Source organism: Streptomyces sp. NPDC058751, from assembly GCF_042746485.1.
GTDB lineage: Bacteria > Actinomycetota > Actinomycetes > Streptomycetales > Streptomycetaceae > Streptomyces.
The window spans coordinates 57,672-102,430 of record NZ_JBHYPZ010000036.1 but is presented as its reverse complement, the minus strand read 5'-3'; the positions used below and the strand labels follow the sequence as shown (position 1 = coordinate 102,430).

Genomic DNA, 44,759 nt, shown 5'->3' with positions numbered 1-44,759 from the left:
CGGCGGAAGCACGGTCCGGTTGAAGTCCACCGCCGTGGGGCCCCCCGCGGGGGGGGGCGCGGGGCCCCGGGCACCGCCCCCGGCACATCCCGCCCCCCCGGGGGGGGCGGGGCCTCACGGCTGCGCGGGGAACGGTGGCCGGACCGGCCGTGGAAAAGCGGTGGCGGGCCCGGACCGGGCTTCGTACGCTGACGGTCTCCCGGTGCGCAGGCCGCGGTTACTTCGGTGGAGTGCGCCCATGGCGCGCGGTGAATCTGGAACACGTACCGCTGCCGCCCTGACCTCGGGAGAACCGACGCCGTCCGCCCGGGATCGGGCCGGACGGCGCTGTCGGTGCGGTCTGGTAGGAATACTGCTGTGAGCAGCGCGAACGGGCGATCCGACGACAGCGCGGGCGGCGCGGGCGGCGCACCGCCCGAGCAGCTCGCGCTGATCCGGGAGGCCGTGCGCCAGGCCAAGGCGCCGAAGGCGAAGCCGCGGACCTGGCGGGGCGCCCCGCTGGCGAAGACGCTGCCCGTCGCGCGCGTGCTCGTCGACAAGGGCGTGCTGCACCTCGACCGCTACTTCGACTACGCCGTGCCCGAGGACCTCGACGAGGCCGCGCGGCCGGGCGTCCGTGTGCGGGTCCGGTTCGGCGCCGGCGGACGCAACGTGCGGGAGGGACGGCGCGAGGGCGGCGGTCTCATCGACGGATACCTGGTCGAGCGGGTCGCCGAGTCCGACTACTCCGGGCCGCTGGCCGCCCTCGCCCAGGTCGTCTCGCCCGAACCCGTCCTCGACCCCGAACTGCTGGGGCTGGCCCGCGCCGTCGCCGACCGGTACGCGGGATCGCTCGCCGACGTGCTCCAGCTCGCCGTGCCGCCCCGGCACGCCCGTGCCGAGGCCCGGGAGTCGCCCGCGCCCCCGCCGCCGCCCGCCGCACCCGACCCCGGGACCTGGCGGCGGTACGCGCGAGGCGCGGACTTCCTCGCCTCGCTCGCCTCGGGCGGCGCCCCGCGCGCCGTGTGGACCGCGCTGCCCGGCCCCGAGTGGGCCGAGGAGATCGCCCGCGCGGTGCGGGCGACGCTCGCCTCAGGGCGCGGCGCGCTCGTCGTCGTACCGTCGGGCCGGCCCGCCGCCCGCGTCGACGCGGCCCTCAAGGCCCTGCTGGGGGAGGGGCAGCACACCGTGCTGACCGCCGACGCAGGACCGGAGCGGCGCTACCGCGACTGGCTCGCCGTACGGCGCGGGTCCGTCCGTGCGGTGGTCGGCACCAGGGCCGCCATGTTCGCGCCGGTCCGGAACCTGGGCCTGGTCGTCGTCTGGGACGACGGCGATGACGGACACGGCGACGACAACGCGCCCTTCCCGCACGTCCGGGAAGTGCTGGAGCTGCGCGCCTCGCGTGACAGGTGCGGCTTCCTGCTCGGGAGTTGGGCGTGCACGGTGGAGGCGGCGCAACTGGTCGAGAGCGGCTGGGCGCTGCCGCTGGCCGCCGACCGGGAACAGGTGCGCGCCACCGCGCCGCTGGTGCGGACCGTCTCGGACGGCGACCTCGCCCGCGACGAGGCCGCCAGGGCCGCCCGGTTGCCGACGCTCGCCTGGCAGGCCGTCAGGGAGGGGCTGAAACAGGGACCCGTGCTGGTTCAGGTGCCCCGGCGGGGATACGTGCCCCGGATGGCGTGCGCGCGGTGCCGGAAGCCCGCGCGGTGCCGGCACTGCGCGGGGCCCCTGGAGGCGCAGGACGCCCAGGCGCTGCGCTGCGGGTGGTGCGGGCGCGACGAGAGTGCCTGGCACTGCCAGGAGTGCGGCGGGTTCCGGCTGCGGGCGCAGGTCGTCGGTGCCCGGCGGACCGCCGAGGAACTGGGCCGGGCGTTCCCGGCCGTCCCCGTGCGCACCTCCGGGCGGGAACAGGTGCTGGACACGGTGCCGGGGACGCCCGCCCTGGTGGTCAGCACGCCGGGGGCCGAACCCGTCGCCGAAGGCGGGTACGCGGCGGCCCTGCTGCTCGACGGCTGGGCCATGCTCGGACGGCCCGATCTGCGGTCCGACGAGGACGCGTTGCGCCGGTGGACGGCGGCCGCCGCGCTGGTCCGTCCACAGGGGGCGGGCGGTACGGTCGTGGTCGTTGCCGAGCCGACCCTGCGGCCCGTGCAGGCGCTCGTGCGGTGGGATCCGGTCGGGCACGCGGTGCGGGAGCTCGCCGAGCGGGCCGAGCTGGGATTTCCGCCCGTCTCCCGGATGGCGGCGGTGTCCGGGGCGCCGGAGGCGCTCGCCGGGTTCCTCGCGGCGGCCGAACTGCCGCGTGACGCCGAGGTGCTGGGACCCGTACCGCTGCCGGCCGGTCCGCCGGGGCGGTCCCGCCGTCCCGGCGGACCGCCCGCCGGGGAGCCCGGGGAGCGGGTGCTCGTCCGGGTGCCCCCGGGCAGCGGTGCCGCTCTGGCGGCGGCGCTGAAGAGCGCGCAGGCGGCGCGCATGGCACGCGGGGGCGGGGAGCCCGTACGCATCCGGATCGATCCGCCCGACATCGGGTGAGATCCGGCGGGGTCCGCCCGGGTACGGGCCCGTCCGGGCGCGGGGCGCGCGGCGCATGACGGACGGGGCTGCCGCGGGCCGTGGGTGTGACCGGGTGTCATGGCTGTGCCCCGGCGCGGGCGCAGGGGAACCCGCGCGGGGCGTGTCATGGGAACTGCCCCCCGGGGCCTGGCGCCGGGAGGCAGTTGTCGTCTGCGGAGCGGTGTCAGCCGTTGCGCGGGGCCGGGAAGGCCGTGGACCTGGCCTCGTCGCGGAGGGTCGGGCTGCCGGCCGTCGGCTGGGTGGGCAGGGAGCAGGCGGCGGGGACGGCCGGCGCCGAGGGCAGGGGGGTGTTGACGGCGACCGTCCGCGTGTCGGCGCTCTCCGTGGCGCGCTCCGCCTCGGCGGCGGCCTGGGCGGCGGCGCGGCGGGCGCCGTAACGCCGGTGCACCGCCTGTTTGGTGACGCCGAGGGCCGAGCCCACCGCGTCCCAGGAGAAGCCGAGCGATCGGTCGAAGTCCACCGCGGCGGTGACCAGGGTCTCGACGCTGTCCCGCAGTTCCTGGGCGAGCCGGACGGTCGGGGCGGGGGCGCGTCCGTAGACGACGAAGCCCGTGGAGGGGCCGGCACGGCGCGGGCGGTAGACGTTGCCCAACTGGGCGGTGAGCGTGCGCAGTGCGTCCGCCTGCCGACGGACCCGCTCGATGTCCCGCACCAGCAAGTGCAGGCTGGCCCGAGCCTGGGCGTCGTGGGTTGCGTGGTCGGCCATGAACAAGCCTCTCGAACCGGCGTTGAAAGGGACTCGGACCGCTGGTCCGCGGCCCGCTGTGGTCAACTCTTTCTTGACCAACGCGTGGACGGGTGAGTGGTCACGGGTGCAAGGGCGCAAGAGCATATGAACGGGGCGCGTCCAAAGGTGTACGCCCCCCGTCGTGCGGTGGACGCGCCCCGGGCGCCGACGGGCGGGCACGGCCACCTGCGCCGACGGGCGGCCCGCGCCTCCTGGGACGGTGCCGGCGCCGGTGGCCGAGCGGCCCGGCCGTGCCGGTGCCGCTCGGCCTTGACCGTGCTCGTGCCCGGGCCGTCGACCGTGCCCGGGCCGTCGACCGTGCTCGTGCTCGGGCCGTCGACCGGGGGTTGTGCCCGAGCCCTGGCCGAACCAGGGCCGGGGCCGAGTGCGGTGCTCACCGCGCGTACGGCCCGTGCCCCGGTCGTGCGGCCCGTGCCGCGGCCCGTGCGGAACTCCCGAGCCCCTGGGCCCCGCGCGGCATAGACTGGTGCGCTGCCCCGCGCTTCGCCCGAACCGGTACGCGCGCGGGGGACGGAAGTGCTCCCGCCCGAGAGGCCAACCGCCACCCATGAAGCTCGTCTTCGCAGGCACCCCCGAGGTCGCCGTTCCCTCCCTGGACGCCCTGATCGCCTCCGGGCGGCACGAGGTGGCCGCCGTCGTGACCCGGCCGGACGCGCCGGCCGGACGGGGGCGGCGGCTCGTCGCGAGCCCGGTCGCCGAGCGGGCGGAGCAGGCCGGGATCGAGGTGCTCAAGCCCGCGAAGCCCCGGGACGAGGAATTCCTGGCCCGGCTGCGGGAGATCGCCCCGGACTGCTGTCCCGTCGTCGCGTACGGGGCGCTGCTGCCCCGGGTCGCCCTCGACATCCCCGCCCAGGGCTGGGTCAACCTGCACTTCTCGCTGCTGCCGGCCTGGCGCGGCGCCGCCCCCGTCCAGCACGCGATCATGGCCGGTGACGAGATCACCGGTGCCTCCACCTTCCTGATCGAAGAGGGCCTCGACTCGGGACCGGTGTACGGGACCGTCACCGAGGAGATCCGGCCCACCGACACCAGCGGGGACCTGCTCACGCGGCTCGCCTTCGCCGGGTCCGGACTGCTCGCCGCGACGATGGACGGGATCGAGGACGGCGCGCTCAAGGCCGTCCCCCAGCCCGCCGACGGCATCACCACGGCGTCGAAGATCACTGTCGAGGACGCCCACGTCGACTGGGCCGCCCCGGCGCTGCGCGTCGACCGCGTGGTGCGCGGGTGCACGCCCGCCCCCGGCGCCTGGACCGTCTTCCGTGCCGAACGCCTCAAGCTCATCCAGGTCGCGACGGTGCCCGACCGCACGGACCTCGCCCCGGGAGAGCTGTCCGTCGCCAAGAACAACGTGTACGTCGGCACCGGTTCGTACGCCGTCGAGCTGCTCTGGGTGCAGGCCCAGGGCAAGAAGCCGATGCGCGCCGCGGACTGGGCCCGCGGGGTGCGGATCCCCTCCGGGGAACGCCTCGGGGTCTGATCCTCGCCCGACCCCGACCCCGACCCCGACCCCGACCCCGACGGCGCGCGCCGCGAAGACCGACGCCCCTCGTCGGCGCGGCCGGCGCCGCGTGCCGGTGGGGGCCGGGCCGCCCCGGGCGCTTCGCCGGGCGCCGCGAACGCCGATGCGGTCTCTCGGCCGGCGCCGCGGGGCGCCCCCGGCCACCGGGCCCGCGACGGGTCTGTCGCGGGCCCTTCGCCGTGTGCCTGGCCGCGAGCGGCGCGAGCCTCGCGGCGTACGCTGATAGACGCACCTTTTTCCTGGATCCGGAGCACCTTTTTCGTGAGTGAGCAGCCCCGTCGGCCGCAGAAGACCGGCAAGCCCTACCGCCGCCCCCAGAAGGACCCGGTCCGCATGCTCGCCTTCGAGGCGCTGCGGGCCGTGGACGAGCGGGACGCGTACGCGAACCTCGTCCTGCCGCCGCTGCTGCGCAAGGCGAGGCAGAAGGGCGACTTCGACACACGGGACGCCGCGCTCGCCACCGAGTTGGTGTACGGCACGCTGCGCCGCCAGGGAACGTACGACGCCGTCATCTCGGCGTGCGTCGACAGGCCGCTGCGGGAGGTCGACCCGCCGGTCCTCGACGTGCTCAGCCTCGGCGTCCACCAGCTCCTCGGTACCCGCATCCCGACGCACGCGGCCGTCTCCGCCTCGGTCGAGCTGGCCCGGGTGGTGCTCGGCGACGGGCGCGCCAAGTTCGTGAACGCCGTGCTGCGCAAGGTCGCGCGGCAGGACCTCGACGCCTGGCTGGAACAGGTTGCCCCGCCCTACGACGAGGACCCCGAGGACCACCTCGCCGTCGTGCACTCGCACCCGCGCTGGGTCGTCTCCGCGCTGTGGGACTCCCTCGGCGGCGGCCGGGCCGGTATCGAGGACCTGCTGGAGGCCGACAACGAGCGGCCCGAGGTGACCCTCGTCGCCCGGCCCGGACGCTCCACCGCGGCCGAACTCCTCGACGCCCTCGACGAGGACTCGGCGCTCCCCGGGCGCTGGTCCCCGTACGCCGTGAGGCTCACCGAGGGCGGCGAGCCGGGTGCCGTGGACGCCGTGCGCGAGGGCCGTGCGGGCGTCCAGGACGAGGGCAGCCAGCTCGTGGCGATCGCCCTGGCGAACGCGCCGCTCGACGGGCCCGACCGGGCCTGGCTGGACGGCTGCGCCGGCCCCGGCGGCAAGGCGGCGATGCTGGCCGGCCTCGCCGCTCAGCGGGGAGCGACGCTGCTCGCCTCGGAGAAGCAGCCGCACCGCGCGGGACTCGTCGCCAAGGCCCTCGCCGGGAACCCCGGTCCCTACCAGGTCATCGCCGCCGACGGCACCCGCCCGCCGTGGCGGCCCGGCACGTTCGACCGGGTGCTCATGGACGTGCCCTGCACGGGCCTCGGCGCGCTGCGCCGCCGTCCCGAGGCCCGCTGGCGGCGCCGCCCCGAGGACCTCGACGGCTTCGGGCCGCTCCAGCGCGGACTGCTGCGCACGGCGCTCACGTCGGTGCGGGTCGGCGGCGTCGTCGGCTACGCGACCTGCTCGCCGCACCTCGCCGAGACCCGCGCGGTCGTCGACGACGTCCTCAAGCACTTCGAGGACGGCTCCGCCGAACTGCTCGACGCCCGGCCGCTGCTGCCCGGCGTGCCCGCGCTCGGGGACGGCCCCGACGTCCAGCTCTGGCCGCACCTGCACGGGACGGACGCGATGTACCTGGCCCTGATCCGCCGGACCGCCTGACCGCTCGACCACAGGGCCGCGAACGGCGGCCCGTCGGTCCGGCGAAGGGCCGCCCGCACGGGCGTCGGGCTTCTGCCGGACCGTCGACAGCCGCCTGCTCGTTCGGCTCGGCGCCTACTCGTCCGGCCCGGGCGGATCCGCCGGTTTTCCGGGCTCCGGGTCCGGGGAACGACCGGTCGCGCCGGACGCCTGGTGCCCGGCGGGCGTCCCGGTGCCGCCGGAGGCCCCCGGGCCGCCGGGGTTCGCCGATGTGCCGGAGGTCCCGGACCCGCCGGGATTCACGGACGTGCCGGAGGCGCCGGACGGCCCGGCCGGTGGTCCGGTGCCTCCGGAGGCCATGGCGGCGTCGGGTGCCCCGGGTTCCTGCCGGTGCCCTGGCCCGGAGGGCCGTACGCCGCCGTCCTCGTGCGCGAGCCGGTGCGGCCACCACACCTTCGGGCCGACGTCCAGGAAGAGCGAGGTGACCAGCACCGAGCGCACCACGAAGGTGTCCAGGAGCACGCCGAGGGCGACCGCGAAGCCGATCTCCGCGAACCCCACGATCGGCAGGGTGCCCAGGGCCGCGAACGTGCCCGCGAGGACCAGACCGGCCGAGGTGATCACCGCCCCGGTCGTGGCGAGGCCCGTCACCACGCCCTGCCGGGTGCCGTGGCGGCCCGCCTCCTCGCGGATACGGGTGGTCAGGAAGATGTTGTAGTCGATGCCGAGCGCCACCAGGAACACGAAGACGAACAGCGGGAAGGCCACGTCCTCGCCCGCGTAGTCGAAGACGTGCCGGAAGGCCAGCGCGCTCACGCCGAGGGCGGTGGCCAGCGACAGCACCACGGTCCCGATCAGCAGGAGCGGCGCGACCAGCGCGCGCAGCAGCACGCTCAGGACCAGCAGGACCACCACCAGGACGAGCGGGATGACCAGGTAGTTGTCGTGCGTCTGGGCCTTCTCCATGTCCAGCAGGGCAGCCGAGCCGCCGCCCACCTTCGCGTCGGCACCCGGCACGGCGTGCACCGCGTCGCGCACCCGTTCCACCGTCTCCTTCGCCGCCGTGCTGTCGGCGGGGGCGCGGGGGGTCGCCTCGAACAGCACCTTGCCGTCGTGGACGGGAGCGACGCCCGGCGGCACGCCGATGCTCGACGTGACCACGCCCGGGTCCGCCGCCACGGCCTCGCCGACCTGTCTGCCCTGGGCCGTGTCGGAGACGATGACCAGGGGATCCCCGCCGCCCGCGGGGAAGTAGCGCGCCGACACCTCCTGGCCGACGACCGAGTCCGGTCTCCCGGTGAACTGGTCGGCGTTGGAGATGCCCGCGGCGCGGAGCTGGATCAGGCCGAGGGACAGCAGGCCGAGCGCCAGCGTCGTGGCGACCCAGAAGGTCCGGGGCCGGCGGGCGATCCGGTGGCCCATGCGCGCCCAGACGCCGCTCCTGGTCGGGTCGGTCGAGCCGAGGTGCGGGACGGCGGGCCAGAAGATCCAGCGGCCGAAGACGAGCAGCAGGGCGGGGAAGAGCGTGAGCATGGCGATCAGACCGACGGCCACGCCGATCGCCGCGACCGGGCCGAGGCCCCGTGTCGAGTTCATCTCGGCGACCAGGAGCACCAGCATGCTCAGGACGACCGTGGCGCCCGACGCGAGGATGGCCGGTCCGGCCCGGTTCATGGCGAGCGCCATCGCCTCGTGCCGGTCCTCGTGGCGGCGCAGCTCCTCGCGGTAACGGGCGACCAGCAGCAGGGCGTAGTCGGTCCCCGCGCCGAACACCAGCACGGTGAGGATGCCCGCGCTCTGGCCGTTGACCGTCAGACCGGCGTGTCTGGCCAGCAGATAGATCAGCGCCTGGGCCGTGAACAGGGCGACGACCACGCCGAGCAGCGGGACGAACAGCAGGACCGGGCTGCGGAAGGTGATGAGCAGCATGACGATGACGACGGCCATCGCGGCGTAGAGCAGCGTCGAGTCGATGCCCTCGAACGCCTCGGCCGAGTCGGCGGCCGTGCCGCCGGGCCCGGTGATGTGCACGGCGAGCCCGTCGCCGTCCTCGCCGACCTGGTCACGGATGGAGTCGACGGCGGGGGAGATCCGCTGCCAGCCGGCCGCGTCCATGGTGATGGGGACGTACACCTGGGCCGCGCGCGGATCCGCCTCCCGGTCGAAGACCGGTCCGCGGGTCTCCGCGCCGCGGATGCCGTGGTCCCGCAGCGTCTTGAGCTCCTGGACGTCCTCGGCGATCTGCCGCCGGTCCTGCGCCGTCAGCCCGTCCGGGCGCGCGTAGACGACGACCGCGGGGATCTGCTCCGGCCTGAACCCCTTCGAGATGTCGAGGACCTGGGTGGACTCGGCCGAGCCCGGCAGCCAGGACTGGGCGTCGTTGTCCTGGGCGTCGCCGAGTTTCGTCCCGAGCGGGGCCACGAAGAGGAGCACCAGCAGCCACAGGGCGAGAACCAGCCACTTGGACCGCCGCCCGCACACGACTCCGATGGCCCCGTGCTTCCAGACGTCGAGCCGCTTCATGCCCACCCCCGAGACCGGACGCAGCGCCGCTGGGCCGTCCAGAATGGCACGGCGGACCGCCGTACGGCACCGGCCGGGCGATCCCGGTCCGGACCGGGGCGGGCAACGGGCCCGGGACATGGCAGTCTTGGGGCATGGCCGCGCAGATCAACCCCAGCATCCTGTCCGCCGACTTCGCCCGTCTTGCCGAGGAGGCAAAGGCGGTGAAAGGCGCGGACTGGCTCCATGTCGACGTCATGGACAACCATTTCGTACCGAACCTCACCCTCGGGGTGCCGGTCGTAGAGTCTCTGGCCCGTGCGACGGACACTCCGCTGGACTGCCATCTGATGATCGAGGACGCCGATCGGTGGGCGCCCCAGTACGTGGAAGCCGGTGCCGGCTCCGTCACTTTCCACGTGGAGGCGACCGCCGCACCCGTCCGGCTCGCCCGCGAGATCCGGGCCAAGGGGGCCCGTGCCTCGATGGCGCTCAAGCCCGCGACCCCCATCGAGCCGTACGAGGATCTGCTGCCCGAGCTCGACATGCTGCTGATCATGACCGTCGAGCCCGGATTCGGGGGGCAGGCCTTTCTCGACATCATGCTCCCCAAGATCCGCCGTACGCGCGAGTTGATCAGCAAGCACGGCCTGGAACTGTGGCTCCAGGTCGACGGCGGTGTCTCGGAGTCGACCATCGAGCGGTGCGCGGAGGCGGGAGCGGACGTGTTCGTCGCCGGTTCGGCCGTGTACGGCGCGGCGGACCCCGCCCAGGCGGTACGTGCACTGCGCACCCGGGCCGAAGAGGCGACGACCCGTGCGTCGTGGGCGTGCGGCCACTGAGCCAAGGGAACGTGAACGCCGCCCATCAGGGCGGATCAAGCGCGCCGGATCTGCAAGGATGGACGGCGAATCCAGAGTGTGAACAGAAGTGAGGAGATGGCCGTGTCGGGTATGTCGGCGGGCCGGTCAGCCATGCGGATGGGACCCGCTGAGCTGGTCCAGGCGGCGGCCATGGCCCGCCGCTTCTACCTCGAGGGCAAGTCCAAGATCCAGATCGCCGAGGAGTTCGGCGTCAGCCGCTTCAAGGTGGCCCGGGTCCTGGAGACCGCTCTCGAACGTGATCTCGTGAGGATCGAGATCCGCGTCCCCGCCGAGCTCGACGCGGAGCGTTCGGACGCGCTGCGTGCCCGCTACGGGCTGCGGCACGCGGTGGTCGTCGAGTCCCCGGCCGAGGCCGAGGAGTCGCCCGACCCGGAGAACCTCGGAGAAGTGGCCGCCGACCTGCTCGGCGAGCTCGTCAACGAGGGCGACGTCCTCGGCCTCGCCTGGGGCCGTTCCACCATCCACATGGCGGCGGCCCTGGACCGGCTGCCGCCGTGCACCGTGGTGCAGCTGACGGGTGTGTACGACGCCGGGACCGCCGAACGCGGCTCCGTCGAGGCGGTCCGGCGTGCCGCGCAGGTGTCGGGCGGCGACGCCCACCCCATCTACGCGCCGATGCTGCTGCCCGACGCCGCCACCGCGGCGGCGCTGCGCAACCAGACCGGGATCGCCCGCGCCTTCGAGTACTTCGACAAGGTGACGGTCGCCTGCGTCTCCATCGGCTCCTGGGAGCCCGGCATCTCCACGGTGCACGACATGCTCAGCGACGAGGAGCGCGCGCACTACGCCTCGCTCGGTGTCGCCGCCGAGATGTCCGCGCACCTCTTCGACGCCGAGGGCCGCCGGGTCGGGCGTGACCTGGGGGAGCGCTGCATCACGGTCGAGGCCGACCGGCTGCGCCGTATCCCCGAGGTCGTCGCCATAGCGGGCGGACACCGCAAGGCGGCCGCCATCGACGCGGTGCTGCGGTCCGGGCTCGTCACGAGCCTGGTCACGGACACCTCGGCCGCGGACGCGCTGATGACGGCGGGCCCGGCCCCACGTCCGGCGCTGAACCGGGCGGACCCCGACGGGTCCTGAGGACGGCATCCGGAACGCGCCGTGAGGGGACGGCCGTGGCAGCATCGACGTCATGCGGCCACGGCCGTCCCCTCACGCGTCCGGGCGAGCGCACCCGGCGCGTCGGCACGGGCCGCGCGGGGGACTCCACACCGACGATCACTACAACTCGTTCAAGGCGGTGCTGAGATGACGCACGGTCCGCTCGCGGTGGTGTGCCGTTCGGCCGGCTGGCAGGTCACCGAGCTCGACCTCACCGGGGTGCTCGACAAGGCCGCCTTCATGGCGCGCTGTGCCCGCGTCCTGGACCTGCCGGAGTGGTTCGGGCGGAACTGGGACGCGCTCGGCGACGTCCTGGGCGACCCCGACTGGGGACCCTCCAGCCCGGGCAGACTGCTCGTGGTGACCGGCTGGCGCCCCTACGCGCTGGCACGGCCCGACGAGTGGGAGACGGTGCAGGAGGTGCTGGCGACGGCCTCCGGCTACTACCAGGGCGCCGACGCGGCGCTCTCGGTCGTCCTCTCCCTTGGAGGATCCGACCAGTTGCCCCCTGACCAGCCTGGATGATCCGCCGGGGGACCGCGTACCGGGTGCCATGGGACAATGAAGTACGTGCTCTTCCCCCTGGCTGACCTGTCCGGGGGCCACCTCTGATCGACTGGGATGTGCAGCACGTGCGTTTCCTCAACGACATCCAGCCCCCGTACGACCTGACGTACGACGACGTCTTCATGGTGCCCAGCCGCTCGGCCGTGGGTTCCCGGCAGGGAGTGGACCTCGCCTCTCCCGACGGCACCGGCACCACCATCCCGCTCGTCGTCGCCAACATGACGGCGATCGCCGGCCGCCGGATGGCCGAGACCGTCGCCCGTCGCGGGGGCCTTGTCGTCATCCCGCAGGACATCCCGATCGAGGTCATCACCGAGGTCGTCTCCTGGGTCAAGGGACGCCATCTGGTGCTCGACACCCCGATCGTCCTCGCCCCCCACCAGACCGTCGCCGACGCGCTGGTGCTGCTGCCCAAGCGCGCGCACAACGCGGGTGTCGTCGTCGACGACGAAGGCCGCCCCGTCGGTGTGGTGACCGACGCCGACCTCACCGGCGTGGACCGCTTCAGCCAGCTCTCCGAGGTCATGTCCAAGGACCTGCTGCTCCTCGACGCGGACATCGAGCCCCGTGAGGCGTTCAACCGGCTCGACGCGGCCAACCGCCGCTACGCCCCCGCCGTGGACGCGGACGGCAGGCTGGCCGGCATCCTGACCCGCAGGGGCGCCCTGCGCGCCACGCTGTACTCGCCGGCGACCGACGCGGACGGCAGGCTGCGCATCGCCGCCGCCGTCGGCATCAACGGCGACGTGGAGGGCAAGGCCAAGCAGCTGCTGGACGCGGGCGTCGACACGCTCGTCATCGACACGGCGCACGGCCACCAGGAGTCGATGATCAGCGCCGTCAGGACGGTGCGCGCGCTGGACCCGAAGGTGCCGATCGTCGCGGGCAACATCGTCGCCGCCGAGGGCGTCAAGGACCTGATCGACGCGGGCGCGGACATCATCAAGGTCGGTGTGGGCCCGGGCGCCATGTGCACCACCCGCATGATGACCGGCGTCGGCCGGCCGCAGTTCTCCGCGGTCCTGGAGTGCGCCGCCGAGGCGAAGAAGTACGGCAAGCACGTGTGGGCCGACGGCGGTGTCCGTCACCCCCGTGACGTCGCGATGGCGCTGGCCGCCGGCGCGTCCAACGTGATGATCGGCTCGTGGTTCGCCGGCACGTACGAGTCCCCGGGCGACCTTCACCAGGACGCCGACGGACGCCTGTACAAGGAGTCGTTCGGCATGGCGTCCGCGCGGGCCGTCAAGAACCGCACCAGCGAGGAGTCCGCGTACGACCGGGCCCGCAAGGCCCTGTTCGAGGAGGGCATCTCCACCTCGCGGATGTACCTCGACCCGTCCCGTCCGGGCGTCGAGGACCTGATCGACTCGATCATCGCGGGCGTCCGCTCCTCGTGCACCTACGCGGGCGCCAACTCCCTGGAGGAGTTCGCGCAGAACGCGATCGTGGGCATCCAGAGCGCGGCCGGCTACGCCGAGGGCAAGCCGCTGCACGCGAGCTGGAGCTGATCCGCCGCTGTCCCCGTACGGCCCCCGCTCCCCTTCCGGGAGCGGGGGCCGTACGTGCGTGGAGGGGCCGCCGGCGTCCGTCCCGCGGTCCGGCGCACGGCGGTCGTCAGGCCGTCCTCTCGGCTTCTCGCCCGGCCGGAAGGGGCCTCGCGCAAGCATCGAAAAGTCCCGCGCAACGATCACGCGCCGGGATGCGATGAACGCAACGATCTTGCGGAGATGCGCAAGGTTGCTGCATTACGCCCGTGAAGCCCGAACTCATAGGGTCGAGCGCTGTACACAGGCGTGGCGGGAACCCCGCTCGGTGGGTCCCTCCTGTCGGGGTGCCGCCGGTTCCCGTCCTCTTCGACCCGCAGCGATGAAGGAGCCAACGCGTGCTCGACCAAGGCGCACCCCCGCAGTCCCCACCCACGTCCGCCCGGCCCTCCCCGGGCCTCGGCGCGCGTCTCATGCGCCGCAAGCCGGTGGAACGCCTGGTGGAGGAGGGCGGACACGGCGAGGGGGGCTCGCTGCGGCGCTCCCTCGGCCTGTGGCAGCTCACCATGATCAGCATCGGTGCCACGCTCGGCACCGGCATCTTCGTGGTCCTCGGCGAGGCCGTCCCCAAGGCCGGGCCCGCGGTCACCCTGTCCTTCGTCATAGCAGGTCTGACGGCCCTCTTCTCCGCCCTCTCCTACGCGGAGCTGGCCGGTACCATCCCGGTCGCCGGCTCCTCGTACTCGTACGCGTACGCAACGATGGGCGAGCTGATCGCCTGGGTCTGCGGCTGGTGCCTGGTCCTGGAGTACGGCGTCTCGGTCGCGGCCGTCGCGGTCGGCTGGGGCGAGTACCTGAACGAGCTGCTCGACGGCACCATCGGCGTCACCATCCCGGACGCGCTCTCCGCGCCGCCCGGTGACGGGGGCGTCTTCAACCTGCCCGCGCTGATCGTCGTCCTGCTCGCGATGGCGTTCCTGCTCGGCGGAGCGCGCGAGTCGGCGCGCGCCAACACCATCATGGTGGCCGTGAAGATCGCCGCGCTGGTGCTGTTCTGCGCGATCGGCGTCCAGGGCCTGCGCTCCGGCAACTACGAGCACTTCATGCCGCTCGGCATGGCGGGCGTCAGCGCCGCCGGCGCCACCCTGTTCTTCTCCTACATCGGTTTCGACGCCGCCTCCACGGCCGGCGAGGAGGCCAAGGACCCGCAGCGCGACCTGCCGCGCGCGATCATGCTCTCGCTGGTCGTCGTGACCGCCCTGTACGTCCTCGTCGCGGCCGTCGCCGTCGGCGCGAGGCCCTGGCGGCAGTTCGGCGACTCGGAGGCCGCGCTCGCCGAGATCATGAAGGACGTCACCGGGCAGACCTTCTGGGGCACGCTGCTGGCGGCCTGCGCCGTCATCGCCATCGCCAGCGTCGTGCTGACCGTGCTCTACGGCCAGACCCGCATCCTGTTCGCGATGGCCCGCGACGGGCTGGTGCCCAAGGTGTTCGCCCGGGTCCACCCGAAGACCGGCACGCCCCGTGCCAACACGGTCATCGTCTCGCTGTTCTGCGGCGTCCTCGCCGCCGCGATCCCGCTCGGCCAGCTCGCCGACGCCACCAGCATCGGCACCCTGTTCGCCTTCGCTCTGGTCAACGTCGCCGTCGTCGTGCTGCGCCGGACGCGCCCGGCCATGCGCCGCACCTTCCGGGTCCCGCTCACGCCGGTGCTGCCCGCGATCGGCTTCCTGCTGTGCGTGTGGATGACGGCCTCTCTCTCCGCCGTCACCTGGGTGGTCTTCGGAGTCTGGATGGCCGTCGGGCTCGTGTTCTACTTCAGTTACGGCTACCGCCGGTCCCGGATGGCGACCGCGGAACCCGCCGTCGCCGAGCAGCCGTAGAACCCGTCGCAGGAACCCTCGCAGAAAAGTGAACCACCCGCAGTGCTGAACGATCTCGACGAACGCATCGTGCACGCCCTCGCCGAGGACGCCCGCCGCTCCTACGCGGACATCGGGCAACTGGTCGGGCTGTCCGCGCCCGCCGTGAAGCGGCGGGTCGACCGGCTGCGGGCCACCGGGGCCATCACCGGGTTCACCGTACGGGTGGACCCGGCGGCGCTCGGCTGGGAGACGGAGGGCTTCGTCGAGATCTACTGCCGCCGCAACACCTCGCCCGAGACCATCCAGCGCGGTCTGGAGCGCTATCAGGAGGTCGTGGCCGCCTCCACCGTCACCGGGGAGGCGGACGCGGTGGTCCAGGTGTTCGCCTCCGACATGCGGCACTTCGAGCGGGTGCTCGAACGGATCGCGGGGGAGCCGTTCGTGGAACGGACGAAGTCCGTGCTGGTGCTGTCGCCGCTGCTGCGGAGGTTCTCCTCGGGGGCACCTGCTTAGGCGGGCACTCCCGTGAGCGCCGGTGCGCCCGTCCGGGGCGGGGTTCTCGCCACGGACGGGCGCGGGTGGTTCTCGGCCGGGCGCACGGTTCCCGCGTCCGGACCGGCACGGTGCCGCCCGGCCGGTGATCGGGACCGTGCTGTGGCGTGGCATTTTGTTGAACGATGAGTCAGTCCAGGCCATTGCGGTCGGGGTCGGCCATCCGTTACTTTGAGCCGCGATCGCTACCAGCGAGTAACAGCCGATGGGTTACCACACGTCACCCTGCCGTCCGACCGTCCTGTCGTCCTGGGGAGACCATGCGCTGGCCCATCGGCCGTACGCCCACGGTCCGTTCGCGGATCGTGGCCCTCTCGATCGCCCCGGTGATCGCCCTCATGACGCTGTGGAGCTTCGCCATGGTGTCCGTCACCGGCGAACTGCGCGCCCTCGTCCGGCTCCAGGGCGTCTACGAGGACTTCGGCACCCCGGTCGACACGGCGATCGGCCAGATCCAGATAGAACGACGGCTCGCCGCCGCGTACCTGGGCGGGAACCACGGGACACGGCCCGGTGCCGAACTGCTGGCCCAGGAGCACCGTACCGACCGCGCCGTGACCGCGATGCGCACAGCGGTCCGGGACGGGGACCGCAGTCGCCTCTCCGCCCATCAGCGGCAGGCGCTCGACGCCGTGCTCCACTCCGTCGACAAGCTGGAGGACCTGCGCGGCCGGGTGCTGTCCCACGCCGTCACCTGGGACCGCGCCGTGGCCGAATACAGTGCCGTCGTGGAACCGGGATTCGACGCCCCGTCCGCGCTCACGGCGCTCCAGGCGGGACAGCTCGCCCGCGAGGCGCAGGTCGTCGTCGAGCTGGTGCGGGTACGGGAGTTCGTCTCCCGCGAGGACGCCCTCGTCGCCGGGGCGCGGGCCGCCGGCACGCTCACCGACCGCCAGTACGACACCCTCACCGCCACCATCGAGGACCGCCGCGTCTTCGAGCGGACCTACGTGCCCGACCTGCCGGCCGACTCGCGCGCCCTCTTCGAGACCTTCCAGCGCGACGACCTGCACCGGGAGCTGACCCGGGGCGAGGACGCCCTGCTGCGGGCGGGCGCGGACGGGGCGGGCCGGGCCGTCGCGGCCGACTCCTGGCGCACCACCACCGACCGGGCCGTCAAGCGGTACATGCTGCTGTGCACCCAGTCCGCGGTCAACTCCGCCGAGCGGGGACGGGCGTTCGCCTACCGAGAGCTGACCAAGGCCGCGATCGTCGGAGTGCTGGGACTGGCCGCCGTCGCACTGTCCCTGTGGCTCGCGGTGCGCGGAGCCCGCCGCATCTCGCGCCGCCTGGAGTCGCTGCGCGACGCCGCCGACCTGCTGACCAACCGTCAACTGCCGCGGGTCATGGAGCGCCTGAGCGCCGGAGAGGAGGTCGACGCGGCCGCCGAGGCGCCGCCGCTCGCGGACGTGGAGGCGGTGGCCGACGAGATCGGCCAGGTCGGCCGGTCCTTCAACACCGCCCGGCTCGCCGCCGTCGAGGCCGCCGTCAGGCAGGCCACCCTGCGCCGCGGACTGTTCGCGGTGCTCCTGAACATCGCCCGCCGCAACCAGGCGCTCGTCCACCGTCAGCTCAAACTCGTCGACACGCTGGAACGCCGTACCGACGACCCCGACGTCCTGGACGACCTGTTCCGGATCGATCACCTCACCACCCGCATGCGGCGCCACGCGGAGAGCCTCATCATCCTCTCCGGCGCCGCCCCGGGCAGGCGTTGGCGACGGCCGGTGCCCGTCGCCGAGGTGGTGTCCTCCGCCGTGAGCGAGATCGAGCAGTACACGCGCGTCGTGGTCCCCCCGATGCCCGAGGTGGGCGTGGCGGCGGACGCCGTCGCCGACGTCGTCCACCTGATCGCCGAACTCGTCGAGAACGCCACCGTGTTCTCACCGCCCCGCACCCAGGTCACCCTGCGCACCGGGCGGGCCGGGAACGGGTTCGTCCTGGAGATCGACGACCGGGGCCTCGGCCTCGAACCCGACCAGATCGACGAGGCCCACCGCACGCTCAACACGCCGGAGGACTTCGACCCGACCCGGCACGACCGGCTCGGCCTGTACGTGGTGGGCCGGCTCGCCGCACGGCACGGCATCGAGGTCACGCTGTGCCGCTCCCCGTACGGCGGTACGACGGCGGTGGTGCTGCTCCCGGAGGACGTACTCGCACCGGTGGAGACCGCGCACCCGGTGCCGGACGCGACTCCCGCGGCGCTTCCCTCGCGCACCGCCACCGCACTCCTCACGGCCCGGCGGACGGCGTCCGGGGAGAAGGCCGGACCCGTGCGGTCGGAGGCATCGGCTCCGGAACCGCCCGGGCTGCCCACCCGGGTCCGTCAGCGGGCCCTCGCCCCGGAGCTGCGCACCGCGCCACCGGCGGCCGACGGGACTCCGGAACGCGAGATCACGCCGGAGGAGATGCGCGCGGTCTTCGGAGCCTTCCAGCGCGGCCTCGACCGGGGCCGCAAGGGCCTGCCGACCGGGCTGGCGGCGGGCGGATCCGGCTCCACCCCCTCCGGCCCCGCGCAGCGAACCGACACCGAGGAAGGGACGGACGCCGACGATGCGCCCTGACCAGCTCCCAGAGCAGCCCGCCCGGACCCGCGAGGCCCGGCACACCGACCCGGCGGGCGGTGTCCTCGGGCCCGGGGACGACACCGGCGGGCCCGGCAGCGATCTCGGGTGGCTGCTCGACGATCTCGTGGCCAGGACCGACCACGTACGCCAGGCCGTGCTGCTCACCGCCGACGGCCTCCCGCTGAGCTGCTCGGACGGCATGCGCAGACGGGACATCGAACACCTCGCCGCGGTCTGCTCGGGCTTCCACAGCCTCGCCCTCTCGGCGGGCGAGCGCTTCGCCGCGGGCGGGGTCCGCCAGACCATGGTGATGCTCGACGACGCCTACCTCTTCATCACCCCCGCGGGTGACGGGAGCCGGCTCGCCGTGCTCAGCGAGGTGCAGACGGACGTCGGACAGCTCGCCCACGAGATGGAACTGCTCGTCCGCCGCGTCGGTCGCCACATGGCCGCCGCCGTACGTTCGGCCGCCGACCCCGCGGACCGCTGATCCGGCCGTGTCCGACGAGCACTGGTACGAGGACGAGACCGGGCCGATGGTGCGGCCCTACACCGTCACCGGGGGCCGGACCCGGCCCTCGGACCGGCACGTCATCGATCTGATGTCGCGGGTCACGGTCCTGGAGTCGGACGCCGGGCGGCCCGGTCTCGACCGTGCGGCGGCCGCGCTGCTGGACCTGGCCCGCCGCGGCCCCCGGCCGGTCGTCGAGCTCGCCGCCGACGCCGACCTTCCGCTGACCGTCGTACGCGTCCTGCTCGGCGACCTGGCCGAGGCCGGGCTGCTGACCATCGACGAGCCGTACCGTCCGCCGGACGGCGCTCCCGCGGCCGACCCGGAACTGCTGCGCGAGATCGTGGAGCGGCTGCGCGAGCTGTGAACGGCCGGGCGGTCGGCCGGCCGCCCGGTCCTGTCGTCCGGCGGCGTTCGTCCCGTCGCGGGGACCGCCCCGCTGTGACCTGTGTCTCCAGGGATTCGGGACGTTCGGACCTTGATCCGACGGGCGCGGCGAGGCGCGCAACGAATCGCCGCCGGGGGCCGGATGCGCGCAACGAATCGTTCGGTGGCGCGCAACGGGTCCTTCTTGTCCCCCCGAGCCGGCCGACCGTACCGTCTATCTGGCCCCCCAACCCCCTCGTACCGGTGGAGAACCCGCATGCGCACAGCCCTGCTCCAGAGCTCCGGCCGCCCCGGCTCGGTCGCCGAGAACCTCAAGGTCCTCGACGCCGCCGCGGGCCGTGCCGCCGCCGCGGGCGCCGGGCTGGTCGTGACGCCGGAGATGTTCCTGACCGGCTACGCCATCGGCGACGGCATCGCACGCCTCGCCGAGCCCGCCGACGGCGAGTCCGCCGACGCGGTGGCCGAGATCGCCACCCGGCACGGCGTCGCCGTCGCCTACGGCTACCCCGAGCGCGAGACCGCGAGGTCCGACGGCGGGTCCGGCGGCGAGACCGACGACGGGGCGAGGGTCTTCAACTCCGTGCAGCTGATCTCCGCCGACGGCACCCGCCTCGCGAACTACCGCAAGACCCACCTCTTCGGCTGCTTCGAGCGCGACCACTTCACGCCCGGAGAGCGGTCCGTCGTGCAGGCGGAGCTGAACGGCCTGCGGGTCGGCCTCATGATCTGCTACGACGTCGAGTTCCCGGAGAACGTCCGCGCGCACGCCCTCGCCGGCACCGACCTGCTGCTCGTGCCGACCGCGCAGATGCACCCGTTCCAGTTCGTCGCCGAGTCCGTCGTCCCGGTACGCGCCTTCGAGAACCAGATGTACGTCGCCTACGTCAACCGCACCGGCCCGGAAGGGGAGTTCGAGTTCGTCGGACTGTCCACACTGGCCGGTCCCGACGGCATCGCCCGGGTCCGCGCGGGCCGCGGCGAGGAACTGGTCGTGGCCGACGCCGACCCGGTCCTCCTGGCCGCCTCGCGCGAGACGAACCCGTATCTGAAGGACCGCCGCCCCGGCCTCTACGGGTCCCTCGTCTGATTCTTCCGCCCGGCCCGCCCCGGCCGGTCCGACAAGCCCTCCCCTCACCAGCTTTCGCGCAAGGAGTCCGTACCCCATGACGTCCACCGTGCCCAACGCCGTCCAGCACGCCGACGTGCAGCAGCCGCCGATCACCATGTTCGGCCCGGACTTCCCCTACGCCTACGACGACTTCCTCGCGCACCCGGCGGGCCTCGGCCAGATACCCGCGACCGAGCACGGCACCGAGATCGCGGTGATCGGCGGCGGACTGTCCGGCATCGTGGCCGCCTACGAGCTGATGAAGATGGGCCTCAAGCCCGTCGTGTACGAGGCCGACGAGATCGGCGGCCGGCTGCGCACCGTCGGTTTCGAGGGCTGCGACCCCTCGCTGACCGCCGAGATGGGCGCGATGCGCTTCCCGCCCTCCTCCACCGCGCTCCAGCACTACATCGACCTGGTGGGCCTCGAGACCCGGCCGTTCCCCAACCCGCTGGCCGAGTCGACGCCCTCGACGGTCGTCGACCTCAAGGGCGAGTCGCACTACGCGACCTCCGTCGACGACCTCCCGCAGGTCTACCGCGACGTCATGAACGCCTGGAACGCCTGCCTGGAGGACGGCGCCGACTTCTCCGACATGAACCAGGCCATGCGGGAGCGCGACGTCCCGCGCATCCGCGAGATCTGGTCGCGGCTCGTCGAGAAGCTCGACAACCAGACCTTCTACGGCTTCCTGTGCGACTCGGAGTCCTTCAAGTCCTTCCGCCACCGCGAGATCTTCGGCCAGGTCGGCTTCGGCACCGGCGGCTGGGACACCGACTTCCCGAACTCCATCCTGGAGATCCTGCGGGTCGTCTACACCGAGGCCGACGACCACCACCGCGGCATCGTCGGCGGCTCCCAGCAGCTCCCGCTGCGCCTGTGGGAGCGCGAGCCGGAGAAGATCGTGCACTGGGCGTACGGCACCTCGCTGTCGTCGCTGCACGACGGTGCCCCGCGCCCGGCCGTGACCCGGCTGAACCGCACGGCGGGCAACGGCATCACCGTGACGGACGCGAACGGCGACATCCGCACCTACAAGGCGGCGGTCTTCACCGCCCAGTCCTGGATGCTGCTCTCCAAGGTCGCCTGCGACGACTCGCTCTTCCCGATCGACCACTGGACGGCGATCGAGCGCACCCACTACATGGAGTCCTCGAAGCTGTTCGTCCCGGTCGACCGGCCGTTCTGGCTGGACAAGGACGAGGAGACCGGCCGTGACGTCATGTCGATGACGCTCACCGACCGGATGACGCGCGGCACCTACCTCCTCGACGACGGCCCGGACAAGCCCGCCGTCATCTGCCTCTCGTACACGTGGTGCGACGACAGCCTGAAGTGGCTTCCGCTGTCCGCGAGCGAGCGCATGGAGGTCATGCTGAAGTCGCTCGGCGAGATCTACCCGAAGGTCGACATCCGCAAGCACATCATCGGCAACCCGGTGACCGTGTCCTGGGAGAACGAGCCCTACTTCATGGGCGCGTTCAAGGCCAACCTGCCGGGCCACTACCGCTACCAGCGCCGTCTGTTCACGCACTTCATGCAGGACACGCTGCCCGAGGACAAGCGGGGCATCTTCCTCGCGGGCGACGACATCTCCTGGACGGCCGGCTGGGCGGAGGGCGCCGTCCAGACCGCGCTGAACGCGGTCTGGGGCGTCATGCACCAGCTCGGCGGGACCACCGACCCGACCAACCCCGGGCCCGGCGACGTCTACGACGAGATCGCGCCGGTGGAACTGCCCGAGGACTGATCCTCAGCTCCCCGCGGGCCGCCGGGTCACACCCCGGCGGCCCGCGCCGCTTCGTACACCTCGGCCGCCACGTCCTTCAGCTCCTCGGCGTCCCGCACCTCGCCCTGCAGATCGAGGAAGATCTCGTCGAGGCCGACCTCGGCGTGGGCGGCCAGGTCCGCCACGATCTGTTCGACGTCTCCCTGGAAGGGCTGACGGTCGTCGCCCGCGTACGGCTTGGGCGTGTAGCGGGGGTTGGTGCGCAGCACGGTCCGCAGCGGCCGGGTGCGCCCGCGTTCGGCGGCCAGGTCCTGCAACCGGCGCCACTGCGAGGCCAGTTGACCGGCACCCATGCCGATCGGCATCCAGCCGTCCGCGTGGTCGACGAGCCTGCGCCGCGCCTTTCCGGTGTGGGCGGCGAGCAGGATCGGGATCGGCCGGGCGGGCTTGGGGCCGACCGCGGCCGAGGCGATCCTGGTGAGCGTGCCGTCGAGGACCACCGGGTCGGGACCCCACACCGCGCGGCACACCTCGATCACCTCGTCCAGGGCGTCGCCGCGCTCCTCGAAGGGCCGGGCGGAGGCCGCCGCGTACTCGTCGAGCGACCAGCCCGTACCGAAGCCCGCCACGACCCGGCCGCCGCTGGCCGCGTCGAGCGAGGCGAGCGCCTTCGCGAGCTGGAAGGGGGTGTGCAGCGGCGCGACCAGGACACTGGTGCCGAGTTCGGCGCGCTCGGTGGCCGCGGCCGCCAGCGTCAGGGTCACCAGCGGGTCGGCGACCGCCCGGTAGGAGTCCGGCCAGGGCAGTCCCTCGACGCCGTACAGCCCCTGGGTCGGGGGGTCCGGGAACAGCGCCCGCTCGAAGACCCACAGGCTGTCGAACCCGATCGCCTCGGCGGCGCGCGCCACGTCGGGCACGTCCCGCCCGAGGTCGTACTGCCTCATCTGCGGGAGGGTGAGGCCGAGTCGCGTCGTCATACGGGTGTACTCCTTCGCATCGGGGTGTGCCGAGACGTCAACGTACAGTGAGCGCCGCGTTGTTCCGGCGAGGACCGTGCCGCATGGCCGGATCAGTCCGGCAGGGGAGTGAGCAGCATCCGGCCGGCCAGTCCCACCGCCGCGTCGAGCCGGTCGCCGAACTCCTCGGCCAGGTCGGGGAGTCGGCGCAGCGTCCACAGGACCCGCGCCGTCGCCCAGGTCGCCTCGCGGGCCCGCTCCAGGCTCCACGAGCCGAGCAGGTGGGTGAGCGGATCGGCGATCTGGAGCAGATCGGGTCCCGGCATCAGCTCTTCGCGGACGCGTTCCTCCAGCGAGACGAGGAGATCGCCCACCCGGTCGAACTCGTCCTCCAGATCGGCCGGTTCGCAGCCGAGCGCACGGCAGCTGTCCACCACGGCGAGCGCGAGGTCGTGCCCGACGTGGGCGTTGATGCCCGCGAGCGCGAACTGCAGGGGCCGGATTCCCGGATGGCGGCGGAAGCGCAGCAGCGGTCGCCAGCAGGCGGGCGCCCGGCCCTCCTCGGCCACCGTCAGATAGCGCTCCGCGAACCGTACGTCCAGCGTCTCCGCGGCCCGCCGGTCGGGGAACACCCCGGCGTCCAGACGGCGGTCGAACTCCTCGGTGACCGTGAGGTAGACGCGGTTGAAGACCGCGAGACCGTCACGCCCGGGGAGCGTCGCGTCCAGGGCGCGCATACGGGCGACGACGGTGTCGACGGAGGAGGTGAACTGTGCCGGCTGCGCCATGAGGGCAGCGTCCCAGTCCCGGGGCGGCCCGCGCGCCGCCGGGCCGCCGTCTTCCCCGGAACGGGGGAACGCGACGCCCGCCCGCGCGGGCCCTAGGTCCTGTCGTCAAATTCCCGCCTGCCTCGCGACGCCTGGCACGCTCCCCCGAGCTCTTCGAGCAGGGGGGACCCCCACTCGCCGCACCGGGCGAAAGCCCCAGTACGTCCAGTACGAGGACTTCCGCCCGGCACGCCGAGAGCACGCACCAGACGCCGCGAGGCCGCCCTTCGGGCGACGACGGGAATTTGACGACAGGCCCTAGCGCCGTTCCCCGGGATCGTCGTACGACGACGTCCCCGAGTCGAGCAGCGGTTCCTGTCGCAGGTGGGCCGGGGCCATCGCCCGCAGCGCGTGATAGCCGGTGATCACGACGATGGTGCCCAGCGCGATGCCGTTCAGCGAGAAGTTGTCCGTGAACTCCAGGGTGACGCCGCCGATGCCGATGATGATGCCCGCGGCGGCGGGGACCAGGTTCAGCGGATTGCGCAGGTCCACCCGGGAGTTGAGCCAGATCTGGGCGCCGAGCAGGCCGATCATTCCGTAGAGGATGACGGTGATGCCGCCGAGGACGCCGCCCGGGATCGCCGCGACCACCGCGCCGAACTTGGGGCACAGCCCGAAGAGCAGGGCGAAGCCGGCGGCGGCCCAGTAGGCGGCCGTGGAGTAGACCCGGGTCGCGGCCATCACGCCGATGTTCTCGGAGTACGTGGTGTTGGGCGGGCCGCCGACCGCGGTGGAGAGCATGGAGGCGGCGCCGTCCGCGGAGATCGCGGTGCCCAGCTCGTCGTCCAGCGGGTCGCCGGTCATCTCGCCGACGGCCTTGACGTGCCCCGCGTTCTCCGCGACCAGTGCGATGACCACGGGCAGCGCGACGAGGATCGCGGACCACTGGAACGTCGGTCCGTGGAACGACGGCAGCCCGATCCAGTCGGCCTTCTCGACCCCGGAGAGGTCCAGCCGCCAGTGGTCGGTGACCTCGCCGCTCGCGTCCGCCGAGTGGATCCGGCCGAAGATCCGGTCGAAGGCCCAGGAGATCGCGTAGCCGAAGACCAGGCCCAGGAAGATCGCGACGCGGGACCAGAAGCCGCGCAGGCACACCACGGCCGCGCCGGTCGCCAGCATGGTGAGCAGGGCCGTCCACTGGTCCTGCGGCCAGTAGGTGGAGGCGGTCACCGGCGCCAGGTTGAAGCCGATCAGTATGACGACCGCGCCGGTCACGATCGGCGGCATCGCGGCATGGATGATCCTCGCCCCGAACCGCTGGACGGCCAGCCCCACCAGGAACAGCGCGACGCCGACCACGAAGCACGCGCCGGTCACCGTGGCGCTGGTGCCGCCCTGCGCGCGGATGACGGCGGCGACGCCCACGAACGAGAGCGAACAGCCCAGGTAGCTGGGCACCCGGCCGCGGGTGGCGAGCAGGAAGACGACCGTCGCGACACCCGACATCATGATCGCGAGATTGGGGTCCAGTCCCATGAGGACGGGTGCCACGAAGGACGCTCCGAACATGGCCACCACGTGCTGGGCGCCGAGCCCGAAGGTCCGGGGCCAGGAGAGGCGTTCGTCGGGGCGGACCACCGCTCCCGGGGCGGGGGTCCGCCCGTCGCCGTGCAGTTTCCAGCGCACGCCTAGGTCCATGGTGAGGGTTCGCTTTCTCCGTACGTGAATCGGTCGGGATCATTGTCACGTCCGGCCAGCCGTTTTCGGCTGATGCGGTTCTCTTCATGGACATTGTTCATATGTATGATCGATGACTTTCGGGGGTGCCCCGGCGTCCGCGGTCCGTCCCGCGGCGCCCGGGCGGCGCCGGTCCGGTCGCGGACAGGTCCCACCCGGACGGGGCAACCTGAGCGGTTGCTTAGGATGGGGGAGTCGTTTCAGTCGGGCGCGCCCGTGACCGCGCGCCGCAGTACGTCCCAGGAGTCCCGCCCGTGACCGCCGAAGCACCCGTCGCCCCCGCCCTCCCGTACGGACGGCTCCTGCCCGTCACCGTCCACTTCGACGACCTCGACGCGCTCGGACTGCTGCACAACGCCCGCTACCCGGTCATGGTCGAGCGCGCCTGGACCGCGCTGTGGAACGAGCGCGGCTTCGGCTTCGAGGGCGACTGGGAGGCGGCGGGCGACTCGTGCAACGCGGTCAAGGAACTGCGGATCACCTACGAGGCCCCGGTCAGCCGCCCCGGCGGGTACGCCGTCCATCTCTGGCTGGAAAGGCTCGGCACCACCGGACTGACGTACGGCTTCCGCTTCTGTTCCCCGGACGGCGCGGTCACCTACGCGCACGGAACGCGGGTGCTCGTCCGGCTCGACGCCGGGACGCTGCGTCCGGCGCCGTGGAGCGACCGGTTCAGGGTCGTGGGCCGGGAACTGCTGCGCTCGGCGGACCGACCTTCGGACTGATGCGGTCCCCGGAGCGCAGCACGCCGGCGAACGTGACCAGCCCGACCGCCAGGGCCGTGACCAGGGCGAACGACACCGTCAGGTTCGTCGCCTGCGCCACCGACCCGATCAGGCTGGGTGCGATGAGCCCCGAGGTGTACGTGATGGTCGCGACGCCCGCGATGGCCTGACTGGGGTTGGGGCCGCTGCGCCCGGCCGCCGCGAAGCAGAGCGGGACGACGACCGCGATGCCGAGTCCGAGCAGCGCGAAGCCGCTCATCGCCACCGCCGGGTGCCCGGAGAGGACGACCAGCAGGCCGCCGAGCACGGCGAGGGCGCCGCCGGTCCGCACCGTACGGACGGCGCCGAAGCGGTTCACCACCGTGTCGCCGACCAGCCGGGCCACCGCCATGGTCAGCATGAAGCCGGTGGTCGAGGCCGCGGCCAGGGCGGCCGAACTGTCCAGCCGGTCGCGCAGGTAGACCGCCGACCAGTCCAGGCTCGCGCCCTCCGCGAAGACCGCGCAGAAGCCGACCGCGCCGATGAGCAGTGCCGACCGGGGCGGCAGCGCGAAGCGCGGCGGCGGCTCCTCGTCCTCGGTGGGCTGGAGGTCGAGCACCCACCGGCAGGCGGCGAGGCCGAGCAGGGTGAGGACGGCCGCCGCCAGGCCGTGGTGCAGCCGCGCGTCCGCGCCCAGATGCGCGGCGAGCGTGCCGGCCGCCGCGCCGATCAGCGCGCCGGCGCTCCACATGCCGTGCAGCCCGGACATGATCGACTTGTCGAGCCGGTTCTCGACCTCGACGCCCAGCGCGTTCATGGCGACGTCGGCCATTCCCGCCGTGGCGCCGTACACGAACATCGCGAGGCACAGGGCCGTCAGGTTCGACGCCAGGGCGGGCAGGACCAGCGCCAGCGTCCACAGGGCGATGAGACCGCGCAGCGCCGTACGGCTGCCGAAGCGGTGGGTGATCCGGCCGGCCAGCGGCATCGAGCAGGACGCGCCGAACGCGGTGAAGGCGAGGGCGAAGCCGAGCTGCCCCGCGCTGACCGACGCGTGGTCCTGGATCCACGGCACGCGGGTCGCGAAGGACCCGGTGACGGCTCCGTGCACGGCGAACACGGCCGCCACGGCGTACCGGGCGCGCCTGACCTCGCGCTGGTCGTAGACGACTCCACTCATGCTCGGGCCCCTCCCAGGTCATGGTTCCACGGTGTGCCGCCGTAAACTATCAGGAACCCTGCCTGATAAATAGATGTCCGCTCGCCGCCCGGTCGTCCGGCGGCCGAGCCGATCTGGGAGGATTCCCGGCATGCCCGCATCCCCGAGCACCGCACGGGCCATCAACGACCGGCTCGCCCTGCGGCTGCTGCAGCAGGAAGGCCCTTTGACGGCCACGCGGTTGAAGCAGCTCACCGGACTGTCCCGGCCGACCGTCGCCGACCTCGTCGAACGCCTCACGGCCTCCGGTCTCGTCACCGTCGTCGGGGAGTCGGGGGAGCAGCGGCGCGGCCCGAACGCCCGGGTCTACGGGATCGTCGCGGACCGCGCGCACCTGGCCGCCCTCGACGTCCGCACGGAGGGGGTCTCCGTCGTCGTCTCCGACCTGGTCGGCCGCGTGCTGGCCGAGGCGTCCGCGCCCATCGGCGAGGGCACCGGGACCGGGCCGGCGGTGGAGCGGGCGGTCGCACTGGTCGAGCGGGCGGCCGGGGAGGCCGGGACCCTCGGGGCCCCGCCCCCGGGCGGACGTGCCGGAGGATGGGGCGGACTGCACACCGTCGGCATCGGGGCGCCCGGTCTGATCGACCCCGCCAGCGGTGAACTGCGCAACTCCACCGGCCTGCCCGAGTGGCACCGGCGCCTGGTCGCGGCCCTCCAGGAACGGCTTCCCGGGGCCCGTGTCCTCGTCGAGAACGAGACCAACCTCGCGGCCCTCGCCGAACAGCGCGAGGGGGCCGCCCGCGACCGCGACACGTTCGTCCTGCTGTGGCTCGGCCACGGCACCGGCGCCGCCGTCGTCCTCGACGGCGCCCTGCGCCGGGGCGCCTCCGGGGGGACCGGGGAGATCGGCTTCCTGCCGGTGCCGGGCACCACGAGCCTGCCCTCGGCGACCGACTGCGGGGGCGGGTTCCACTCGCTGGTCGGGTCCGCGGCGATCACGGAACTGGCGGCGGGGCACGGCGTCTCGGCGCGGGCCGAGGGCCACGAACCGCACGCCGCCGCGCTCGTCCGGCAGGCGCTGGCGAGCCCCGGATCCGCCGCGGCGGACGGCTTCCTCGGCGCCCTCGCCGACCGCCTCGCCATCGGGGCGGCCTCCGTCAGCGCCGTGCTGGACCCCGGGTGCGTGGTCCTCGGCGGCGAGGTGGGCCGGGCGGGCGGCGAGGCGCTCGCGGCACGGGTCGGGCGACGGCTCGCCCGCATGTCGCCGCTGCCGACCGAGGTGCGCGCGAGCGCGCTGGGCGGCGGCGCGGTGCTGCGCGGGGCCCTGCTGACCGCCCGCGACGGCGCCCAGGACGAGCTGTTCGCCCCGCGGCCGTCACGGTAGCCGCGGTCGTTCCGCCGCCGTCCCGGTGGGCCCGGTGCGGGTCGGCTGGAGACCCGGCGGCGGGGCAAGGGCCTTCGTCACCGCCGCCGGGTCGATCATGGGGGGACCGGCAGTGAATGATCACGCAGTCTTGGTCGAGGACACTAAGAGGACTAGACCAGAGCGTCAATAGGTATGGACCAGTTGCGGGGAATCCGCGCCGGGCCCAAGTCCCTCCGGGGCCGGGGCGGTTGGTCGTCGGGGCCGTTCCGGGGAAGTCCATGCCGACCGGCTGTGAGCCACCCCACAGGGGTGTGGCCGTATGGGCGCCGACCGGGCGTGGCACACTGGCCATGTACCAGAAGCAGCGCACTCCGGGGTCGGTGTAATTCCGAACCGGCGGTTATAGTCCGCGACCCGGTCGCTTCCAGCGGCCGGTTGACCAGGTGGAATTCCTGGACCGACGGTTAAAGTCCGGATGGGAGGCAGTGCGCGGCGGGCGGGCATTCGTGCGCGCTGCCGTTTGTTGCTGCTCGTCCTGCGGGACGGGTGTCCTTTCGGCGTCGCTCCCGGTGTGCCGCGGTCCGCTCATAGTGTCGTCATCGACAGCCCCGGAGTCCGTGCCCCATGAGGCAGGAGGACCCGGGAAGTGTTCACCGGAATCGTCGAAGAGCTGGGTGAGGTCACCGCCGTCGAGATCCTCGACGACGCCTCGCGTTTCCGGCTGCGTGGCCCCGTCGTCACGCAGGGCGCGCAGCACGGCGACTCCATCGCCGTCAACGGAGTCTGTCTCACCGTGGTCGAGCACGAGGGCGACGAGTTCACCGCCGACGTCATGGCCGAGACCCTGGACCGCTCCAGCCTCGGGGCCCTCACCGTCGGCTCCCGCGTCAACCTGGAACGGCCGATGGCCGTGGGCGAGCGCCTCGGCGGCCACATCGTGCAGGGACACGTGGACGGCACCGGCGCGGTCATCGAGCGCAAGCCGTCCGAGAACTGGGAGATCGTCAAGATCTCGCTGCCCGCCGACCTTTCGCGCTACGTCGTCGAGAAGGGCTCCATCACCGTCGACGGCATCAGCCTGACCGTGGTCGACGCCGGCCCCGACTTCTTCACCGTCAGCCTCATCCCCACCACCCTCGCCCTGACCACCCTGGGCCACAAGCAGCCCGGTGATCCGGTCAACCTCGAGGTCGACGTCATCGCCAAGTACGTCGAGCGTCTGCTCGGCACCCGCGGTGAGCGGCCCGGTGCCGAGGAGGCCGGCCGGTGAACCGGCTCAACTCCGAGGCGTTCGTCCTCCTCGACCAGCACATCATGTGGTCGGACATGATCGGCAACGTGATCGGTCTGATTGCCCTCGCGCTCGGCTGGCGGCGCTCCGTGTGGAGCTGGCCCGTCCAGCTCCTCTCCGGACTCGTCCTCTTCGCCGCCTTCTTCGGCCACCTCGCCGGCAGCGCCGGCAAGCAGGTCGTGGTCATCGCCGTCGCCCTGTGGGGCTGGTGGCAGTGGAACCGCGGCGAGGACGAGGACGGGCGCGTCTCCGTACGGTTCGCCACCTGGCGCGAACGCGCGGCCATGGTGGGTGCCGCGGCCGCGGGCACCCTCGCCGTCAGCGGCCTGTTCCACGCGTACCCGACGCTGTCCTGGGACCCCTGGCCCGACGCCTACATCTTCGTCGGCACGATCGTCGCCATGTACGCGCAGGCCCGCGGCATGGTCGAGTTCTGGTTCGCCTGGCTGCTGGTCGACCTGGTGGGCGTCCCGCTTAACTTCGCCAACGGATACGCCTTCTCCGGTTTCGTCTACGTCCTGTACGGCGCGCTCGTCCTGTGGGGCATGCGCGACTGGTGGCTGCGCTCCCGTGAGGCCGGGCAGCCCGTCATGGAAGGAGCCCCGGCATGACAACGGCGCCGGTTCGGTACAGCACCGGGCACGATCAGGATGCCTCGGACCTCGCGCTCGACCCCGTCGAGCAGGCCATCGCCGACATCGCGGCCGGCCGCCCCATCGTGGTCGTCGACGACGAGGACCGGGAGAACGAGGGAGACCTCGTCATCGCGGCCGAGATGGCGACCCCCGAGATCGTCGCCTTCATGATGAGCGAGTGCCGCGGACTGATCTGCGCACCCATGGAGGGCGAGGAACTCGACCGGCTGCGCCTGCCGCAGATGGTCGACGACAACACCGAGTCGATGAAGACCGCGTTCACGGTGTCGGTGGACGCGTCCGCCGCCCACGGGGTCACCACCGGCATCTCGGCGGCCGACCGCGCCGCCACCCTGCGCCTCCTCGCGGACGGCGTCTCGGGGGCCGACGACTTCGTGCGCCCCGGCCACATCTTCCCGCTGCGCGCCCGGCCCGGAGGCGTGCTCGCCCGCAACGGCCACACCGAGGCCGCCGTCGACCTGGCCCGTCTCGCGGGGCTGCGCCCGGCCGGGGCGATCGTCGAGATCGCGGGCGAGGACGGCCGGATGCTCCGGCTGCCCGAACTGATCCCCTTCGCCCGCAAGCACGGCCTGACGATCATCTCCATCGAGGACCTGATCGCCTACCGCCGCTCCGCCGAACGCGCCGCGGAGGCCGAGTCCGGCACGGTCCCCGCGGCCCCCACCGTCCGGCGCGAGGCCGAGGTCCGTCTCCCCACCGCCTTCGGCGAGTTCACCGCGTACGGCTACCGCTCGACCGCCGACGGCGTCGAGCACGTCGCCCTCGTCCACGGCGACATCGGCGACGGCGAGGACGTCCTCGTCCGGGTCCACTCCGAGTGCCTGACCGGCGACGTCTTCCACTCGCACCGCTGCGACTGCGGCCCCCAGCTCCAGACGTCCATGGAGCGCATCCAGGCCGAGGGCCGCGGTGTCGTCGTCTACCTCCGCGGCCACGAGGGGCGCGGCATCGGCCTGCTCTCCAAGCTGCGCGCCTACGAACTCCAGGAGCGCGGCCGGGACACCCTCGACGCCAACCTGGAACTCGGACTGCCCGCCGACGCCCGGGACTACGGCGCCAGCGCGCGGATCCTGCAGGACCTCGGCGTCCGCGGCCTGCGCCTGATGACCAACAACCCCGACAAGACCGACGCGCTCGTCCGGTACGGCCTGCGGGTCACCGCGCGGGAGCCCATGCCCGTCCAGGCGGGCGAACACAATCTGAGTTACCTGCGGACCAAGCGGGACCGCATGGGACACGACCTGCCCTGGCTCGACTCGACCACCGTGTCGGCCTGCGGGAGCCAGTGACTCCGCACGGCGGGCGCCACCGGCACACAGCACCACCGGCTACACAGCACTATCGGCAACACGGCACAGCGGGACTGAAGGAGAGACGTGAGCGGCAAGGGTGCACCTGAACTGTCCGTACGCAACTGCGGCGACCTGCGGGTCGCGGTCATCGCGGCACAGTGGCACGACAAGGTGATGGACGGTCTCGTCGACGGCGCGCTGCGCGCCCTGCGCGAGCTGGGAATCGACGAGCCGACCCTGTTGCGGGTCCCCGGCAGCTTCGAACTGCCGGTCGCCGCCAAGGTCCTGGCGGGCCGCGGCTACGACGCGATCGTCGCCCTCGGTGTCGTCATCCGCGGCGGGACCCCCCACTTCGAGTACGTGTGCCAGGGTGTCACCCAGGGCCTCACCCAGGTCTCCATCGACACAGGCGTCCCCATCGGCTTCGGCGTGCTCACCTGTGACACCGAGGAACAGGCATTGGACCGCGCGGGCATCGAGGGCTCGAACGAGGACAAGGGCCACGAGGCGGTGACGGCCGCCGTGGCGACCGCGGCCACCCTGCGTTCAGTATCTGAACCCTGGCACTGAGGTAGGGCCCCGAGCGCGTAGGGTGAGGACCACCATGTCGAATAAGACGTTCGAGGAGCTCTTCACCGAGCTCCAGCACAAGGCCGCCACGGGCGATCCCGCCACCTCGCGCACCGCCGAACTCGTCGGCAAGGGTGTCCACGCCATCGGCAAGAAGGTCGTCGAAGAGGCCGCTGAGGTCTGGATGGCCGCCGAGTACGAGGGCAAGGACGCCGCCGCCGAGGAGATCTCGCAGCTCCTCTACCACGTCCAGGTGATGATGGTCGCGCGCGGGATCTCCCTCGACGACGTGTACGCGCATCTGTAGAGGCCCTCACAGCAGCCCCCCGCAGAGCACGCCCGTCCGTCCCACCCACCCGAACACCACCGAGCAAAGGAAGCCGACCTCATGCTGCGCATCGCCGTCCCCAACAAGGGTTCCCTCTCAGGACCTGCGGCGGACATGCTGCATGAGGCCGGCTACCAGCAGCGCCGGGAGTCCAAGGAACTGCGGATCGTCGACCCGAACAACGAGGTGGAGTTCTTCTACCTCCGCCCCCGGGACATCGCGATCTACGTCTCCTCCGGCAAGCTCGACATCGGCATCACCGGCCGCGACCTGCTGGTCGACTCCGGCGCCCACGCCGAGGAGATCCTCCCGCTCGGCTTCGCCCGCTCCACCTTCCGCTTCGCCGCCAGGCCGGGCACCGCGAACGGCGTCGCGGACCTGAAGGGCAGGACGATCGCCACCTCGTACGAGGGCATCGTCGCGGGGCACCTCGCCGACCACGGCATCGACGCCTCCGTCGTGCACCTCGACGGCGCCGTCGAGACCGCCATCGAACTCGGGGTCGCCGAGGTCATCGCCGACGTCGTCGAGACGGGCACCTCGCTGCGCAACGCCGGCCTGGAGATCTTCGGCGAGCCGATCATGAAGTCCGAGGCCGTCGTCGTCCGCCGCGTCGGAGCCGGCCCCACCGAGGACGCCGAGCCCAAGGTGCAGCAGTTCCTGCGCCGCCTCCAGGGCGTCCTGGTCGCGCGGACCTACGTGATGATGGACTACGACTGCCGCGCCGAGCACCTGGAGAAGGCCGTCGCGCTCACTCCCGGCCTGGAGTCGCCGACCATCTCGCCGCTGCACAACGAGGGCTGGGTCGCCGTCCGCGCCATGGTCCCCTCCAAGGAGGCCCAGCGGATCATGGACGACCTGTACGAGCTCGGCGCCCGGGCCATCCTGACCACGGCCATCCACGCCTGCCGGCTCTGACGGGACCAACGCACATGTCGGACCTCCCCACCCTTCCCGCGACCTTCCGCCCCTCCCGCACCCGTGTGGTGCTGCTCACCGCGGGCGTGTCGATCTTCGTGGTCATCACCACGATCGCCATGCTTCTGGAGCAGCTCGGCCCGGGGGAGCGGCTCAGCTTCGTCTTCACCGCGGCGCTGCTCTTCGGAGTGCTCCTGCTGCTCTCACGGCCCAAGGTCGTCGCCGACGAGAGCGGTGTCACCGTCGTCAACATCGCGAGCAGCCGGCGCCTGGACTGGGCGGAGATCGTCCAGGTCAACCTGCGTCCCGGCGACCCCTGGGTGTTCCTCGACCTCAGCGACGGCACCAGCCTCCCGGTGCTCGGCATCCAGCCCGGCATCGCGAGGGAGCGCGCCATCGAGGACGCCCGTGCCCTGCGCGCCCTGACCGCGGCCCGCGGAATCCAGGAGCCCGACGGGCACCGCGGCGAACATCGGAGCTGACTCTCGGCCTTCCACCCTGCCCCGAGAGCCCATGTCTTGATTAATCTGTCGGCGGAGGCGTTTTCATCGCGCCTCCGCCTCCGTTGTGCTCCCGCCCTCAGAGGCCCCCTGCTACCCGAGGAGTGACTCCCTCCAGCGATGGACGGATCGTCCTGTAGTACCTGCGCCGCCCCCTTCCCCCATGGCGAGGCGGCGGCATGACCATCCCCCTGTTGCTCCTTGGCGCGGCGTTCCTGCTGATCCTCGCCAACGGCTTCTTCGTGGCCGCGGAGTTCGGTCTCGTCACCGTCGAGCGCCCCGACGCCGAGAAGGCCGCGGCCGACGGCGACGAACGCGCCGGCACGGTCGTCGAGTCGCTCAAGGAACTGTCCTTCCAGCTCTCCGGCACCCAGCTCGGCATCACCATCACCTCGCTCGTCGTCGGCATGCTCGCCGAACCGGCCCTCGCCCAGCTCCTGGGCGGCCCGTTCGAGGCGGTCGGACTGCCGAAGGGCGCGGTGCCCGGCTTCGCCGTGGTGAGCGGCATGCTGCTGGCCTCGGCCGTGCAGATGGTGGTCGGTGAACTCGTGCCGAAGAACTGGGCGGTGTCCAAGCCGCTCCAGGTGGCCCGCTTCGTCGCCGGCCCCCAGCACGTCTTCTCCCGCCTCTTCAGGCCGGTGATCGCCGCGCTGAACACGGTCGCCAACCGGCTCGTCCGTGCTCTCGGCGTGGAACCCACCGAGGAACTGGCCTCCGCGCGCACCCCCGGCGAACTCGTCTCCCTCGCCCGCCACTCGGCCCGCGCGGGCGCCCTGGAGCAGGACACCGCGGACCTCTTCGTCCGCACGATGTCCCTGGCCGACCTCACCGCGCAGCACGTCATGACGCCGCGGGTGAAGGTCAGCGCCCTCCAGTCGTCGGCCACCGCCGAGGACGTGGTCAACCTCACCCGTGCCACCGGTCTGTCCCGCTTCCCCGTCTACCGGGAGCGGATCGACGAGGTCGTCGGCATGGTGCACCTCAAGGACGCCCTCGCGATCCCCGCGCACGACCGGCTGCGCACCCCCGTCGGCCGGATCGCCCAGGCCCCGCTGCTCGTCCCGGAGAGCCTGCCCGTGCAGCCCCTCCTGGAGCGGCTGCGCAGTGAACAGCCGATCGCCGTCGTCGTCGACGAGTACGGCGGCACGGCCGGCGTGGTCACCCTGGAGGACATCGTCGAGGAACTCGTCGGCGAGGTCCGCGACGAGCACGACGACGTACTGGACGGGCAGCCCGAACTCGCGGCCGCTCCTCCCGAGGACGGCAGGCCCGCCTGGGACGCCGACGGAAGCTGCCGGGTCGACATCCTGCAGCGCATAGGCCTCGACGTGCCCGAGGGGCCGTACGAGACCGTGGCGGGCCTCGTCGCCGACCTGCTCGGCAGGATCCCGGCCCCCGGCGACAGGGCCGAGCTCCCGGGCTGGCGCCTCGTGGTGCGGCAGGTCGGGCACTACCGTGCCGAACGCGTCCGCCTCGTGCGCACCGCGCTCGCCCCGGAGGCCGTCCGATGAGCATGCTCCAACTGCTGTTCGCGGGCCTTCTGGTGCTCGCCAACGGCTTCTTCGTCGGCGCCGAGTTCGCGCTCGTGTCCGTACGGCGCAGCCAGATCGAGCCGCTGGGCACCGCCCGCTCCCGGCAGGTCCTGTACGGCCTCGAACGCCTGCCGCAGATGATGGCGGCGGCCCAGTTCGGCATCACCCTGTGCTCGCTGACCCTCGGCGCGGTCGCCGAGCCCACGGTCGCCCGTCTGCTGGAGCCGCTCTTCGAGGCCGTCCACCTGCCGCACGGGGTGATCCACCCCCTGGGCTACGTGATCGCGCTCGCCCTCGTCGTCTTCTTCCACCTCGTCATCGGCGAGATGGTCCCGAAGAACCTGGCGATGGCCGCGCCCGAGAAGACGGCCCTGTGGCTCAGCCCCGGACTGGTCGCCTTCGCACGGGTGTGCCGCCCGGTCACGGTGGGCCTCGGCGCCTGCGCGCAGCTGATCCTCAAGCTGTTCCGGGTCGAGCCCAAGGACGAGGTCGAGGCGGTCTTCACCAGCGAACAGCTCAACCGGCTGGTCGAGGACTCCGGACAGGCGGGACTCCTCGAACCCGAGGAGCAGGAGCGCCTGGAGGACGCCCTGGAACTCGGGTCACGTCCGGTCACCGACGTCCTGCTCGACGGCGCCTCGCTGGTCACCGTCGGTCCCTCGGTCACCCCGGGCCAGGTCGTCGCGCTGACCGCGCGCACCGGGTACTCACGGTTCCCGGTGGTCGCGGAGAACGGCGCCTTCATGGGCTGCTACCTCCATGTGAAGGACGTCCTCGACCTGGAGGAGTCCGAGCGCGCGGTCCCGCAGCAGATGTGGCGGCCGATGACCACCCTGCGCTCCGAACTCCCCCTGGACGACGCCCTGACCGTGATGCGCCGTGCCGCCACCCATCTGGCCCAGGTCGCCGACGCCTCCGGGAAGGTCATGGGCCTCGTGGCCCTCGAGGACGTCCTGGAACTGCTGGTCGGCGAGGTACGGGACCCGGCGCACCGCGATGTCACGCCGGTACGGGTCACGGGGGCGCGCCCCAGCCAGGCCGAGGAGGCGCTGGCGAGCTGACCGTGAGCGCGGGCCCCGGTTCCCGGTGGCCGTGCGACCCCGTGGGGTCCGTACGGTCCCGGCGGCCCGGGGCCTCCTCACATCGCCGACGGGTCCTGCGGGCCCCGGCCCGAGAGCACTTCCCCGTAGGCCTGCATCAGGTCGGGCAGGCGCAGGGTCGCCAGGTCGTCGCGCGACGGGCTGCCGGGATAGCCGGACAGCCGCAGATCGCGGTACGCGCAGCTCTTCTCGTACAGCGTGCGCAGGAAGCGGCCGTTGCCGAGCTCGTCGATCCAGCCCTGGTCCACGACGTGCCCGGCGATCGAACGCAGCTCGTCCAGCGCCTCCTCGTCCCAGACGTCACCGTTCTCGGCGGCCAGCACCTCACCGATGGAGGTCAGTTCGAGCGGGCGGTAGGAGGGGAAGTCCACGCGGCTGGTGAAGCGCGAGGAGAGACCGGGGTTGGCGGCGAGCAGCCGGTCCATGCCCTCGGGGTAGCCGGCGAGGATGACGACCAGGTGGTCCCGGTTGTCCTCGGCCCGCTTCAGGAGCACCTGAAGGGCCTCGTCGCCGTACGCGTCGCCCTTGCCGTAGCCGGAGTTGGACAGGGAGTACGCCTCGTCCACGAACAGGACGCCGCCGATCGCCGAGTCGATCAGTTCGTTGGCCTTCACGGCGGTCTGGCCCAGGTACTCGCCGACCAGGTCGGCCCGCTGGGCCTCGACCAGATGGTCCCCGCCGAGCAGCCCGAGCGCGTAGAAGACCCGGCCGAGGATGCGCGCCACCGTGGTCTTGCCGGTGCCGGAGGGGCCGGAGAAGACGAAGTGCCGCTTCGGCGGCTGCACCGGCAGTCCCTGTCCGGTGCGCAGCCTGGCCATGTTCAGCTGCGCCGACAACGCCTTGACCTGCCGCTTCACCGGCTCCAGGCCCACCATGCGCTCCAGTTCGGCGAGCGCCTCGTCGAGCAGGGCGGGGTCGGTCGGTCCCGGCGGCATCGGCTGGACCGGTATCACGGCCTTCTCCCGGAAGCCGTCGGTCTGGACCGGCAGGGTGCCGGGCGGCGACGGATCGGGATCCGGGAGCCTCAGGTCACGCCCCTCGGTGCCGAACAGGGCGTCCATGCCGTCCGGGCCCTCCAGCACGTCCTGGCCGATCCCGGCGAGCGTGATCGCCGCGAGGTCGGCGGCGGCGTCGTCGTACCCGTCCCCCTCGGCTATGGCCGCGAGCCGGGCAGAAGTGTCCATGAAGGAGGGGTCGACCCGGTGCACCGCCCGGTACAGGGGCAGCGCCGCGGCGGAACGACCGGTGCCCTCGTGGGCGCGGGCCAGCCAGTACCTCAGCTCCTTGCGCTGCGGCTGCTCGCTGCGGCAGCGCATCAGCGCGGACGACAGCAGCGGTTCGGCCTGGCCGTACATCTCCAGCCTGACCCGTGCCATGCCGCCGAACAGGCCGGCCTCGATGCCGAGCAGGGGATCGTTGATCAGCGGGTCGGTGTGCCGCACCAACTGCTCCCAGTCCTTGACCAGATAGGCGCGGCACGCGTGCAGGAACCGCACCTGGTGGTCCGCGTCGACCGGCGGAAGTCCGGCGAGCGCCCGGTCCAGTTCGGGGACATGACGTCCGTCGAGCCAGTGCGAGGCGTGCGCGAGCAGCAGGTCGCGCGGGCTCTCCAGCACCGGCTGGACCCACCAGCCCAGCCAGTACCAGGAGTTGAGGGTGCGTCGGTGGCGGGAGCGCTGCTCGCCGAAGCGGTCGCGGTGCCGGAACATCCGCAGCAGCGCGGTCGTCGTGTCCACCCGTAGCGCGTGCAGTCCGAGCCAGCCGTCCGCCATGCCGGGGTCCATCCGGACCGCGGCGCGGAACTCCTCCTCCGCCTGGGGGTAGGCGCCCATGGTGTAGGCGTCCACACCTCGCAGCCAGGCGAGGTCGGCCGGGGCCTCGGGGCCCTGCGTGCCGAAGTCCATCACGTCCCCCACAAACCGTGCCCCCGATGGTCGGGGAATGCCTCGCGGATCAGGGCATCCCCTTGCCGCCGGGCCGGTGCCCGTCGGTAGCGCTGGTCGAACGACTGTGCCGCGGACGGGAGTTGAAGCGGTGCGGCAGAGCATCCGTCCGAAGGTCGCACCGAGAGGCATGGTACCCGCGGTCGACGGGCCTGCCGAAGGGTGCCGCGCAGCCCGTTCCACGAGGTGGGAGCAGATGGGGCGCACCGCGAACGGTGACCCAGGGTGAGCGGATCACGCCACGGGGCGTCCGGAAAGAGAGGGTCTGGGCAGAACGAAGCCCCCGATCACGGGGGAACAACCGGGGGCTTCGCGACTGCGGGTGGCTCCCGAAGGGCCGCTGCTTCAGAACGTAAGACCTGTACGGCCCCCTGGTCAAGCAGAGTTGGGACACCGAGGCAACTTCCGTGGAGTGGGTCTTCACAACTTCAGCACGCTGCGGACGGTCCGTCACGGTGAGTGATGAACTGGTCCGGTCCGGGCGTCCCGGCAGGCCCCGGAAGCACCTCGTACCCCTCGGGACACTGCCGCACCACATGGTCCGCGAAGGGGCGCGTGGGGTCCTCGGTGAAGTGACGGCGCTCGGCGCGGACCCACCCGTCCCAGAAGTCGCCCTGGGCCTCCCCGTCCCGTTCGCGCCCCCGCGCCCAGGCCTGTTCGTGGGGCAGTTCCATCCACAGGAGCCGCGCGAGCCACGGCCGCAGCGCACGGCGTCCCGCGCCGACGCCCTCGATGAGCACCACCGGCGCGGCGGGCAGTTCGCGGACGGGTCCGAACCGGCGGGCGGTCCAGTCGTAGGGGGCGTAGCGCGCCGTCTCGCCGCGTTCGAACGGCTCGACCACCCGGCTCAGCAGGCGCCCGGTCCAGTCGAAGAGCTCGTCGTGGGTGGCGATGTCGTCGAGGTGGAGCACGGGCGCGCCGTCCAGGGCCGTCGCCAGTCTCCCGGCGAAGGTGGTCTTTCCCGAGCCGGCGTGGCCGTCCACGCCGATCAGGCGGACGGGCCCGCAGGAGGGCGGCAGCCGGAGTAGCCGCGCGGCGAGGTCGTGAATGGGGTTTCCCGGGGTGAGATGCGGGTGGGCGCGGTCCTGGGGGCATTCTATCGAGACGCCGCCCACAGCGGATCCACGGGTTCAGGATGGTGCTGCATTGAACTATTAATTGAACAATCCTCAGGACCGCACCTGGCCCGCTCCGAAATCGCGGGCCCCGCGGAAGGAGGTATTTCGGATAGGGCGTTCCGGTCCTCGGAGATGCTGAGTAGGGTTCCTGTTGCGGAACGGAAGCGTCGTACGGGGATGGACAGGGGAAGATGGCCGCGGGTTTATTCGAGGGGCAGTATGTGTGGCATCCGGCGGCCGACGACCGCAGACTCGCGAGCGTCTGCACGGACATCAGAGCCGGCCGCTATCTGAGCGCACACGAAGCTCTGAAGGAGACCCGCTCCGACTTCGGATTACGGGCCCACCGGTCCCTGGTCCTCGCCTCCGAGGCCGCCGACTCCGACCTCGCCGAACGCTGGCTGGCGGAGGAGCAGACCCCCGAGTCCGCCCTGACGTGGGCCCGCGTGGCCGTCCTGCGGGCACTGCGTGCGGCCGACGCCAAGGACGACCGGGCCGACGCGCTGGAGCGCATCGCGCTGACCGCTTGCGACCGGGCCGCGGTGATGGACCGGGCCGATCCCACGCCCTGGGTCGCCCGGCTGTCCATGGCCCGGCTGCACGACCTGCGCGACCCGGCCCCGGAGGGCCTGCTGACCCGGCCTCCCGGCCCCTGGCGCCTGTTCTCGCACGTCCTGCGCCTCGACCCGTGGAACCGTGAGGGCCACCACCGGTTCCTGGCGTTCTTCTTCACGCGCCACGGCGGTTCCGTGAACGCCGCCTGGGACGTCGCCGCCTTCCTGAGCCAGCGCGCCCCCGCCTCCTCGCCCCTGCGGCTGCTGCCGCTGGTGGCCCTGGTGGAGAGCTACAACCCCACGCAACTGCTGGTCGACCGCACCTGGGAGCAGCCGCAGTGGCGTTCCACCGCGCTCGCGATCTACCAGAACTGGCTGCCGGAAGTGGCCGGATACCGCTTCACACCGGTGCTCGACCTCGCGTACCTGGCGCACGCACTGTTCATGGCGCAGCGCGAGTTCGAGGCGCGCGCGGTGTTCACGGCCATGGGGCCCTACGCCTGCCGCATGCCGTGGAGCGCCTTCGGCGAACCCGAGGAGCAGCTCTCCCGCGCCCGCCGCGCCTGCGGCCTGCCCGTGCCGGGGGGCGGCTGAGCCCGGCCCTCCCCGGCGTCCCGCACCATTCCCCGAGAGAAAGGTCAGCTGTGTCAGAGCGAATATCGGCCCCCAGGCGGAGGACGGGCGCGGGGAAGGGTTCCGTCGCCCTGGACGACGACGCGACGCTTCACGCGATGGGATATCCGAGAAAACTGACCCGCAGATTCCAGGCGTTCGACAACTTCGCGATATCCTTCACCATCATCAACATTATCTCGGGTATTTTCTCGTCCTTCGGATTCGGACTGAACGCCGGCGGCCCGCGCATTCTCGTGTTCGGCTGGATCGGCGTATCCGTGATGGTGCTCTTCATCGGTGCCGCGATGGCGGAAGTCGCCTCCGCCTATCCGACCAGCGGGGCGCTCTATTTCTCCGCCGGGAAACTCGCGAAGCGGCACAAGGGCGCCTGGTCCTGGTACACGGGGTGGCTGAATTTCGTGGGTCAGGTGGGAGGCACGGCCGCCACCGGATACGCGGCCGCCACCTTCGTCCAGGCGTTCGTCGCCCTGCAGTGGGACTCGTACGAACCGACCGCCGAGCGGACGGTCCTGATCACCGCGCTGATCATCGTGCTCCAGGGTTTGGCCAATACCTACACCGTCCAGCTCGTCGCCGTGCTCAACCGGATCTCCGTGTGGTGGCTCCTGATCGGGCTCGTCGTGATCGTGGGCGCACTCGTCGTGATGCCCGACGGCCACCAGTCGGCCTCGTTCGTCACGCATTTCGCGAACAACACCGGTTTCACGAACGGGATTTACGGAGGGATGCTCGGTCTGCTGGTCACGAGCTGGACCTTCACGGGCTTCGACGGCAGCTTCCACATGTCCGAGGAAACGGTGCGGGCCACGGTCAACGCGCCCAGGGGGATCACCCGCGCGATCGCCTATTCGGCGGTCGCCGGGCTCATCCTCATGCTCGCCCTTGTGTACAGCATTCACGATTATGACCGGGTCGCCTCGTCCTCGGCCCCGCCCGTCCAGATCCTCATCGACGGGCTTGGCATGGGCATGGCTAAGATCGTCCTGCTCGTCGTGATCGGGTCCATGCTCTTCTGCGGACTGGCCAACCTGACCAGCAACACCCGGCAGATCTTCGCCTTCTCCCGGGACGGCGCGATGCCGGGCTCCCGCTGGTGGCACTCCGTCTCGCCGCGCACCCGTACCCCCGTCAAGGCCGTCTGGCTGGCGGTCGCCTGCTCGCTGGCCCTGGTCCTGCCCGGCTGGTGGTCGCACACCGCCTTCACGGCCATCGTCAGCGTCAACGTCGTCGGACTCTTCCTCGCCTACGCCGTGCCGGTGTTCCTGCGGCTGCGGCTCGGCGACGAGTTCCAGCCCGGGCCCTGGAACCTGGGCCGCTGGAGCAAGCCCGTCGGCTGGGTGGCCGTGACCTGGATCCTCGCCAGCAGCGTGCTCTTCATGCTGCCCCAGGTCTCGCCGATCACCGGCGACAACTTCAACTACGCCTCGATCGCCCTGGCCGTGGTGCTGGCCGTCGCGACGGTGTGGTGGTTCGCCACGGCGCGCCGCCGTTTCCAGGGCCCCGTCAGCTACGGCCGCCCCGACGAGGTCGCCGCCATGGACCTCGTCTGACCGCCGCCCCTCGCCCCCGGCGCCCGCCGGGGGCGAGGGCATCCAGGTCATGCCAGTGGTCCGAACCAATATTGGTGGGCGCGGCACGGGCCGAAGTGCTGGCAGAAGTCCTCCTCCGGCGTCCATAGTTGGCGCACGACAGAGCATCGGGCCCGCCCGTTCCGGACACCCTGGGGGTTCTCCGTCCATGAGCAGAGCCGAGCAGCCGTCCCGCAGGACCGTCCTGGCCGTCGCGGTGGCCGCGGCGGCGGTGGGGACCGCGGGCCCGCCGGCCGCCGCCGCGGCCCGCCGCCCCGAAGCGCCGGGAGGTCTCGTCGACAACCGGGCCTGGACCTCGTACGGCGACTGGCGCTCGGGCGGCGGGACCGGTACCCGGGCCGTGCCGGGCACCCGCCCCGGGCTGGTGATCGCCACCCCCGCCGGCACGACGGACTACACCGACCCGCACACCGGCAGGACCGCCACCTGGGAGTACGCGACCTGGACCTCGCCGGTCCACCGGCTCGCCGTTCCCGCCACGGAGGTCATCGCCTCCTGGAACGCGCACACCCCGGCCGGCACCTGGCTCCAGGTCGAGCTGACCGGTACCTACTCCGACGGCACGGACACGCCCTGGTACGTGATGGGCCGCTGGGCCTCCGGCGACCAGGACATCAGACGCACCTCCGTGGACGACCAGACCGACGGCCGCAGCACGGTCTGGACGGACACCTTCTCCATCGACGACGCCGCCTCGGGCCTGCGCCTCCTCTCGTACCGGCTGCGCCTGACCCTCCACCGCGCCCCGGGTTCCAAGGCGACTCCCACCGTGTGGCGCCTCGGAGCGATGGGTTCCGACATCCCGGACCGCTTCACCGTCCCCGCCTCGGTCCCGGGCCTCGCCCGTGAGCTGGGCGTCCCGCGCTACTCGCAGGAGATCCACGCCGGCCAGTACCCCGAGTACGACAACGGCGGCGAGGCCTGGTGCAGCCCCACCTCCTCGCAGATGATCATCGAGTACTGGGGGCGCAGGCCCACCGCCGGGCAGCTCGCCTGGGTCGACCCGTCGTACGCCGACCCGCAGGTGTGCCTCGCGGCCCGTTCCACCTACGACTACCAGTACGCCGGCTGCGGCAACTGGCCCTTCAACGCCGCCTACGCGGCCACGTACAAGGACCTCCAGGGCGTGGTGACGCGGCTCGGCTCGCTGACCGACCTGGAGACGCTGATCGCCGCCGGCATCCCGGCCATAACGTCCCAGTCGTTCCTCAAGTCCGAACTGACGGGCGCGGGTTACGGCACCTCGGGCCACCTCATGACCGTCATAGGGTTCACCGCGGACGGCGACGTGATCGCCAACGACCCGGCCTCGCCCGACAACGGCGCCGTGCGCAGGATCTACAAGCGCTCCGAGTGGGAGAACATCTGGCTGCGGACCAAGCGCTACAACGCCTCCGGAAAGGTCGTCTCCGGCACCGGCGGGGTCTGCTACCTGTACTTCCCGGCGCACCTCTCACCGCGCCAGCGCAAGGCGCTCGCGGCGGTGGGCGTCCGGTGAGGTGAGGCACCCGTCGACGTGGGGGACGGCCCCGGACGGGGTCGTGTGACGAGAAGCACGTGGTGGCGGCCGGGCGGGATCCGGCGGGGTCCGGAGCCGCCGGGCCGCGCACGTGACCCGGGTCTCTACCGGTGACGGCGGCTCCGGTGGCAAGGTGGTCGGGCCGGTGGGGAGCCGGCGGGAGGCGGGGGACGCCAGCGCACCACTACGTCAGCGAGATGCCATGACCGCGAGTTCCGCCGCCGCTCGTCCGCGCGCCCGCACCGGGGGCCCCGGGGACGACGGCCCGAAGATCCTCGAACACGTCGTGGGCTGGATCCTCGTGGTGGCCGTGGCGATGCTGGTGACGCGGCTCGGGCTGCTCTGAGACCGCGTCGCCGCAGAGGTTCCGCGGCGCACCGCCGGACGTGACGGGCGGGGTACCGATCGCCCCCGGATGACGGTCGGCACGGTTCTGCCATACTGCGCATGTTCCGTCGGCAGTTGGAGACCAGGGCCGAAATTGAATAATAGTCAACAGCGTGAGATCGACCGCCCCCGGGCACGGGGGACCGACCGCTCACTGGCGCGCCGCGCCGAACTCATCGCCATCGGGCGGAAGCTGTTCGCCGACACGTCGTACGACGCCCTGTCGATGGACGACATCGCACGGCAGGCGCATGTCGCCAAGGGGCTGATCTACTACTACTTCAAGTCCAAGCGCGGCTACTACCTCGCCATCGTCGAGGACTCGGTCGCGGACCTGGTCTCCCGGGCCGCCGACGGTCTGGAGCTCCCCCCGG

At 72.4% G+C, this 44,759-nt stretch carries 38 protein-coding genes and 1 riboswitch (1 of these 39 only partly in view); of the genes, 30 read left to right on the top strand and 8 right to left on the bottom strand.

From position 1 onward, the window contains the following. Positions 1 to 357: 357 nt before the first annotated feature. Positions 358 to 2,514, top strand: coding sequence for a primosomal protein N' (locus tag ACFW6B_RS29350; RefSeq protein ID WP_386600569.1), 2,157 nt, complete (start codon positions 358 to 360; stop codon positions 2,512 to 2,514). A 205-nt stretch (positions 2,515 to 2,719) separates the two neighbouring features. Here the strand turns inward: ACFW6B_RS29350 and ACFW6B_RS29345 are convergent, their stop codons facing one another. After that, complete coding sequence (locus tag ACFW6B_RS29345; RefSeq protein ID WP_386600567.1) at positions 2,720 to 3,262, bottom strand: hypothetical protein; 543 nt, start codon at positions 3,260 to 3,262, stop codon at positions 2,720 to 2,722. Positions 3,263 to 3,851: 589 nt separating this feature from the next. On the opposite strand from ACFW6B_RS29345, the gene fmt reads away from it, so the two are divergent. Both fmt and ACFW6B_RS29335 read left to right on the top strand, forming a co-directional pair. Then, positions 3,852 to 4,784: a methionyl-tRNA formyltransferase gene (gene fmt, locus ACFW6B_RS29340; RefSeq protein WP_386600565.1), complete on the top strand. Its 933-nt coding sequence runs from the start codon at positions 3,852 to 3,854 to the stop codon at positions 4,782 to 4,784. A 303-nt stretch (positions 4,785 to 5,087) separates the two neighbouring features. Next, positions 5,088 to 6,521 carry an RsmB/NOP family class I SAM-dependent RNA methyltransferase gene (locus ACFW6B_RS29335; protein WP_386600562.1) on the top strand — a complete coding sequence of 478 codons (1,434 nt, stop codon included), beginning with the start codon at positions 5,088 to 5,090 and terminating at the stop codon, positions 6,519 to 6,521. A gap of 114 nt (positions 6,522 to 6,635) precedes the next feature. On the opposite strand, the gene ACFW6B_RS29330 is transcribed toward ACFW6B_RS29335, so the two are convergent. Beyond that, entirely contained in the window at positions 6,636 to 9,023 is a 2,388-nt protein-coding gene (locus ACFW6B_RS29330; RefSeq protein WP_386600560.1) for an MMPL family transporter, read from the bottom strand. A 134-nt stretch (positions 9,024 to 9,157) separates the two neighbouring features. On the opposite strand from ACFW6B_RS29330, the gene rpe reads away from it, so the two are divergent. The 11 genes from rpe to ACFW6B_RS29275 all read left to right on the top strand — a co-directional run bounded on the left by rpe (position 9,158) and on the right by ACFW6B_RS29275 (position 21,781). Next, entirely contained in the window at positions 9,158 to 9,844 is a 687-nt protein-coding gene (gene rpe, locus ACFW6B_RS29325; protein ID WP_386600558.1) for a ribulose-phosphate 3-epimerase, read from the top strand. A 78-nt stretch (positions 9,845 to 9,922) separates the two neighbouring features. After that, positions 9,923 to 10,966: a sugar-binding domain-containing protein gene (locus tag ACFW6B_RS29320; protein ID WP_361693855.1), complete on the top strand. Its 1,044-nt coding sequence runs from the start codon at positions 9,923 to 9,925 to the stop codon at positions 10,964 to 10,966. Between the two features lie 168 nt (positions 10,967 to 11,134). Beyond that, complete coding sequence (locus ACFW6B_RS29315) at positions 11,135 to 11,512, top strand: barstar family protein (protein ID WP_386600555.1); 378 nt, start codon at positions 11,135 to 11,137, stop codon at positions 11,510 to 11,512. A gap of 107 nt (positions 11,513 to 11,619) precedes the next feature. Continuing rightward, positions 11,620 to 13,062 (top strand): GuaB1 family IMP dehydrogenase-related protein, encoded by a 1,443-nt coding sequence (locus ACFW6B_RS29310; RefSeq protein ID WP_386600580.1) that lies wholly within the window; start codon positions 11,620 to 11,622, stop codon positions 13,060 to 13,062. A 374-nt stretch (positions 13,063 to 13,436) separates the two neighbouring features. Next, complete coding sequence (locus ACFW6B_RS29305) at positions 13,437 to 14,921, top strand: amino acid permease (protein ID WP_386600553.1); 1,485 nt, start codon at positions 13,437 to 13,439, stop codon at positions 14,919 to 14,921. Between the two features lie 42 nt (positions 14,922 to 14,963). After that, positions 14,964 to 15,416, top strand: a complete 453-nt coding sequence (locus ACFW6B_RS29300; protein ID WP_386600550.1) for an Lrp/AsnC family transcriptional regulator — start codon at positions 14,964 to 14,966, stop codon at positions 15,414 to 15,416. 299 nt (positions 15,417 to 15,715) lie between these two features. Beyond that, complete coding sequence (locus tag ACFW6B_RS29295) at positions 15,716 to 18,022, top strand: nitrate- and nitrite sensing domain-containing protein (protein WP_386600548.1); 2,307 nt, start codon at positions 15,716 to 15,718, stop codon at positions 18,020 to 18,022. Further along, positions 18,012 to 18,515: a roadblock/LC7 domain-containing protein gene (locus tag ACFW6B_RS29290; protein ID WP_386600546.1), complete on the top strand. Its 504-nt coding sequence runs from the start codon at positions 18,012 to 18,014 to the stop codon at positions 18,513 to 18,515. Before ACFW6B_RS29295 ends, ACFW6B_RS29290 begins: the two co-directional genes overlap by 11 nt. Positions 18,516 to 18,561: 46 nt before the next feature. Further along, on the top strand, positions 18,562 to 18,903 hold the full coding sequence (locus ACFW6B_RS29285; RefSeq protein WP_386600578.1) for a DUF742 domain-containing protein: 342 nt from the start codon (positions 18,562 to 18,564) through the stop codon (positions 18,901 to 18,903). Positions 18,904 to 19,179: 276 nt separating this feature from the next. Further along, the gene (locus tag ACFW6B_RS29280; protein WP_386600544.1) at positions 19,180 to 20,010 is read left to right on the top strand and encodes a carbon-nitrogen hydrolase family protein; all 831 of its coding nucleotides are present in this window, start codon (positions 19,180 to 19,182) and stop codon (positions 20,008 to 20,010) included. A 76-nt stretch (positions 20,011 to 20,086) separates the two neighbouring features. Then, positions 20,087 to 21,781 carry a flavin monoamine oxidase family protein gene (locus ACFW6B_RS29275; protein ID WP_386600542.1) on the top strand — a complete coding sequence of 565 codons (1,695 nt, stop codon included), beginning with the start codon at positions 20,087 to 20,089 and terminating at the stop codon, positions 21,779 to 21,781. Positions 21,782 to 21,807: 26 nt separating this feature from the next. On the opposite strand, the gene ACFW6B_RS29270 is transcribed toward ACFW6B_RS29275, so the two are convergent. The 3 genes from ACFW6B_RS29270 to ACFW6B_RS29260 all read right to left on the bottom strand — a co-directional run bounded on the left by ACFW6B_RS29270 (position 21,808) and on the right by ACFW6B_RS29260 (position 25,184). After that, entirely contained in the window at positions 21,808 to 22,737 is a 930-nt protein-coding gene (locus ACFW6B_RS29270) for an LLM class F420-dependent oxidoreductase (protein ID WP_386600540.1), read from the bottom strand. Between the two features lie 92 nt (positions 22,738 to 22,829). Next, the gene (locus ACFW6B_RS29265; protein ID WP_386600538.1) at positions 22,830 to 23,504 is read right to left on the bottom strand and encodes a DUF5995 family protein; all 675 of its coding nucleotides are present in this window, start codon (positions 23,502 to 23,504) and stop codon (positions 22,830 to 22,832) included. Positions 23,505 to 23,801: 297 nt separating this feature from the next. Continuing rightward, on the bottom strand, positions 23,802 to 25,184 hold the full coding sequence (locus tag ACFW6B_RS29260) for a uracil-xanthine permease family protein (protein ID WP_386600536.1): 1,383 nt from the start codon (positions 25,182 to 25,184) through the stop codon (positions 23,802 to 23,804). A gap of 293 nt (positions 25,185 to 25,477) precedes the next feature. On the opposite strand from ACFW6B_RS29260, the gene ACFW6B_RS29255 reads away from it, so the two are divergent. After that, positions 25,478 to 25,948 (top strand): acyl-CoA thioesterase, encoded by a 471-nt coding sequence (locus tag ACFW6B_RS29255; protein ID WP_386600534.1) that lies wholly within the window; start codon positions 25,478 to 25,480, stop codon positions 25,946 to 25,948. On the opposite strand, the gene ACFW6B_RS29250 is transcribed toward ACFW6B_RS29255, so the two are convergent. Then, on the bottom strand, positions 25,896 to 27,107 hold the full coding sequence (locus tag ACFW6B_RS29250; protein ID WP_386600532.1) for an MFS transporter: 1,212 nt from the start codon (positions 27,105 to 27,107) through the stop codon (positions 25,896 to 25,898). The two genes, ACFW6B_RS29255 and ACFW6B_RS29250, sit on opposite strands and share 53 nt — an antisense overlap. A gap of 130 nt (positions 27,108 to 27,237) precedes the next feature. Here ACFW6B_RS29250 and ACFW6B_RS29245 point away from each other — a divergent pair, with 130 nt between their 5' ends. The 10 genes from ACFW6B_RS29245 to ACFW6B_RS29200 all read left to right on the top strand — a co-directional run bounded on the left by ACFW6B_RS29245 (position 27,238) and on the right by ACFW6B_RS29200 (position 36,600). Next, positions 27,238 to 28,470 (top strand): ROK family transcriptional regulator, encoded by a 1,233-nt coding sequence (locus ACFW6B_RS29245; RefSeq protein WP_386600529.1) that lies wholly within the window; start codon positions 27,238 to 27,240, stop codon positions 28,468 to 28,470. Between the two features lie 344 nt (positions 28,471 to 28,814). Next, positions 28,815 to 28,945, top strand: a riboswitch (FMN riboswitch). A 153-nt stretch (positions 28,946 to 29,098) separates the two neighbouring features. Next, positions 29,099 to 29,722: a riboflavin synthase gene (locus tag ACFW6B_RS29240; RefSeq protein WP_386600527.1), complete on the top strand. Its 624-nt coding sequence runs from the start codon at positions 29,099 to 29,101 to the stop codon at positions 29,720 to 29,722. Next, on the top strand, positions 29,719 to 30,354 hold the full coding sequence (locus ACFW6B_RS29235; protein ID WP_386600525.1) for a nicotinamide riboside transporter PnuC: 636 nt from the start codon (positions 29,719 to 29,721) through the stop codon (positions 30,352 to 30,354). The genes ACFW6B_RS29240 and ACFW6B_RS29235 overlap by 4 nt, the downstream gene beginning before the upstream one ends. Further along, positions 30,351 to 31,688, top strand: coding sequence for a bifunctional 3,4-dihydroxy-2-butanone-4-phosphate synthase/GTP cyclohydrolase II (locus ACFW6B_RS29230; RefSeq protein ID WP_386600523.1), 1,338 nt, complete (start codon positions 30,351 to 30,353; stop codon positions 31,686 to 31,688). The genes ACFW6B_RS29235 and ACFW6B_RS29230 overlap by 4 nt, the downstream gene beginning before the upstream one ends. 87 nt (positions 31,689 to 31,775) lie before the next feature. Then, complete coding sequence (ribH, locus tag ACFW6B_RS29225; protein WP_151468514.1) at positions 31,776 to 32,261, top strand: 6,7-dimethyl-8-ribityllumazine synthase; 486 nt, start codon at positions 31,776 to 31,778, stop codon at positions 32,259 to 32,261. A gap of 34 nt (positions 32,262 to 32,295) precedes the next feature. Then, positions 32,296 to 32,568 (top strand): phosphoribosyl-ATP diphosphatase, encoded by a 273-nt coding sequence (locus ACFW6B_RS29220; RefSeq protein WP_030038616.1) that lies wholly within the window; start codon positions 32,296 to 32,298, stop codon positions 32,566 to 32,568. 81 nt (positions 32,569 to 32,649) lie between these two features. Continuing rightward, positions 32,650 to 33,507, top strand: coding sequence for an ATP phosphoribosyltransferase (hisG, locus tag ACFW6B_RS29215; RefSeq protein ID WP_386600520.1), 858 nt, complete (start codon positions 32,650 to 32,652; stop codon positions 33,505 to 33,507). 14 nt (positions 33,508 to 33,521) lie between these two features. Next, positions 33,522 to 33,989, top strand: coding sequence for a PH domain-containing protein (locus tag ACFW6B_RS29210; RefSeq protein WP_386600518.1), 468 nt, complete (start codon positions 33,522 to 33,524; stop codon positions 33,987 to 33,989). Between the two features lie 197 nt (positions 33,990 to 34,186). Beyond that, positions 34,187 to 35,518 (top strand): hemolysin family protein, encoded by a 1,332-nt coding sequence (locus ACFW6B_RS29205; RefSeq protein WP_386600515.1) that lies wholly within the window; start codon positions 34,187 to 34,189, stop codon positions 35,516 to 35,518. Next, entirely contained in the window at positions 35,515 to 36,600 is a 1,086-nt protein-coding gene (locus ACFW6B_RS29200) for a hemolysin family protein (protein ID WP_386600513.1), read from the top strand. Before ACFW6B_RS29205 ends, ACFW6B_RS29200 begins: the two co-directional genes overlap by 4 nt. 77 nt (positions 36,601 to 36,677) lie before the next feature. On the opposite strand, the gene ACFW6B_RS29195 is transcribed toward ACFW6B_RS29200, so the two are convergent. Then, entirely contained in the window at positions 36,678 to 38,543 is a 1,866-nt protein-coding gene (locus ACFW6B_RS29195; protein ID WP_386600511.1) for an AAA family ATPase, read from the bottom strand. Positions 38,544 to 39,010: 467 nt separating this feature from the next. After that, positions 39,011 to 39,631, bottom strand: coding sequence for a uridine kinase (locus ACFW6B_RS29190; RefSeq protein WP_386600576.1), 621 nt, complete (start codon positions 39,629 to 39,631; stop codon positions 39,011 to 39,013). A gap of 260 nt (positions 39,632 to 39,891) precedes the next feature. Here ACFW6B_RS29190 and ACFW6B_RS29185 point away from each other — a divergent pair, with 260 nt between their 5' ends. The 5 genes from ACFW6B_RS29185 to ACFW6B_RS29165 form a co-directional block, all read left to right on the top strand. Next, positions 39,892 to 40,848, top strand: a complete 957-nt coding sequence (locus ACFW6B_RS29185) for a hypothetical protein (protein ID WP_386600508.1) — start codon at positions 39,892 to 39,894, stop codon at positions 40,846 to 40,848. Positions 40,849 to 40,898: 50 nt separating this feature from the next. Then, positions 40,899 to 42,440 carry an amino acid permease gene (locus ACFW6B_RS29180; RefSeq protein ID WP_386600506.1) on the top strand — a complete coding sequence of 514 codons (1,542 nt, stop codon included), beginning with the start codon at positions 40,899 to 40,901 and terminating at the stop codon, positions 42,438 to 42,440. Between the two features lie 187 nt (positions 42,441 to 42,627). After that, on the top strand, positions 42,628 to 43,977 hold the full coding sequence (locus ACFW6B_RS29175; RefSeq protein WP_386600504.1) for a peptidase C39 family protein: 1,350 nt from the start codon (positions 42,628 to 42,630) through the stop codon (positions 43,975 to 43,977). A gap of 223 nt (positions 43,978 to 44,200) precedes the next feature. After that, entirely contained in the window at positions 44,201 to 44,344 is a 144-nt protein-coding gene (locus tag ACFW6B_RS29170; protein WP_386600502.1) for an SCO1431 family membrane protein, read from the top strand. Positions 44,345 to 44,479: 135 nt separating this feature from the next. Next, positions 44,480 to 44,759, top strand: the start of a protein-coding gene (locus ACFW6B_RS29165) for a TetR/AcrR family transcriptional regulator (protein WP_386600500.1). 380 nt of this gene lie beyond the right edge of the window; 280 of the gene's 660 nt are visible here — the first part of the coding sequence; the start codon lies at positions 44,480 to 44,482; the stop codon falls past the right edge of the window.

Coding starts and splice junctions, on each gene's coding strand:
- fmt (WP_386600565.1), top strand. CDS start 3,852: ATGAAGCTCGTCTTCGCAGGCACCCCCGAGGTCGCCGTTCCCTCCCTG.
- ACFW6B_RS29280 (WP_386600544.1), top strand. CDS start 19,180: ATGCGCACAGCCCTGCTCCAGAGCTCCGGCCGCCCCGGCTCGGTCGCC.
- ACFW6B_RS29220 (WP_030038616.1), top strand. CDS start 32,296: ATGTCGAATAAGACGTTCGAGGAGCTCTTCACCGAGCTCCAGCACAAG.
- ACFW6B_RS29175 (WP_386600504.1), top strand. CDS start 42,628: ATGAGCAGAGCCGAGCAGCCGTCCCGCAGGACCGTCCTGGCCGTCGCG.
- ACFW6B_RS29265 (WP_386600538.1), bottom strand. CDS start 23,504: ATGGCGCAGCCGGCACAGTTCACCTCCTCCGTCGACACCGTCGTCGCC.
- rpe (WP_386600558.1), top strand. CDS start 9,158: ATGGCCGCGCAGATCAACCCCAGCATCCTGTCCGCCGACTTCGCCCGT.
- ACFW6B_RS29290 (WP_386600546.1), top strand. CDS start 18,012: ATGCGCCCTGACCAGCTCCCAGAGCAGCCCGCCCGGACCCGCGAGGCC.
- ACFW6B_RS29275 (WP_386600542.1), top strand. CDS start 20,087: ATGACGTCCACCGTGCCCAACGCCGTCCAGCACGCCGACGTGCAGCAG.
- ACFW6B_RS29200 (WP_386600513.1), top strand. CDS start 35,515: ATGAGCATGCTCCAACTGCTGTTCGCGGGCCTTCTGGTGCTCGCCAAC.
- ACFW6B_RS29205 (WP_386600515.1), top strand. CDS start 34,187: ATGACCATCCCCCTGTTGCTCCTTGGCGCGGCGTTCCTGCTGATCCTC.
- ACFW6B_RS29230 (WP_386600523.1), top strand. CDS start 30,351: ATGACAACGGCGCCGGTTCGGTACAGCACCGGGCACGATCAGGATGCC.
- hisG (WP_386600520.1), top strand. CDS start 32,650: ATGCTGCGCATCGCCGTCCCCAACAAGGGTTCCCTCTCAGGACCTGCG.
- ACFW6B_RS29285 (WP_386600578.1), top strand. CDS start 18,562: ATGGTGCGGCCCTACACCGTCACCGGGGGCCGGACCCGGCCCTCGGAC.
- ACFW6B_RS29315 (WP_386600555.1), top strand. CDS start 11,135: ATGACGCACGGTCCGCTCGCGGTGGTGTGCCGTTCGGCCGGCTGGCAG.
- ACFW6B_RS29345 (WP_386600567.1), bottom strand. CDS start 3,262: ATGGCCGACCACGCAACCCACGACGCCCAGGCTCGGGCCAGCCTGCAC.
- ACFW6B_RS29195 (WP_386600511.1), bottom strand. CDS start 38,543: ATGGACTTCGGCACGCAGGGCCCCGAGGCCCCGGCCGACCTCGCCTGG.
- ACFW6B_RS29245 (WP_386600529.1), top strand. CDS start 27,238: ATGCCCGCATCCCCGAGCACCGCACGGGCCATCAACGACCGGCTCGCC.
- ACFW6B_RS29250 (WP_386600532.1), bottom strand. CDS start 27,107: ATGAGTGGAGTCGTCTACGACCAGCGCGAGGTCAGGCGCGCCCGGTAC.
- ACFW6B_RS29185 (WP_386600508.1), top strand. CDS start 39,892: ATGGCCGCGGGTTTATTCGAGGGGCAGTATGTGTGGCATCCGGCGGCC.
- ACFW6B_RS29260 (WP_386600536.1), bottom strand. CDS start 25,184: ATGGACCTAGGCGTGCGCTGGAAACTGCACGGCGACGGGCGGACCCCC.
- ACFW6B_RS29170 (WP_386600502.1), top strand. CDS start 44,201: ATGACCGCGAGTTCCGCCGCCGCTCGTCCGCGCGCCCGCACCGGGGGC.
- ACFW6B_RS29270 (WP_386600540.1), bottom strand. CDS start 22,737: ATGACGACGCGACTCGGCCTCACCCTCCCGCAGATGAGGCAGTACGAC.
- ACFW6B_RS29295 (WP_386600548.1), top strand. CDS start 15,716: ATGCGCTGGCCCATCGGCCGTACGCCCACGGTCCGTTCGCGGATCGTG.
- ACFW6B_RS29330 (WP_386600560.1), bottom strand. CDS start 9,023: ATGAAGCGGCTCGACGTCTGGAAGCACGGGGCCATCGGAGTCGTGTGC.
- ACFW6B_RS29210 (WP_386600518.1), top strand. CDS start 33,522: ATGTCGGACCTCCCCACCCTTCCCGCGACCTTCCGCCCCTCCCGCACC.